Origin of the sequence: Plasticicumulans acidivorans, assembly GCF_003182095.1 — a bacterium.
GTDB lineage: Bacteria > Pseudomonadota > Gammaproteobacteria > Competibacterales > Competibacteraceae > Plasticicumulans > Plasticicumulans acidivorans.
Genome location: NZ_QGTJ01000003.1, coordinates 171,635 through 229,305 on the forward strand (window position 1 = coordinate 171,635; position 57,671 = coordinate 229,305).

At 67.0% G+C, this 57,671-nt stretch carries 46 protein-coding genes (2 of these 46 running past the window's edge); 10 read left to right on the forward strand and 36 right to left on the reverse strand.

The features are described from left to right. From C7443_RS06220 to C7443_RS06235, 4 genes are all read right to left on the reverse strand, one after another. Positions 1 to 764, reverse strand: partial view of an acetyl-CoA C-acyltransferase gene (locus tag C7443_RS06220; RefSeq protein WP_110017735.1) — the 5' portion only. The gene continues 433 nt to the left of window position 1, outside the view; 764 of the gene's 1,197 nt are visible here — the first part of the coding sequence; it begins with the start codon at positions 762 to 764; its stop codon lies off the left edge, out of view. A 139-nt stretch (positions 765 to 903) separates the two neighbouring features. Then, positions 904 to 3,300, reverse strand: a complete 2,397-nt coding sequence (locus C7443_RS06225; RefSeq protein ID WP_110017736.1) for a 3-hydroxyacyl-CoA dehydrogenase/enoyl-CoA hydratase family protein — start codon at positions 3,298 to 3,300, stop codon at positions 904 to 906. Between the two features lie 21 nt (positions 3,301 to 3,321). Next, positions 3,322 to 4,608 carry an OmpP1/FadL family transporter gene (locus tag C7443_RS06230; protein ID WP_110017737.1) on the reverse strand — a complete coding sequence of 429 codons (1,287 nt, stop codon included), beginning with the start codon at positions 4,606 to 4,608 and terminating at the stop codon, positions 3,322 to 3,324. Positions 4,609 to 4,700: 92 nt separating this feature from the next. Beyond that, positions 4,701 to 7,037, reverse strand: a complete 2,337-nt coding sequence (locus C7443_RS06235; RefSeq protein WP_110017738.1) for an acyl-CoA dehydrogenase — start codon at positions 7,035 to 7,037, stop codon at positions 4,701 to 4,703. Between the two features lie 442 nt (positions 7,038 to 7,479). Here C7443_RS06235 and C7443_RS06240 point away from each other — a divergent pair, with 442 nt between their 5' ends. Then, on the forward strand, positions 7,480 to 9,612 hold the full coding sequence (locus C7443_RS06240; RefSeq protein WP_110017739.1) for a diguanylate cyclase: 2,133 nt from the start codon (positions 7,480 to 7,482) through the stop codon (positions 9,610 to 9,612). On the opposite strand, the gene C7443_RS06245 is transcribed toward C7443_RS06240, so the two are convergent. The 3 genes from C7443_RS06245 to C7443_RS06255 form a co-directional block, all read right to left on the reverse strand. Beyond that, positions 9,582 to 11,507 (reverse strand): FUSC family protein, encoded by a 1,926-nt coding sequence (locus C7443_RS06245; protein ID WP_110017740.1) that lies wholly within the window; start codon positions 11,505 to 11,507, stop codon positions 9,582 to 9,584. The genes C7443_RS06240 and C7443_RS06245 overlap by 31 nt on opposite strands. After that, complete coding sequence (locus C7443_RS06250; RefSeq protein ID WP_110017741.1) at positions 11,504 to 11,971, reverse strand: MarR family winged helix-turn-helix transcriptional regulator; 468 nt, start codon at positions 11,969 to 11,971, stop codon at positions 11,504 to 11,506. The genes C7443_RS06245 and C7443_RS06250 overlap by 4 nt, the downstream gene beginning before the upstream one ends. 85 nt (positions 11,972 to 12,056) lie before the next feature. Next, complete coding sequence (locus C7443_RS06255) at positions 12,057 to 14,027, reverse strand: monovalent cation:proton antiporter family protein (RefSeq protein ID WP_110017742.1); 1,971 nt, start codon at positions 14,025 to 14,027, stop codon at positions 12,057 to 12,059. A 101-nt stretch (positions 14,028 to 14,128) separates the two neighbouring features. Between C7443_RS06255 and C7443_RS06260 the strand changes: the two genes are divergently transcribed. After that, complete coding sequence (locus C7443_RS06260) at positions 14,129 to 15,010, forward strand: universal stress protein (RefSeq protein WP_110017743.1); 882 nt, start codon at positions 14,129 to 14,131, stop codon at positions 15,008 to 15,010. 8 nt (positions 15,011 to 15,018) lie between these two features. Here the strand turns inward: C7443_RS06260 and C7443_RS06265 are convergent, their stop codons facing one another. The 3 genes from C7443_RS06265 to C7443_RS06275 all read right to left on the reverse strand — a co-directional run bounded on the left by C7443_RS06265 (position 15,019) and on the right by C7443_RS06275 (position 18,502). Beyond that, positions 15,019 to 15,684, reverse strand: a complete 666-nt coding sequence (locus tag C7443_RS06265) for a response regulator transcription factor (RefSeq protein WP_110017744.1) — start codon at positions 15,682 to 15,684, stop codon at positions 15,019 to 15,021. After that, positions 15,659 to 17,431 carry a sensor histidine kinase gene (locus C7443_RS06270; RefSeq protein WP_110017745.1) on the reverse strand — a complete coding sequence of 591 codons (1,773 nt, stop codon included), beginning with the start codon at positions 17,429 to 17,431 and terminating at the stop codon, positions 15,659 to 15,661. Before C7443_RS06270 ends, C7443_RS06265 begins: the two co-directional genes overlap by 26 nt. Before the next feature lie 81 nt (positions 17,432 to 17,512). Further along, the gene (locus C7443_RS06275) at positions 17,513 to 18,502 is read right to left on the reverse strand and encodes an aldo/keto reductase (RefSeq protein WP_110018027.1); all 990 of its coding nucleotides are present in this window, start codon (positions 18,500 to 18,502) and stop codon (positions 17,513 to 17,515) included. 148 nt (positions 18,503 to 18,650) lie between these two features. Between C7443_RS06275 and C7443_RS06280 the strand changes: the two genes are divergently transcribed. Then, a complete protein-coding gene (locus tag C7443_RS06280) occupies positions 18,651 to 19,562 on the forward strand; it encodes a LysR family transcriptional regulator (RefSeq protein ID WP_110017746.1) in 912 nt (303 codons plus the stop codon). A 79-nt stretch (positions 19,563 to 19,641) separates the two neighbouring features. Then, the gene (locus tag C7443_RS06285; RefSeq protein ID WP_170123513.1) at positions 19,642 to 20,928 is read left to right on the forward strand and encodes a DNA-binding protein; all 1,287 of its coding nucleotides are present in this window, start codon (positions 19,642 to 19,644) and stop codon (positions 20,926 to 20,928) included. A 114-nt stretch (positions 20,929 to 21,042) separates the two neighbouring features. Here C7443_RS06285 and C7443_RS06290 read toward each other — a convergent pair whose 3' ends face one another. The 5 genes from C7443_RS06290 to acsA form a co-directional block, all read right to left on the reverse strand. Then, a complete protein-coding gene (locus C7443_RS06290; RefSeq protein ID WP_110017748.1) occupies positions 21,043 to 22,611 on the reverse strand; it encodes a DHA2 family efflux MFS transporter permease subunit in 1,569 nt (522 codons plus the stop codon). 11 nt (positions 22,612 to 22,622) lie between these two features. Then, positions 22,623 to 23,843 carry an HlyD/EmrA/EmrK family protein gene (locus C7443_RS06295; RefSeq protein WP_110017749.1) on the reverse strand — a complete coding sequence of 407 codons (1,221 nt, stop codon included), beginning with the start codon at positions 23,841 to 23,843 and terminating at the stop codon, positions 22,623 to 22,625. Between the two features lie 180 nt (positions 23,844 to 24,023). Next, positions 24,024 to 24,503, reverse strand: coding sequence for a MarR family winged helix-turn-helix transcriptional regulator (locus tag C7443_RS06300; protein ID WP_110017750.1), 480 nt, complete (start codon positions 24,501 to 24,503; stop codon positions 24,024 to 24,026). A gap of 224 nt (positions 24,504 to 24,727) precedes the next feature. Further along, on the reverse strand, positions 24,728 to 24,979 hold the full coding sequence (locus C7443_RS06305; protein ID WP_110017751.1) for an acyl carrier protein: 252 nt from the start codon (positions 24,977 to 24,979) through the stop codon (positions 24,728 to 24,730). A gap of 210 nt (positions 24,980 to 25,189) precedes the next feature. Beyond that, positions 25,190 to 26,932 carry an acetate--CoA ligase gene (gene acsA / locus C7443_RS06310; protein WP_110017752.1) on the reverse strand — a complete coding sequence of 581 codons (1,743 nt, stop codon included), beginning with the start codon at positions 26,930 to 26,932 and terminating at the stop codon, positions 25,190 to 25,192. A 193-nt stretch (positions 26,933 to 27,125) separates the two neighbouring features. Between acsA and C7443_RS06315 the strand changes: the two genes are divergently transcribed. After that, the gene (locus tag C7443_RS06315; protein WP_110017753.1) at positions 27,126 to 29,771 is read left to right on the forward strand and encodes a bifunctional acetate--CoA ligase family protein/GNAT family N-acetyltransferase; all 2,646 of its coding nucleotides are present in this window, start codon (positions 27,126 to 27,128) and stop codon (positions 29,769 to 29,771) included. A gap of 122 nt (positions 29,772 to 29,893) precedes the next feature. On the opposite strand, the gene ppk1 is transcribed toward C7443_RS06315, so the two are convergent. Both ppk1 and pap read right to left on the reverse strand, forming a co-directional pair. Beyond that, positions 29,894 to 32,098 (reverse strand): polyphosphate kinase 1, encoded by a 2,205-nt coding sequence (gene ppk1, locus C7443_RS06320; protein WP_110017754.1) that lies wholly within the window; start codon positions 32,096 to 32,098, stop codon positions 29,894 to 29,896. A gap of 67 nt (positions 32,099 to 32,165) precedes the next feature. Continuing rightward, the gene (pap, locus tag C7443_RS06325) at positions 32,166 to 33,671 is read right to left on the reverse strand and encodes a polyphosphate:AMP phosphotransferase (protein ID WP_110017755.1); all 1,506 of its coding nucleotides are present in this window, start codon (positions 33,669 to 33,671) and stop codon (positions 32,166 to 32,168) included. A 160-nt stretch (positions 33,672 to 33,831) separates the two neighbouring features. On the opposite strand from pap, the gene C7443_RS06330 reads away from it, so the two are divergent. Next, positions 33,832 to 34,518 carry a lytic transglycosylase domain-containing protein gene (locus C7443_RS06330; protein ID WP_110017756.1) on the forward strand — a complete coding sequence of 229 codons (687 nt, stop codon included), beginning with the start codon at positions 33,832 to 33,834 and terminating at the stop codon, positions 34,516 to 34,518. A gap of 4 nt (positions 34,519 to 34,522) precedes the next feature. Further along, complete coding sequence (locus C7443_RS06335; RefSeq protein WP_170123514.1) at positions 34,523 to 36,475, forward strand: transglycosylase SLT domain-containing protein; 1,953 nt, start codon at positions 34,523 to 34,525, stop codon at positions 36,473 to 36,475. Between the two features lie 63 nt (positions 36,476 to 36,538). Here C7443_RS06335 and C7443_RS06340 read toward each other — a convergent pair whose 3' ends face one another. The 8 genes from C7443_RS06340 to C7443_RS06375 form a co-directional block, all read right to left on the reverse strand. Beyond that, positions 36,539 to 37,006 carry a hypothetical protein gene (locus C7443_RS06340; RefSeq protein ID WP_146213243.1) on the reverse strand — a complete coding sequence of 156 codons (468 nt, stop codon included), beginning with the start codon at positions 37,004 to 37,006 and terminating at the stop codon, positions 36,539 to 36,541. Positions 37,007 to 37,025: 19 nt separating this feature from the next. Continuing rightward, positions 37,026 to 37,388, reverse strand: a complete 363-nt coding sequence (locus C7443_RS06345; protein ID WP_110017759.1) for a response regulator — start codon at positions 37,386 to 37,388, stop codon at positions 37,026 to 37,028. Positions 37,389 to 37,476: 88 nt separating this feature from the next. Beyond that, the gene (locus C7443_RS06350; RefSeq protein ID WP_110017760.1) at positions 37,477 to 37,917 is read right to left on the reverse strand and encodes a chemotaxis protein CheX; all 441 of its coding nucleotides are present in this window, start codon (positions 37,915 to 37,917) and stop codon (positions 37,477 to 37,479) included. Positions 37,918 to 37,934: 17 nt separating this feature from the next. Beyond that, entirely contained in the window at positions 37,935 to 38,753 is an 819-nt protein-coding gene (locus tag C7443_RS06355) for a CheR family methyltransferase (RefSeq protein WP_110017761.1), read from the reverse strand. Next, positions 38,747 to 39,985 (reverse strand): protein-glutamate methylesterase/protein-glutamine glutaminase, encoded by a 1,239-nt coding sequence (locus C7443_RS06360; RefSeq protein ID WP_110017762.1) that lies wholly within the window; start codon positions 39,983 to 39,985, stop codon positions 38,747 to 38,749. The genes C7443_RS06355 and C7443_RS06360 overlap by 7 nt, the downstream gene beginning before the upstream one ends. A 2-nt stretch (positions 39,986 to 39,987) precedes the next feature. After that, positions 39,988 to 40,359 (reverse strand): response regulator, encoded by a 372-nt coding sequence (locus C7443_RS06365; protein WP_110017763.1) that lies wholly within the window; start codon positions 40,357 to 40,359, stop codon positions 39,988 to 39,990. A gap of 77 nt (positions 40,360 to 40,436) precedes the next feature. Then, on the reverse strand, positions 40,437 to 40,874 hold the full coding sequence (locus C7443_RS06370) for a chemotaxis protein CheW (protein WP_110017764.1): 438 nt from the start codon (positions 40,872 to 40,874) through the stop codon (positions 40,437 to 40,439). Then, complete coding sequence (locus C7443_RS06375; RefSeq protein WP_246004577.1) at positions 40,871 to 43,639, reverse strand: chemotaxis protein CheA; 2,769 nt, start codon at positions 43,637 to 43,639, stop codon at positions 40,871 to 40,873. Before C7443_RS06375 ends, C7443_RS06370 begins: the two co-directional genes overlap by 4 nt. Positions 43,640 to 43,957: 318 nt before the next feature. Here C7443_RS06375 and C7443_RS06385 point away from each other — a divergent pair, with 318 nt between their 5' ends. Both C7443_RS06385 and C7443_RS06390 read left to right on the forward strand, forming a co-directional pair. After that, complete coding sequence (locus tag C7443_RS06385; RefSeq protein WP_110017765.1) at positions 43,958 to 44,599, forward strand: ParA family protein; 642 nt, start codon at positions 43,958 to 43,960, stop codon at positions 44,597 to 44,599. Between the two features lie 38 nt (positions 44,600 to 44,637). Continuing rightward, positions 44,638 to 46,470, forward strand: a complete 1,833-nt coding sequence (locus C7443_RS06390) for a TAXI family TRAP transporter solute-binding subunit (protein ID WP_110017766.1) — start codon at positions 44,638 to 44,640, stop codon at positions 46,468 to 46,470. A 96-nt stretch (positions 46,471 to 46,566) separates the two neighbouring features. On the opposite strand, the gene C7443_RS06395 is transcribed toward C7443_RS06390, so the two are convergent. After that, on the reverse strand, positions 46,567 to 47,547 hold the full coding sequence (locus C7443_RS06395; protein WP_110017767.1) for a hypothetical protein: 981 nt from the start codon (positions 47,545 to 47,547) through the stop codon (positions 46,567 to 46,569). A 159-nt stretch (positions 47,548 to 47,706) separates the two neighbouring features. Between C7443_RS06395 and C7443_RS06400 the strand changes: the two genes are divergently transcribed. After that, a complete protein-coding gene (locus tag C7443_RS06400; RefSeq protein WP_110017768.1) occupies positions 47,707 to 48,048 on the forward strand; it encodes a hypothetical protein in 342 nt (113 codons plus the stop codon). A gap of 54 nt (positions 48,049 to 48,102) precedes the next feature. Here the strand turns inward: C7443_RS06400 and C7443_RS06405 are convergent, their stop codons facing one another. The 10 genes from C7443_RS06405 to fliR form a co-directional block, all read right to left on the reverse strand. Next, positions 48,103 to 49,062 (reverse strand): transglycosylase SLT domain-containing protein, encoded by a 960-nt coding sequence (locus tag C7443_RS06405; RefSeq protein WP_110017769.1) that lies wholly within the window; start codon positions 49,060 to 49,062, stop codon positions 48,103 to 48,105. Positions 49,063 to 49,133: 71 nt separating this feature from the next. Further along, a complete protein-coding gene (locus C7443_RS06410; protein WP_110017770.1) occupies positions 49,134 to 49,562 on the reverse strand; it encodes a DUF2802 domain-containing protein in 429 nt (142 codons plus the stop codon). Continuing rightward, positions 49,559 to 50,515, reverse strand: a complete 957-nt coding sequence (gene motD, locus C7443_RS06415) for a flagellar motor protein MotD (protein ID WP_170123515.1) — start codon at positions 50,513 to 50,515, stop codon at positions 49,559 to 49,561. The genes C7443_RS06410 and motD overlap by 4 nt, the downstream gene beginning before the upstream one ends. Positions 50,516 to 50,524: 9 nt before the next feature. Continuing rightward, entirely contained in the window at positions 50,525 to 51,268 is a 744-nt protein-coding gene (locus tag C7443_RS06420) for a flagellar motor protein (protein ID WP_110017772.1), read from the reverse strand. A 12-nt stretch (positions 51,269 to 51,280) separates the two neighbouring features. Beyond that, positions 51,281 to 52,003 carry an RNA polymerase sigma factor FliA gene (locus C7443_RS06425; protein ID WP_110017773.1) on the reverse strand — a complete coding sequence of 241 codons (723 nt, stop codon included), beginning with the start codon at positions 52,001 to 52,003 and terminating at the stop codon, positions 51,281 to 51,283. 18 nt (positions 52,004 to 52,021) lie between these two features. Further along, complete coding sequence (locus C7443_RS06430; RefSeq protein WP_281279381.1) at positions 52,022 to 52,894, reverse strand: MinD/ParA family protein; 873 nt, start codon at positions 52,892 to 52,894, stop codon at positions 52,022 to 52,024. Further along, positions 52,881 to 54,227 (reverse strand): flagellar biosynthesis GTPase FlhF, encoded by a 1,347-nt coding sequence (gene flhF / locus C7443_RS06435; RefSeq protein ID WP_110017775.1) that lies wholly within the window; start codon positions 54,225 to 54,227, stop codon positions 52,881 to 52,883. Before flhF ends, C7443_RS06430 begins: the two co-directional genes overlap by 14 nt. Before the next feature lie 42 nt (positions 54,228 to 54,269). Then, entirely contained in the window at positions 54,270 to 56,390 is a 2,121-nt protein-coding gene (flhA, locus tag C7443_RS06440; protein WP_110018029.1) for a flagellar biosynthesis protein FlhA, read from the reverse strand. Beyond that, a complete protein-coding gene (flhB, locus tag C7443_RS06445) occupies positions 56,390 to 57,514 on the reverse strand; it encodes a flagellar biosynthesis protein FlhB (protein ID WP_110017776.1) in 1,125 nt (374 codons plus the stop codon). The genes flhA and flhB overlap by 1 nt, the downstream gene beginning before the upstream one ends. Position 57,515: 1 nt before the next feature. Beyond that, positions 57,516 to 57,671 carry the end of a flagellar biosynthetic protein FliR gene (gene fliR / locus C7443_RS06450; protein WP_110017777.1) on the reverse strand. It continues 624 nt past the right edge of the window, so the window shows 156 of its 780 coding nt (coding positions 625-780); the start codon falls outside the window, past its right edge — the gene reads right to left on this strand; its stop codon occupies positions 57,516 to 57,518.

Consider the following 57,671-nt stretch of genomic DNA (forward strand, 5'->3'; position numbering starts at 1 on the left):
ATCTGCGAGCTGTTGCCGGCGGTCACCGAACCGCCGGCGGCAAACACCGGCTTGAGCCTGGCCAGTGCCTCGATGCGGCTGTCGGCACGCGGCCCCTCGTCGCTGTCGACCCAGCGCTCACCGAGGCGCACCACCCCGCTCGCCGCGTCGGCGGCGCGCGTGCGCACGCAATACGGGCTGATCTCCGCCGCGAACGCGCCGCTGCTCTGTGCGGCGATGGCGCGGCGGTGCGATTCGGCGGCGAACGCGTCCTGATCCTCGCGCGCAACCTGCCAGCGCCCGGCGACCTTCTCCGCGGTCAGGCCCATGCCGTAGGCGATATCGAGGTGCTCGCTGCCGAACACCGCCGGATTGAACGCCAGCTTGTTGCCGGTGATCTGCGGCATGCAGCTCATCGATTCGGTGCCGGCAGCGAGCATCACCTCGGCGGCACCGAGCTGGATACGCGCCGCGGCATCGGCCACCGCCTGCAGCCCCGAGGCGCAGAAGCGGTTGACGGTGACGCCGGGCACGCTGTCCGGCAGCCCGGCGAGCAAAGCAGCGATGCGGGCGACGTTCATGCCCTGCTCGGCCTCCGGCATCGCGCAGCCGACGATGACATCGCCGATGCGTGCCGGGTCGAGCTGCGGCACCTGAGCGAGGACGCGCGCCAGCACATGCGCCAGCAGATCATCCGGGCGGGTATGGGCAAACGCCCCCTTGCGCTTGCCGACCGGCGTGCGTGTCGCGGCGACGATGTAGGCATCCTGAAGCTGACGGGACATGGCGGACTCCTGCATATGGGTGGCTTCCCGCCCCCGACCCCGCGCCCTGCGGGCGAAGGGCACGCGAAAAAGCGTTTGCCGGCCGTGGCCCGGACGGCACGGGGCCGGTTTGCCCCGCCGCCGGACGGGCTGCCGGCCTTCAGTTGCGCAGCGGTTTGCCGGTTTCGAGCATGTGGCGGATGCGGGCCTGGGTTTCGGCGGTTTGCACCAGTTCGAGGAACAGGCAGCGTTCGAGCGCCAGCAGCCAGGCTTCATCGACGCGGCTGCCGGGATCGAGCTCGCCGCCGCACAGCGCGCTGGCGGCGGCTTTGGCGACACGGTAGTCGTGCGCCGAAATCTGGCCGCCGAGCTGCAGATTGGTCAGCACCATCTCGATGTTGGCGATGCCGGTGATGCCGGCGACCGGGATGGCGCGGACCGGCAGCGGCGGCCTGTAGCCGTTCTCGCTCAGGGCGCGCGCGGCCTTCAGCGCCAGATACAGGCGTTCGTGCGGATTGAAGGCGACGATGTCGCCGGGCTGCGCATAGCCCATGCGCACGGCGTCGAGCGCGCTGTTGGCCACCCGCCCCTGCGCCACCTGCATGAACGCCGGCTGCACGAAGGCAAACACCTCCTCCGGCGTCGCCGTCGCCGCCGCCCGCTCGGCGGCCTGCACGGCGAGCCGGGTACAGCCGCCGCCGGCCGGGATCAGGCCGACGCCGAACTCGACCAGGCCGATGTAGCTCTCCAGCGCCAGCACGCGCTGCGTGCAGTGCATCAGCAACTCGCAGCCGCCACCGAGCGCCAGCCCCTGCACGGCGGCCACGCTCGGCACGCGGGCGTAGCGCAGGGCCTGCGTGGTGCGCTGGAACTTGTCGGCCAGCGCGGCCAGGCGCGCGAACTCGCCGGCGGCGCAGGCCTCGGCCACCTGCTTGAGATTGGCACCGACGGCGAACGGCGCCTCGTGCCAGATCACCAGACCGTCGAGCTCGGCCTCGGCGACTTCGAGCGCCGCCAGCACGCCGTCGAGCACTTCTTCGCCGATCGCATGCATCTTCGACTGCAACGAGACGATGCCGATGCCGGCATCCAGCCGCGGCAGCCGCCACAGGCGCACGCCCGGCTGTTCGAGCAGCGTCTCGCCGATGTCGGCCGCGGCTTCACCGAGGACACGGTCGGGGAACAGCTGGCGGGCGTAGACCGGCAGCGTCGAACGCGGCCGCTCGCGCTGCGTGCGGGCCGACCAGGAGCCGCCGGCATGGTGCACGCCGTCGCGGCCGGGCGTGTGCACCCAGGCCGGCAGCGGCGCCGCGCACAGCGTGCGGCCGGCGGCGATGTCGGCCTCGATCGCCGCCGTCACCGCCGCCCAGCCGGCGGCCTGCCAGATCTCGAACGGCCCCTGCGTCCAGCCGAAGCCCCAGCGCAGCGCCAGGTCGACATCGCGGGCGTTGTCGGCGATGTGTTCGAGCTGCACCGCGCAGTAATGGAACACGTCGCGAAAGATCGCCCACAGGAAACGCGCCTGCGGATGCTCGCTGGCGCGCAGCGCGGCGAAGCGCTCGGGCGCGGCCTGGCGCAGCAGCGCGATGATCCCGGCGTCGACCTGACCGGCCGCCGGCCGGTAGTCGCCGCTGGCCGGATCGAGCACTTCGATCGTGCGTCCCTGCTTGCGGTAGATGCCGAGGCGCGTCTTCTGGCCGAGCGCACCGCGGGCGACCAGCGCCGCCAGCCAGTCCGGCGTCTGAAACAGTGCCCGCCAGGGATCGTCGGGCAGCGTCGCGCGCAGGGTGTCGATGACGTGCACCAGCGTGTCGAGGCCGACCACGTCGGCGGTGCGGTAGCTCGCGCTCTTCGGCCGGCCGATCAGCGGCCCGGTCAGCGCATCGACCTCATCGAAGCCGAGGCCGCAGGCCGCGCCGTGGTGCATCACCGCCAGCAGCGAGAACACGCCGATGCGGTTGGCGAGGAAGTTCGGCGTATCCAGCGCCCGCACCACGCCTTTGCCGAGCTGGCTGACCAGCCAGGTCTCCAGCGCATCGAGCAGGGCCGCGTCGCTGTGCTCGGTGGCGATCAGCTCGACCAGCGTCATGTAGCGCGGCGGGTTGAAGAAATGCACACCGCAGAAGCGCGCCCGCCGCGCCGGCGGCAGCGCCGCCGCCAGCGCCGCCAGTGACAGCCCCGAGGTGTTCGACACCAGGATCGCCGTCGGCGCCAGCGCCGGCTCGATGCGCCGGTACAGCGCTTCTTTCAGGTCGAGGCGCTCGGCGATCGCCTCGATCACCAGCTCGCAGTCGGCGAGACGCGACAGGTCGTGCTCGTAGTCGGCGGCTTCGATGGCGGCCGCCAGCTCCGGGCTGGCCAGCGGCGCCGGCTCCAGCCGGGCGAGTCCGCCGATGGCGCCTCTGGCGATCGCGCGCGAATCATCGGCATCGGCCGGCAGATCGTAGAGCAGCACCTCGATGCGGGCGGCGGCGAGCAGCGCGGCGATCTGCGCGCCCATGACGCCGGCGCCGAGCACGGCGGCGCGGCGGATGCTGAGTCGGCGAGGTTTGTTCATGGCAGTTCCCGGCGTCTCGGCTCAGAAGTTCATGCTGTACTGGACACCGAGGACCCAGGCATCGTCCTCGTAGTCACCCTTGATCCGCCCCTTCGCGGCGACGCCCTGACCGCTGCTCTGGTCGTTGTCGATGCGGGCGTCGTTGACGAACAGGTGGGCGACGCCGAAGTCGACGGCGCTGTCGGGGTTCGGCTTCCACTGCACGCCGGCGGACAGCCACAGGCGGTTGTTGTCGGGCAGCGAGACCAGCCGCTCGCTGGCACCGCGCACCGGCGTCTGATCCCAGGCGGTGCCGAACTTCAGCGTCAGATCCTCGGCGTAGCGGTAATTGACGCCGAGCGCCACCCGCCAGGCGTCGCGGAAATCGGTCGCCAGCGTCTGCGCCGTGCTGCCCGCCAGCGGGCCGGAATCGCGCTTGATGTCGATGCGCTGGATGCTGCCCCAACCGGTGCGCGAAACGTCGGCGAGCAGCGTCCAGCGCGCATCGAAGTCATGCACCAGGCTGAGGATCCAGGTGTCGGGCAGCATCAGCCGGGCCTTGGCATCGCTGCTCGCCGCGGCGTTGAGCGCGGCACTCGGCCCGTCGGCCTTGATGTCACCGCTGAGGTCGTAGCCGATGCGCGAGCGGTACGACAGGCCGACGCGGGTCTGCGGCGAGAGCGTGAACAGCGCGCCGGCGTTCCAGCCCCAGCTGTCGTCATCGAGCTTGAGCGTCAGCTCGGTGTTGGCCAGCACCGGGCTGAGGATGCCGGCGGCGCGTTTGTACTCGGCCTCGAAGCGCTGCCAGTTGAGACCGGCGCCGAGCGAGACGAAATCGTTGATCTTCCAGGCGATCGACGGATTGATGTTGAGCGTCTTGATCTCGAAGTAATCCGAATGCGCCGAGCCGAGCCACGGGCGCTGGTAGTCGGTGCGCAGGCCGAACGGCGCGCCGAGGCCGAGGCCGATCCACAGATCGGGCTGCAGCTGCCAGCTCAGGTAACCGTTGGGCACGTAGCCCCAGTTGCCGGCATCACCACCGTCGCCGCTACCGGCCAGTGCGCCGGCGCTGGAGCCGTCGTCGCTGAACTTGAAGCTCGGGCGGATCGCGGCCAGACCGCCGGACACCGCACGCGGCGCCAGCAGCGTCATCGCCGCCGGGTTGTAGAACACCGTCGAGGCGTTCTCGCCGAGCGCCGCGGAACCGGCGTAGGCATTGCCGAGGCCGCTGGCGTTCTGTTCCAGCAGCTGGAAGCCGGCGGCGCCGGCCTGGGTCGAGCACAGACCGAGAACGACGGGCAGCAGTTTCAACGGTGGGCGGCGGTTCATGTTGTCTCTCCAAATCCCGGTCTGGCGGGTCAGTGTCTTTATGCTTGCATCGCGCCGGCGCAGCCGCCGGCACTGTCCGTGCGGGCGCGGCTTCAGGCCGTATCCGCGCAAGGACCTGGCGCGGCGCGGGCCGCACTCAGGTCGAAAGGAAACTCATCGACGTGCACGACGCAGTCGCGCAGGCGGTCGCGACGTTCGAGCAGGGCGTATTCCTCGGCGTCGACCACGCCGTATTCGAACGCCAGACGGTAGAGGTCGCGGACATTGGCGCGCGGATCACCGGCGAAGCGCCCGGCCTTTTCCGCAGCGCGGACTTTGGCCTCGGCCGGCTCGGCGACCAGCGTCGCCACCAGCGCCGCTTCGATCGCCGCCAGCGGCTCGCGCTCGTCACGCGGCACGAAGCCGGCGCCGCACAGCCGCTCGCGCGTCGGCGAGGGCTCGCTGAGCGCCTGCGCCAGCGCCCGCAGCAGGCGGTCGTGCGGCGGCCGGTACGCCCGCCCGAGCGGGAATAACAGCCCGCGCAGCAGCCAGCGCACCGGCCGATACGGGAAGTTGTCGATCAGGCCGTCGAGCGCCTGCTGGGCGCGATACAGCGCATCCTGCACGCCCCAGTCGAGCAGCGGCCGGTCGGCCGCGGGACGACCGTCGTCCTCGAAGCGCTTGAGTGTGGCGCTGGCCAGGTACAGCTGCGCCAGCACGTCGCCGAGCCGGGCCGAGAGCAGCTCACGGCGCTTGAGCGAGCCGCCGAGCAGCAGCAGCGCGACATCGGCGCTGAAGGCAAACGCCGCCGCGACCCGCGTCAGCTGGCGGTAATGCCCGCGGGCAGCGGCATCGACGTCCGCATCGACGCGTGCCAGGCGGGCACCGCTCAGGCCGTGCCCCAGTGCGCGCAGGCCGTTGCCGGCGATATGGCGCAGGTGCGCGAACAGCGCCTGGTCGAAGGTGCGCAGACCGCGCGCGCGGTCGCCATCCTGCGCCGCGCGCATCTCGGTCAGCAGCCAGGGATGGCAGCGGATCGCCCCCTGACCGAACAGCACCAGGCTGCGGGTGAGGATGTTCGCGCCCTCGACGGTGATGCCGATCGGCACCTGCTGATAGGCCCTGCCGAGGAAGTTCGCCGGGCCCAGACAGATGCCCTTGCCACCAATGACGTCCATGCCGTCGTTGACCACCTGTCTTGCACGCTCGGTAATGTGGAGCTTGACGATAGCCGAGACCACCGCCGGCTTCTCGCCGAGATCGAGCGCGCCGGCGGTCAGCCGCCGCGCCGCGTCGATGACGTAGGTGTGCCCGGCGATGCGCGCCAGCGCCTCGGCGACGCCTTCGAAGCGGGCGATCGGGGCACGGAACTGCTGGCGCACGCGAGCGTAGCCGCCGACGGCGCGCGCCGTCAGCCAGCTCATGCCGGTGTAGCTCGACGGCAGCGAGATCGAGCGCCCGGCGGCCAGGCACTCCATCAGCATGCGCCAGCCCTGCCCGGCCATCGCCGGGCCGCCGATGATGAACTCCAGCGGCATGAACACGTCGTGCCCGCGCGTCGGCCCGTTCATGAACATCGCATCCAGCGGCCGGTGACGGTGGCCGATCTCGACGCCGGGGTGATCGCGCGGCACCAGCGCGCAGGTGATGCCGAGGTCTTCGACATCGCCGAGCAGGTGTTCCGGGTCATAGAGGCGAAACGCCAGGCCGAGCAGCGTGCAGACCGGCGCCAGCGTGATGTAGCGCTTGTCCCAGCTGACGCGCATGCCGAGCGTCTCGTGACCGTCCCAGTAGCCGCGGCAGACGATGCCGGCATCGGGGATCGCGGCGGCATCGGAGCCGGCCCACGGGCTGGTCAGCGCGAAGGCCGGGATCTCCTCGCCGCGCGCCAGCCGCGGCAGGTAGTAGCGCTGCTGGCTGTCGGTGCCGTAGCGCAGCAGCAGCTCGGCTGGGCCGAGCGAGTTCGGCACCATCACCGAGACTGCCAGTGCCGAGCAGCGCGTCGACAGCTTGGCGATGACCGTCGAATGCGCCAGTGCCGAAAAGCCCAGTCCGCCGAAGCGCTCGGGGATGATCAGACCGAAGAACCCCTGCTCCCGCAGGTAGCGCCACAGGGACGGCGGCAGGTCGTGCAGCGTCTGTGTCACCTGCCAGTCGTCACACAGCCGGCAGGCTTCCTCGACCTGCTCGTCGAGAAAACGCTGTTCCACCACGTTGAGCCGCGGCACCGGCAGCGCGGCCAGCCGCTGCCAGCGCGGACGCCCGCTGAACAGCTCCCCCTCCCACCAGACACTGCCGGCTTCGAGCGCCTCGCGCTCGGTCACCGACATCCGTGGCAGCGCCCGGCGAAACACTGCCAGCAGCGCGCGGCTGAGCACAGGCCGGCGCAGCGGCGGCAGCGTCAACACAGCCACGGCCGCGGCCGCCATGATCAGTCCGCTCACCAGCATCGCGCCGTCTCCCTGCCACACCGTGCATACCGACTGTCCGCCCGACGGCGCGACATCGGCCACGCGGCGCCGGCCCGCCTCCCTGCCCCATTCCCAGACCAGCGGTCAAACCGGATCGTCATGTCACCACGCGCCTCAACCCCGTCACACGCTGTAACCGTAGATCGTCATTGCCCGCTCGGCGCGTCCGGTCTGACCGCTGCAGATTGCGAGATGTGCGATCGGCCACGGAAAGCGCTGTCGCTGGGTGATAAACACCGTGTTTGAGCGGCGCTCATGAGCGGCGACAAGCGATGCACGCTGGCTATGCTTGCGGGCACCGGCCGAGGGCCTGCCCGCCGCGGGGGACGATTCGCAGACACGGCAGCACGGGCAGCACACCGGCGTCAGTGGTGTTATTTCCAGCTCTCGGTGCAGTCGCGAGCTTCAGCAAGGGATTCCGATGAGCAAACTGCTGGTGCTGGTCCTGTGGATGCTGAGTGCGGGGGTGTCGGCGCAGCCGGCGAGCGAACCGCCTCCGGCGCGCATCCTGCTGCTCAACAGCTACGCCCCGGGCTACCGCTGGAGCGACGGCATCGAAGCCGGCCTGCGCGCCCGCCTGGACGCCGACGGCCGTCCCTACGAGTTGTCGGTCGAATACCTCGACAGCCGCCGCTTTCCCGATCCGCAGCTGCGCGAGGCGCTGCTGCCGGTGCTGGCGGCCAAGTACCGGCGCCTGCCGCAGGACTTGCTGGTAGTGGCCGACAACGCGGCCTTCAACTTCGCGCTGCAGCACCGCGCGCAGCTGTTTGCAGGTCTGCCGATCGTTTTTTGCGGCTACAACAACTTTCGCGCCGACGCCATCGCCGGCGTCGATGACATCACCGGCGTCAACGAGGAGGTCGACATCGTCGCCACGGTGGAAACGGCGCTGGCCATCCATCCGCACACCGACACGCTGGTGTTCATCGTCTCCTCCAAGGACGCCTCCGGTGTGCGTCAGACCGAGGCCGTCGAGCAGGTGGCGATGCCGCATTACCGCGACCGCTACCGCCTGATCGAACTCAAGGACACCCGCCTCGACGAGCTGAACGCCCGCCTGGCGATGCTGCCGGCCGATGCGCTGGTGTTCATGGCCGGCCTGCTCGGTGAGTCGCGCGACGGCCGCCCGCGGAGTCCGCTCGAAAACGCCCGGCTGATCGCCGCCGCCAGCCCGGTGCCGGTGTATGCCTTCTGGGAGTTCATGCTCGGCAGCGGCATCGTCGGCGGCCGGCTGCTGCGCGGCAGCGATCAGGGCCAGGCTGCCGCCGAGCGGGTACTGCAGATCCTCGACGGCCGTCGCGCCAGCGACATTCCGGTGCTGATGACCTCGCCGACGGCGCTGCTGTTCGATGAGCGGGTGCTGCGCCGCTTCGGCATCCGCGATGCCGCACTGCCCGCCGGTGCAACGATCATCAACCGTGCCGACGGTCTGTGGTCACGCTACCGCTGGCAGCTCGTGCCGGTGCTGCTGCTGATCGCGCTGCAGGCCCTGCTGATCATCGCCCTGCTGCACGTGATGCGTCAGCGCCGGCGCGCGCTGGCCGAGCTGCAGGGAGAACGCGACCGTCTGGAAAGCCGCGTCGCCGAGCGCACCCGTGAACTCGGCAACAAGCAGGCGGAGCTGGCCGAGGCGCTCGGCGCGCGCGATGTGCTGCTGGCCAATGCGCTGGTCGGCATCATGCTGATCCGCAAGCGGCGCATCGTCTGGGTCAGCGAGTACATGACGCAGCTGTGCGGCTACTCGATGGCGGAGATGCTCGGGCGCTCGACGGAATTCCTCTATGCCGACGCCGCCGACTACCGCCGCGTCGGCCACGACAGCCCGTTGCTGCTGGCCACCGGCCGCGCCTATGAGGCCGAACACCGCATGCGCCACCGCGACGGCAGCGTGCGCTGGTGCACGCTGCACGGCAAAGCCATCGACCCGTCGACGCTCACCGCCGGCATCCTCTTCGTCGTCAGCGACATCGACGATCGCAAGCAGGCCGAACAGGCGCTGCAGCGCGCCAACGCCGAACTGGCGACGCTGGCCGCCACCGATCAGCTCACCGGCCTGGCCAACCGCCGCCGCCTGCTCGAAGCGCTCGACGTCGAAATCAGCCGCGCCAACCGCTACCACCAGCCATTCGCGCTGATCCTGCTCGACCTCGACCACTTCAAGGCGGTCAACGACCACTACGGCCATGCCGCCGGTGACCGCGTGCTGCGCGCCACCGCCGGCATCCTCGCCGCCAATCTGCGCCGCAGTGATCTGGTCGGACGCTGGGGCGGCGAGGAATTCCTCGTCATCTGTCCGGGCACCAGCGCCAGAGCCGCGGCGCAGCTCGCCGAGCTGCTGCGCGCACGGCTGGCGGGCAACCGCTTCGGCGCGCCGGAGCAGGTCACGGCCTCCTTCGGCGTCGCCGGGCACTGGCCGGGACGTTCCATCGACGCGCTGGTCAAGGCCGCCGACGATGCGCTCTATGTCGCCAAGGAGCGGCGCGACTGCGTGCACTGCGAACCGCCCGAGGCCGCCGCCGCGGCTCAGCCGCCGGAGCGGAAGAACGCCGGCTGACGCTCCAGCGCATCGGCAAACTCAGCAAGCGACGCCGCGCCGTCGGCATCGCTGAGCGAGGCCGCCAACCGCCGCGCCAGTGCCGCCAGCGCGGCGGGATCGGTATTCAGCCCGTCGCGGCAGGCGGCGAACAACGCGCGCACCGCCTGAACATCGACGGCGTCGAGCGCCGGCAAACACTGGTGCAGGCGCAGCAGCGCCAGACCGGCGGTGAGCGCGGCGATGCCGCCGGCCAAAGTCGCTGCCGCCGCCTCGCCGGCCACCGCCGACCGCGCCACCAGCCGCAGCACCCGCCCGAGGGTGCGGGCCCGCCACAGCGCGGCGTTCGGCGGGCGCCGCGCCATCGCCAGCCGGCGCAGATCGTGGACGCATTCGCGCACCAGCCGGCGCAGCTGTGCCGGCGGATCGCTCGGCAGCAGCCAGCGGTAGACCAGCGCCACCCAGGCGACACCGGCAATCGCGCCGAGCCCCGCCGGCAGCAGATGGTCGAGACTCGCCGGTGCAGCACCCGGCACCGGGTTGAACATCAGCAGGAACAGCATTGTGAAGTCGGTGCCGGTGATCGCGGTCGGCGGGCTGGCGATCAGCAGGCAGCCGGCGAACAGCACCGGCACGATGCCGAGCAGCTGCCACGCGAAGCTGTCGACGCCGGCGAGCAGCCAGAGCTTGCCGAGCAGCGCACAGGCCACTCCAGCCACCGAGCCGCGCAGCACCGCCAGCAGACCGGCGAAGGCGCGGTCGCTGGCGGCGAAGATCGAGCACATCACCGCGCACGACATCAGCATCGTCAGGCCACCGGCCCAGCCGCTGAGCTGCCAGAAAGCGGCGACGGCAGCGACCGCCAGCCCGGCGCGCCGGGCCGCGTGCCAGGCCAGGGCGCGGTCACGGTGAAAGTGCGGATGCGGCCGCGGTGCCAGCCCGACCGCCGTCGCCTGCTCGCCGGCGCGGCGGGCATCGGCCGCGGCAGCGAGCGCTTCGGCGAATTCATCCAACCGCGTGCGCAGCGGCCCCGCCGCCAGCTCGCCGGCGAGCAGCGCCGTGGCGCTCGCCGCCGGTGCCGCGCGGCCGCCGTCGAGCACCTCGGCCAGACGTGCGGCCAGCGCCGGCCCGCCGGGCTGCGCCGCCAGCAGCGGCTGCAGCGCGCGGGTGCGGGCGACCAGCAGCAGCGCGGCGACGATCAGCTCGCGCGCGGCCCGCACCCGCGTGCGCCGGCCGTCCGACCCGGCACCGACCTGATCGCAGCGGGCATCGAGCGCGGCCAGCTCGGCGAGCAGCTCGCGCTCGCGCGCCGCCAGCGCGGACTCATCACCGCCACGCAGCGCGCCGGCGGTCCAGGCCAGCGTGGCCCGGCCGAGGTCACGCACCCGCGCCCGGAACTCGCGGACATCGGCCCCCGGTGTGAACCCCGAGCTGAGCAGCGTCGACACGACCACGCCGATGGCGATGCAGCCGACCCGCGCCAGCGCGAATTCATCGAGCCGCCCCGGCTCGGCGAAAGCTGGCAGCGCGACGATCACCGGCGTGTAGCCAGCGAGCACCGCGGCGTAGGCACGAATACCGCGCAGCCACTGCGCCGCGCCGGCGCACAGACCGAGCCACAGCGCCAGGCCGGCCAGCGCCAGCGCCGGCTGTTGCGCCAGACGCAGCAGCAGCTCGACGACCAGCGCGCCGAGCAGCGTGCCGAGCAGACGGTAGAAGCCTTTCGCCAGCTGCAGGCCGCGGGTCGGCTGCGCCACCAGACCGACGGTCATCGCCGCCCACTGCGGACTGTCGAGGCCGAGTGCGGCAGCCAGCGCCAGTGCCGCCAGCATGGCGAGGCTGGTGCGCAGTGCGAACAGCAGCGCCGGCCGGGTCGGCTGCAGCAGCGCGTTGCGGCAGGCGCGCAGCACGCTCATGGCCCTTCGTCCTCGGCACTGCCACGGCGCGCCGCCAGCACCGCATCGACGCGGGCGAACACGCGGCCGAACAGTGCCAGTTCGGCATCGTCGACATCGGTCAGCAGCTCGCTTTCCAGCGCTTCGATGCGCACGCGCAGCGCGTTGACGGTGTCATGGCCGGCGGCCGTCAGGGCGATGATCTTCGCCCGCCGGTCCTGCGGATCGCTGCGCCGCTCGATCAGCCGCTGGCGTTCGAGGCCGTCGAGCAGGCGCACCAGCGTCGAGCCTTCGATGCCGAGCGATGCGGCCAGCGCGGTCTGGTGAAGACCGTCGCCGCGATGGGCGAGATGCATCAGCGGCCGCCAGGTCGCCGCGGTCAGCCCGGTGACGGCGATCGCGGCATCGACCTCGCGCCGCCAGCGGCGGGCGAGCAGACCCAGACGAAAGCCGAAGTTGTGTCGTGTCAATGGGAATTCGTTCATAAGCACATTATTAGCTAGCTAATAATGTGCACACAATCGATCAATCCCGACCGCTGTCTCCCGCCGTTGCGCCCGCTTGCCGCGCTCAGGGCAGCAGCAGGCGTTCGGCGCGCTGCAGCGACTCCGGCGAGCCGAACAGCACCAGCGTGTCGCCGGCGCACAGGCAGGTGTCGAGCGACGGCGCCAGTTGCCGCTCGCCGGCGCGCACCAGCGCGGTGATGGTCACATCCTCCAGGCCGCAGCCGCCGAGCGGCTGGCCGAGCACCGGGCTGTCGGCTGGCAGCAGCACCGCGCGCAGGCGGTCGGTGCGCGCCTCGCCGGCCTCGCCGACCCAGTCGCCGCCGTCGAAAAACTCGCGCAGCAGGCGGTAATGGCAGGCGCGCTCGGCCTGCACGCGGCGCAGCACCCGACCGAGTGGCACGCTGAGCAACACCAGCACGTGCGCGGCGATCATCAGCGTCGCCTCGAAGGTTTCCGGCACCACCTCGGTGGCGCCGGCGCTGCGCAGCGCATCGACGTGGCTTTCGTCGCGGGTGCGCACCATCACCGGCAGCCCGGGACGCAGCGCCCGCGCATGCAGCAGCACTTTGTGGGCGGTGTCGGCGTCGGCGCAGCTGACCACCAGCAGGCGTGCGGCATCGACGCCGACCGCTTCCAGCACGCTGCGCTCGCTGGCATCGCCGTAGAACACCGGCTCACCGGCGAGGTGCGCCTCGCGCACCTTCAGCGGGTCGAGGTCAAGCGCGACGTAGGCGATGCCTTCTTCTTCGAGGAAGCGGCCGATGCTCTGACCGACGCGGCCGTAGCCGCAGAGGATGACGTGCTCGCGGCAGGCGGCGGCACAGGCGTCGTCGACGTGCGGCAGGCCGGGCGCGGCGACCGGCGGCGAGCGCCGCCGGGTCAGCAGGCGCGCGAGTGCCGCGTTGTAACGGATCAGCAGCGGCGCGACGAACATCGAGAACAGCACCGCGGCGAGCACGATCTGGCCGCTGCGCGGGTCGATCGCCTGCCCTTCCAGACCGAGTGCGAGCAGAGCAAAGCCGAACTCGCCGCCGACCGCGAGCAGCAGGCCGGTGCGCCAGGCCAGCAGCGCATCGCCGCCGTCACGGTGCACCAGCAGCGCCACCAGCAGGCTCTTGCTGGTGAGCAGCAGCAGCGCGCCGAGCAGCGCCTCGGGCCAGATCGCCGGCAGCACCGCCGGCTCGAACAGCATGCCGACGCCGACGAAGAACAGGCCGAGCAGCACGTCGCGAAACGGGCGGATGCTGGCCTCGATCTGGTGCCGGAACTCGGTCTCGCCCAGCATCATGCCGGCGAGAAAGGCGCCGAAGGCCATCGACAGGCCGAAGCTCGCGGTGGTCCAGGCGGCGATCAGCGACACGAACAGCACTGCCAGCGTGAACAGCTCCGCCGAGCGCCGTGCCGCCACCAGCCGGAACAGCGGCCCGAGCAGCCAGCGGCCGCAGACGAACACCAGCACCAGCGCCAGCGCCGCCTTGGCCATCGCCCAGAGCAGCGCCGTGCCGAGCTCGAACAGGCCGAGCGCGCTGCCGAGCACCGGGATGACCACGATGAAGGGCACTGAAGTGACGTCCTGAAATACCGACAGCGCGGTGCCCAGGCGGGCGTGACGCTCCTGCTCCTCGCCCTGCTCGGCGAGCTGGCGGCTGATGATCGTGGTCGACGACTGCGCGAACACCGCCCCGATGATGAACGCCGCCGCCGGCGCCTGCCCGGCCAGCCAGGCCAGCAGCGCGACCACCAGCGTGCTCAGCACCACCTGGCCGACGCCGAGGCGCAGCACCTGCGCGCCGAGCGCGCTGAGCTGCGGCGGTGAAAAGCTCAGACCGATGGTGAACAGCAGGAAGACGATGCCGAACTCGGCGAGCCCGTGGATCTGCGGCGCCTCCACCACCGGGCCGGCGGTGTGCGGGCCGAGCATGATGCCGACCAGCAGATATCCCAGACTCGACGGAATGCGCAGGCGCTGGCAGGCCGCCAGCACCACCACCGCACTGCCGAGCAACCACAAGGTCTGAACCAGCAACTCGCCCATCACCGGCGACTCTCCTGTCGTCATGTCTAAGCCGCGACGTACCGGCCACGGCAGCACGCCGGCCGGTTTGGTCTACGGTCATTGTTAAGGAGGAACATACGATGCGCCTGCGCCGAGTGCTTGCTGCCACCGATCTTTCCGCTGCGGCCCACCGTGCGGCAGCACGTGCCGCCCTCATCGCCGCCGGGCACGACGCGCGGCTTGAGCTGTTGCATGTGCTCGAACGCGATCCGCTGAGCCGGCTGCGCGCGCTGCTCGAAACCGCCTCGCCCGATCTGGCCGAGCGGCTGCGCGAGCAGGCGCGGCAGGCGCTGCACACGCTGAGCGCTGAGCTGCACCAGCGCCATGCACTGTCCGCCGGCTGCCACCTCGCCGAGGGCGATCTGCTGCCGGAGCTGGTGGCGCAGAGCGGGCGGCTGGAGGCCGACCTGGTGGTCTGCGGCGCCCGCGGCGGCAATACGCTGCGCCAGAGCCTGCTCGGCACCACCGCCGAGCGCCTGCTCGCGCACCTCGAACAACCGATGCTGGTGGTCCGCCGCGAGCCCGGCGCCGGCTACCGGCGGGTGCTGGTCGCGGTGGATTTTTCCCGCGTGTCGCCGGCGGTGATCGCCGCGGCCCGGGCGCTGGCGCCAGCGGCCGAACTGCTGCTGCTGCACGCCTTTCGCGTGCCCTTCGAGGGCGCGCTGATCGGCAGCGGCGTCGACACGGTGACGCTGACGCACTACCGCGCACGGCTGCAGGAGCAGGCCCACCAGCAACTGGCCGCGCTGGCCGCGGCGGCCGATCTGCCCGCCGCGCGCAGCAGCCAGCTGGTCCTGCACGGTGACGCCGTGCAGCGCATCCTCGATCAGGAAACAGCGCAGGACTGCGATCTGCTGGTGCTCGGCAAGCATGGCGAGCCGCTGCTCGAACGCATCTGGCTCGGCAGCGTCACCCGCGACGTGCTGTTTGCCGCGCAGGGCGACGTGCTGGTGGTGCCGTAAGCTCCGCGTCAATCCTCACCGGGCGCCAGCGCCTGCGCCCGCGCCAGGAATTCGGGATCGGCCTGCGCGAACAGCCGCGCCAGCTCGGCGGCCGAGCCGCAGCCGGTCTTTTCGAACACGTGCTGGCGGTGCACGTGCACGGTTTTTTCGCTGATTTCGAGCAGGCGGGCGATGCGCTTGTTGGCCAGGCCGCAGGCGACGTATTCGGCGACCTCGCGCTCGCGCGGCGTCAGCGCATCGAGCCGCTCGGCACAGGCGCGCTGCTGCGCGGCGGCGACGGCGGCCTGCCGGCGCGCCCGCAGCGCGCGTTCGACGGCATCGAGCAGGGCCTGGTCGCGGAACGGTTTTTCGAGGAAATCGACCGCGCCGTGCTTCATCGCATCGACCGCCATGGCGATGTCGCCGTGGCCGCTGATGAAGATCAGCGGCAGCTCGACACGGCGCAGCTGCAGCTCACGCTGCAGCTCCAGCCCGCTCATGCCCGGCATGCGCACGTCGACCACCAGGCAGTCCGGGCGCAGCGGCAATCCTTCGCGCAAAAAATCTTCCGCGCAGGCATACGCCTGCATGGCCCAGCCGACCGAATCGCCGAGATAGAGCAGCGAACGGCGCAGCGCGGCGTCGTCATCGACGATGCAGACGATGGGATCAGTCGCTGGAACGCTCGGCGGCATCGGCGATCTCCATGAGCGGCAGGGTGAAACCGACCACCAGGCCGCGGCCGGCGGGATTGGGCAGCGCATACATGTGGCCGCCGTGCGCTTCGATCAGCGTCTTGCACAGGGATAGACCGAGACCGACGCCGTCGCTCTTGGTGGTGAAGAATGGCTCGAACAGATGCTCGCGGCTGGCGGCATCGAGCCCGCAGCCATCGTCCCGCACTTCGATGCAGACATCATCGCCGACCCGCCGCGCGCGCAGCGCCATCATGCGTTCGGTGGACGGTATCGTCTGCAGTGCGTCGAGGGCGTTTTTCAGCAGATTGACCAGCACCTGCTGCAGCTGCAGGCGATCGGCGCAGACCACCGCACCGGGCAGCCCCTGCCGGGTCAGCGGCGGCGGCTCGACCAGCATGCCGGTGAACAGGTGCAGGGCGTCGTCGAGCAGGTCGTCGACGGCCAGCGGCTGGCGCTCGCTGGCGCGCTTGCGGGCGAACAGGCGGATGCGGCGGATGATGTCGGCGGCACGCTCGGCCTGCTCGGCGATCTCCTCGGCGCCTTCGCGCAGCGGCTGCGGCGCCAGGCGGCCGGCATCGATGCGGCGGATCATGCCGCGCGCGAAGTTGGCGATCGCCGCCAGCGGCTGGTTGAGCTCATGCGCCAGCGTGCCGGCCATCTCGCCGAGCAGGCCGAGACGGCCGAGGTGATCGAGCTGTTCCCGCGCACTGCGCGCCCGCGAGGCGGCCTCGCGCAATGCCTGCGTGCGCTGCTGCACCAGATATTCGACGCGCACCGCATGCACGATCAGCCCGAGCAGCGCAACGAACGCCGCCAGCAGCCAGCCCCAGTAGCGGCGCGCGAAGTCCTCGAAGCGCCATTCGCGCAGGTAGGCATACGGTCCGCTGCGCAGCTCGCGGTAAAGCGCGTGCACCGACTGGTAGTCGGTCGGCACGGTCCAGGCGTAGCCCTCGGGCGAGCGCGGCATCGACAGCAGCGCGGTGGCGACCTGCTTGGCGACTGCGTGCGGCACATGCGGCAGCACCGCGAACGGCCAGTCCGGATACAGCGGTGTCGAGTGCGCGCAGTGCAGCTGCTCGGTCGGCTGCGCTGCCAGCACGCGCAGGCCGCGCGCCAGCGGATCATGACGGGCGATCAGGTCTTCGAGCAGGCAGGCGCGGATGACGCCAGCATCCGCCCGCCCCTGCTGCACGGCGGCGAGGATGCCGCTCATCGGAAACCCGAGCCACAGCGGCTGCACGTCGCCGTGGCCGACGTCGAGCCCGGCGTGCAGCAGCTCACGGGCGACGATCAGCCAGCCGCCGAACGCCTGCGGCGCGGTGGCGGCGATGCGCTGGCCGCGCAGGTCGGCGAGCCGCTGCAGATCCTGGCGCACATCGAGCACGACCACGGTGGAGGCGATCGCCGCCGTCGGCGCGCTCGCCTGCGGCGATTCCAGCGTGGCGATGCGGCTGGCACGGTCGTCGAATTCGAGCGCGACGTAATCGCCGCTCGACGTCAGCACGAAGTCGATGGCGGCGGCGGCGGCGGCGGCGTGCAGGCCGGAGATGTCATACGGGCGCAGGATGAAATGATGCTGCGGCAGCTCCCGGGCGAGCGCATCGCGCACATAGCCCCAGTCCGCCGGCACCGCCTCGTCGCCGAAGGGCGCCAGCACACCGATACGCAGCTCATCGGCCTGTGCCGGCGCCAGCCACAGGCAGTTGAACAGAAGCAGGCGGCGCAGATACGAACCCACGGACATCGGCGGACGGTCGGCGGCAAACGGCCTTGCACTTTAACCGAGCCGGCCGCCGCACGCCGCCGTCGCGACAGGCGCGATCGCTCAAGCGTTGACCAGCGTCATCATCGCCTGCGGATAACGCGCGCCGGCCGCGGCATCGCGCGGGAACACCGCCTCGATCGCAGCAAGCTCCGCCGTCGTCAGCTCGACATCGAGCGCGGCCAGATTGGCGCGCAGATTGGCCGGGCGGGTGGTGCCGAAGATCGGCACGATGTATTCGCCCTGCGCCAGCACCCAGGCCAGCGCCAGCTGCGCCGCCGTCACGCCCTTGTGTTCGGCCAGCGCGCGCACCTGCTCGACCAGCGCGAGGTTGCGTGCGAAGTTCTCGCCCTGGAAGCGCGGGCTGGTGCGGCGGTAGTCATCGGCGGCGAAGTCCTCCGGCGAGCGGATCGCGCCGGTCAGAAAACCACGGCCGAGCGGACTGTAGGGCACAAAGCCGACGCCGAGCCGGGCGCAGGCGGCCAGCACGCCGTCCTCCGGATCGCGGGTCCACAGCGAATACTCGCTCTGTACCGCGGTGATCGGGTGCACGGTGCAGGCCCGTTCGAGCGTCGCTGCCGAGACTTCGCTCAGGCCGAGATAGCGCACCTTGCCGGCGGCCACCAGCTCGGCGAGTGCGCCGACGGTTTCCTCGACCGGCACCTGCGGATCGATGCGGTGCTGATAGTAGAGATCGATGGTCTCCACCCCGAGGCGGCGCAGACTGCCGTCGACCGCCTGGCGCACATACTCCGGCCGACCGTTGATGCCGCGCGCGTGCGGGTCGGCCGGGTCACGGACCAGGCCGAACTTGGTGGCGAGGAACACCCGCTCGCGCTTGCCGCGCAGCCAGCGACCGAGCAGCGCTTCATTGCTGTGCGGACCGTAGGCATCGGCGGTATCGAACAGCGTCACACCGGCGTCGAGCGCCGCATCCAGCGTGGCAAGCGCGCTGGCTTCGTCGTGGCCGGCGTAGAAGTCGCTCATGCCCATGCAGCCGAGGCCGAGTGCCGAAACCTGCGGGCCGCTGGCGCCCAGTCTGCGCATCTTCATCGTCATCACCGTCACTCCCGAAGCGTGCGGCCGCCGGCACGGCGACCGTGGGAGCGCAGTATCAGTGCGCGACTTTCCGGCATAAACCGGCAATATTTGCCATCACCGTTCAAAAAAACGTGCCAATAGCGCAGCAAGCGGGATCGATATGGATCGACTTCAAGCGATGGAAGCCTTCGTCAAGGTCGTCGAGACCGGCGGCTTCAGCCATGCCGCCACGGCACTCGAACTGCCGCGGGCCAGCGTCTCCGCTGCCGTGCAGCAGCTGGAACGCCACCTCGGCGTGCGCCTGCTGCATCGCACGACCCGGCGCGTCGAACTCACCGTCGATGGCGCGGCGTATTTCGAGCGCTGCGTGCGCCTGCTCGCCGATTTCGAGGAAACCGACAGCCTGTTCGCGCAGGAAGGTACGGCGATCCGCGGCACGCTGAAGCTTGAGGTGCCGGGGCGATTGGCTCGGCGCGTGATCATCCCGGCGCTGCCGCAGTTCTTCGCCCGCCATCCGCAGATCCGCCTGCAGCTCGGCGCCAACGACCGCTACGTCGATCCGCTGCGTGACGGGCTCGACGGCGTGGTGCGCGGCGGCGAATGGCTCGACGAGCGCCTGGTCGCCCGCCGCCTCGGTGCGCTGCCGCAGGCCAACTGGGCGGCGCCGAGCTATCTGGCGCGCTTCAGCGAGCCGCGCAGCCTGGCCGATCTGGCGCAGCATTACGTCGTCGGTTATCGCGCCGCGCCCGGCGATGCCGCGCAGGACTGGATCTACGACGAGGACGGCATCGAGCGCAGTCTGCCGATGAACAGCCTGTTGACGGTCGACAACGCCGACGCCTACCTTGCCGCCGGACTTGCCGGCCTCGGCCTGGTGCAGATGCCGGTCTACGATCTGACCGCCGAGCGCGATGCCGGACGCCTGCGCAGCGTACTCGACGACTGGCGGCCGGCTCCGCTGCCGGTGACGCTGCAATACCCGCCGCAGCGCCACCTGTCGCGCCGGCTGCGCGCTTTCGCCGACTGGCTGGCGGAACTGTTCGCTGCCGATCCGCTGCTGCATGGAGAGTAAAGCAGCGGTAAGCGATATAGACGACACGTTAAGCAGTGATACATTACCGCCGTTCCACATCCGTCCATCGGGATCACTCATGGCTCGCACCACTGACACGCGTGCGCTGACCGAGCAGGCTTTCTGGGAGCTGCTGTCGGCGGCCCGCAAGCCCACGATCCAGGCTGTGCAGGAATGGCTGCTCGCGCGCGGCCTGACCCGCCGCAACAACAACACGATCGGTTCGGCCCTCGATAATTGCTGGGAACAGCTGGGCGCCCGCCTCAGCCGTGAACGCAGCGCACCGGAGTTCCCCGACGATGTCGTCGAGCTGGTGCTGACGCTGCGCAATCGCATGCTCGATGTCGCCGGCTCCGCCTTCGAAGAGGATCGCGAACGGTTGCTGCATGCAGTGGACGCCGCACGTAACGAAGCTCAGGAACATATGCACGACTGCGAACAGGCAAGTCAGGCCCTTCAGCTGCGCCTCAACGAGACGCAGACCGCGCTGGCCGCGGCCCTGGCCACACTCGAAGAACGCGATATGCACATCGCCGCCCTCGAAACTCAAATCGATCTGCGCCCGGCGCCGCTGCCATCGACCGACACCCCCGCCGACGATCAGTACTTCGAAGAGCTGCAGCAGCGGCTGAGCGTCGAGCAGACCCGCCATGCCGGGGAACTGAGCGCTGCCGAAGCGCGCTGCGAGGCGACACGCGCGGAACTGCAGCATGCGCGGGACGAAGTCGCCCGCCTGCGCGCTGCACTCGACAAGGTTGCGCCCTTCAGCGATGCCGACAGTGCAGCGGAAAGCCGCTATGCGCCGCTGCCGAACGACGTCAAGACCCTGCAGGGCCGCGTCATCCAGCGCGAACTCGAACTCGAACGCCTCAGCGAGGAATTCGCGCAGCTCGAAGACGCCTTCGACCAGCTCGCCGCGCAGCTCGCCGTGGCGCAGGCGCGGGCCAGCGACTTCGAATCGCGGCCGCGCTACGACGTCAGTTTCGTCAACGGCAATATCTTCGAGCCGGCCAGCCACGCCCAGCACCAGCGTAACGGCAACGTTGCCCGCACCAGCCAGCGCACGCGCCGCCCGCAGGGCGGTGAAGCCAATGGCAACGTCGCGGCACCGGGCAATAGCGGCGGCGGCGGCAACAAGCCGTCCAGACCGCCGCGCAACAAGAAAAAACCGCCACAGCAGGGCAATCGCGAGCGCAGCCAGATGGCCGGGCCGCAGGCTGAATCGGCCACGCCCGGTGACACGGGCGGCAATGGCAACAACAAGCGCCGGCGCCCCCCGCGCAAACCGCGCAATCAGCGCGGCGGCGCGAATGCCGGCGAGGCTCAGGCTCCGCGACCGCAGACGACACCCTCCGCAGGGGAATGAACGCCCGTCGATGAACGCCACAAACCCGCTCGGGACGAGTTCCCGGGCGGGGCGGTAAGCGATACAAACGACACGTAATCGTCCGCGCTAACGCGCGGCCGGCGGCACCGCGGACTAATGAGCGGCCGCGGCGTCCGCTGGTGCCGCTTCGCGCGCTCTTGGCGGTCTGGCCAGCGCCACGACGGCCACCAGCGCCAGGAACACCACGCCCGACAGCCAGAACAGGTCATCGGCGGCCAGCAGGTGCGCCTGCCCCGCGACCTGCCGTTCCAGCGCCGCGAAAGCCTGACCGCTATCGAGACCGGCCTGGGCATAGCGATCCAGCGTCTGCTGCGTGGCGGCGGAAAACGGCGTCAGATGTTCGACCAGCTGGGCGTGATGCAAGGCCGCGCGATCGTCCCATTGCGTGCTGAAGACCGATGCGCCCACGGCACCGGCCGTGATGCGGGCGAAGTTCGACAGGCCCGCGGCCGAGGCCATGCGCTCCGGCGGCAGCCCGGCGAGGATCAGCGAGGTCAGCGGCACGAAAAAGCACGATACCGCCAACCCCTGCACGAATTGCGGCATCGCCAGCGTCCAGGCATCGGCGCCGGTGGTGAAGTCGGCACGCATGAAAGCGACCACGGCGAACACCACGAAGGCGAAGCTGGCCAGATGCCGCGGATCGCTGCGCGGCAGGATGCGCGCGACCGCCGGTGTGAACAGCAGCGCCAGCGCACCGGTCGGCGCGGTGACCAGCCCGGCCCAGGTCGCGGTATAGCCCATGTACTGCTGCAGCCATAAGGGCATCAGCACGATGTTGCCGAAGAACAGCGCGTAAGCGCAGGCGATGGCGACCACGCCGACGCTGAAATTGCGGCTCGCGAACAGGGACAGATCCACGATCGGATGCCGCTGCGTCAGCTCCCAGACCAGGAACACCAGAAAACCGACACCCGCCACGACCGCCAGCGAGATGATCAGCGGCGAGGCAAACCAGTCGAGCTCCTGACCTTTATCCAGCATCAGCTGCAGTGAACCGACCCAGATCACCAGCAGGGCCAGACCGACCGTGTCGATCGGCAGCCGGCGCGTGGCGCTCTCGCGTCCGGCCAGCGCGCGGGCAGCAAACAGCGCTGCCAGCAGGCCGACGGGGACATTGATCCAGAAGATCCACGGCCAGCTCATGTTGTCGGTCAGCCAGCCGCCGAGGATCGGGCCAGCCACCGGCGCCACCAGTGTCGTCATCGACCACGCCGCCAGCGCCATCGGGGCCCGCTGACGTGGAAACGAAGCCAGCAGCAAGGCCTGCGACAGCGGGATCATCGGCCCGGCGACGAAGCCCTGTATGACCCGGAACAGGATCAGCGATTCCAGCGTCGGCGCAAAACCGCAGGCAAGCGAGGCCAGTACGAAGGCGACGACCGAGGCGACGAACAGCCGCAGTTGACCGAAGCGCTGCGTCGCCCAGCCGGTCAGCGGTACGGCGATGGCGTTGGCAACGGCAAACGAGGTGATGACCCAGGTGCCCTGCGACGGGCTGACGCCGAGATCACCCGCGATCGACGGCAGTGAGACGTTGGCGATCGTCGTGTCGAGCACGTTCATGAACGTCGCCGTCGACAGCGCGATCGTGGCAACGACCAGCCGGGCCCCCTGCAGCGGAGGCGGTGCCGTCATCGGCGCGGACGGAGCAGCAGCCATTTCAGCCCGCCTCAGCCACGCGAACCGCGCGGTGCCGTCGGCACCACCGCCACCGGCGCCAGGGCATCACGACCATCATTGGCGGCGATGATGGCGTGGATGCGCTCACGGATACCGACCAGGGCCTGCGCATCGCCGGGCGCCTGCAGCGCAGGCTCGTCACGCTGCCCCACACTGGCCAGTTGTGCGCCGCTCTGATCGCTGACATCGACATCGACCTGCATCGACAGGCCCACGCGCAGCGGATGCTCGGCCAGCTGCTGCGGATCGAGCGAAACGCGCACCGGCACACGCTGCACGACCTTGATCCAGTTACCGCTGGCATTCTGCGCCGGCAGCAGGGCGAACGCGCCGCCGGTACCGGCACCGAGGCCGACCACACGGCCGTGATATTCCACCTTGCTGCCCCAGAGATCGGCGCTCAGCGTCACCGGCTGACCGATGCGCAGACGATCGAGCTGACTTTCCTTGAAGTTGGCGTCGACCCACAGGTGTGCCAGCGGAATGACGGCCAGCAGCGGTGTGCCTGCTTCGACATGCACGCCGACCTGCACCGTGCGCTTGGCGATCTGACCGTCGACCGGCGCAACGATGGAGGTACGGGCCAGCGCCAGCGCCGCCGCCTCGACACTGGCGGCAGCACGCTTCACATCCGGATGGGAATCGACGCTCGTGCCTTCGATCAGCACGCTGGTCGCCGCCAGCTGCTGATTGACGTTGGCCAGCTGCGCCTCGGCGGCACGGACGGCACTGCGTGCATGTTCGACCTCCTCCGCTGACACCGCGCCATTGCCGGCGAGTTTCTGCCGACGGGCAAGATCCTCACGTGCCTTGCTCAGATCCGCCTCCCGCGTCTGCACGCTGGCCTGCAGCGCATCGCGTGTTGCGAACAGCTGGCGGACATTGCGGACGGCACGCGCCAGTTCGGCCTCGGCGGCATCGAGCGCGACCCGGGCGTCAGCCGGATCGAGATCAACCAGCGTATCGCCGGCGCGCACCATTTCGGTGTCGTCGGCGCGCACGCTCAGCACGGAGCCACTGATGCGCGGGCTGACGGTGACGACATCGCCCGCGACATACGCATCGTCGGTGCCCTCGAAATGACGGGCGCTGGTCCACCACCAGCCACCGGCCCCCGCCGCCGCCAGCGCGACGGCCACGGCCAGGCCCAGCAGCAGGGGACGGCGGCGGGATGGATGAATCGGTGTTTCAGCAGCGGATGGCTTGTTCATCGTTGTTCTCCTGACTTTGGCGGCCTGTTTGCGGGGTGCGCCTGGCGGCAGGCGGCTCACGCCGCAGCTCGATGCACCAAACTGCATGGCTCGCACATATAGCTGATAAGTCTGTTACTGCCTATCAATTTTCTGCCTAAGCAGTTTAATGGACGTAATAAAGGCGCTCTTGAGCAGCTTTCAATTGTCTGCATTGGCGATGATGCGACGCAGATAGTCTTTGAGATCAGCCAGCTCATCGGTCGAAAAGCCGCGCAGATGCTTGTTCAAGACCTTGACGGCAATGGCCGGCAGCAAATCACAGAGGGCATGCCCTTCCGGCGTGATGCTCAGCCGCACGACGCGACGGTCATCACAGCAGCGCACACGACGCACCAGCCCCTTGGCTTCCAGACGGTCGAGCATGCGCGTCATCGCGCCGGTATCGGTGCCGATACTGCGGCAGAGTTCGCCTGCCGTATCCCCTTTACCGTTGGCGAGATGGAGTAGCGTCGCCCACTGCGCACCGGTGATGCCATGTGGCGCCATCTCGGCATCGACCATTGCGGTCAGCCGACTTTTAGCCTGGCCCAGCAGGTAGCCGACACTGTCATCAAGCGTGTAATTAGCCACGGTATACAGCTCGCCGCTCTGCCGATCTTGCCTGGTATCGTGATCCATACGGGATTTCGCGTGCATGGGCAGAAATTATCTGCCCATGCAGATATTGTCAAGTCAGATCTGCTGCTACGCAACACACAGCCACGATGCAACGCCGAAACGGCCACGCACCAGACACCTCACCCGCGCACCGGTGGCGTCAGACATCTTCGTCGCCGGACCATAGCCATCCTGCAACTGTATCGCACAGACCTTCGATGCGGCCGCTGCATAACGGCGGCGGTTCAGGCGGCTGCGACGCGCTCGCAGAGATACGCCTCACAGCCCTTCAGCGTCGACAGTTTCGGGTAATCAAAATCGAAGATCGTGACTTTCAGCTCCTTTTCCAAGCCCATCATCAGGCGCAGAAAGTCGATTGAATCGATTTCAAATTGGTCATGGAAGCTGACATTCGGGTCGATGTCAGCGGCGCTGGATTCGGGAGCAATCTCTCCGAGCAAGCGCAGGATGGTTTCACGGACTTGTTCAGCGGACATGGTGGTGTACCTCAGCGGTATTTTAGTAAGTGGTCGTAAGGGGCGTTCCTTGTCTTGTGCTGGGCATTATATGCCATACAGGCATTTTTGCTGCATTGCAGTATAAAATATTCAACATGATGATTGCGCAATCATCCATTCAAAAACAAAGTATTACATACAGCAAAATTGGTCTGTCCAATCTTTTTGATACAACTTTGTAAATGCCTGTCACGCACCATCGGACGACTCCAGCGTGGAAAGATCACCTTCCGGCAGGCCGAGTTCGCGGGCACGCAGCAGGCGCCGCATGATTTTGCCGCTACGGTTGCGCGGCAGGTTGGCGACGAACTCCAGTTCGCGTGGCGCGACGGCGGGCCCCAGACGCAGACGCGCATGCCCGATCAGCGTCTTGCGCAGGGCATCGTCCCCCGCATAACCGGGCTTGAGCGCCACGAATGCCTTGATGGTTTCTCCTGCGAAGGGATCGGGCTTGCCGATGACACCCGCCTCGGCCACTGCCGGATGTTCCATCAGTACGCTTTCGACTTCGAACGGACCGATCAGATGCCCCGAAGTCTTGATGACATCGTCACTGCGACCGACGAACCAGTAGTAACCGTCGGCATCCCGACTGACGAGATCACCGGACAGATACCAGCCATCGACGAAACAGGCGGCGTAGCGTTCCGGCTCATGCAGATAGGTGCGAAACATCGACGGCCAGCCGGCGCGCAGGGCCAGCTCTCCTTCTTCACCGACCCCGAGAAACTCCAGCCCGCCTTCGCGACGCCGGCGTACGACCGCGGCTTCGATCCCCGGGAGAGGGCAACCCATCGAGCCCGGGCGTACCGGCTGGCAACCGTAATTGGCGACCATGATCGCGCCGGTCTCGGTCTGCCACCAGGTATCGTGAAACGGCTTGCCGAAGGTGTTGTTCCCCCAGATCACGCCTTCCGGATTCAGCGGCTCGCCGACGCTCGCCATCAGACGTAGGGCGGAGAGGTCACGACCGGCGATCGCCGTGGCACCGATTTTCATCAGCATGCGAATCGCCGTCGGCGCGGTGTACCAGACATTGACGCGTTGCTCTTCGAGGATCTGATACCAGCGTGCGGCATCGAATTCGGCCTCATCGACGACCATCGTCACGCCATTGACCAGTGGCGCGATCAGGCCGTAGGAAATGCCGGTCACCCAACCGGGATCGGCCGTACACCAGTAGACGTCGCCCGCACGCAGATCCAGTACCGCGCGCCCGCTGTAAGCATGAGCCACCACGGCCTCATGCACATGCAGTGCACCTTTGGGCGCTCCGGTAGTGCCACTGGTGAAATGCAGCAATGCCGGGGCGTCCGGCGCGGTCGCAGCGGTCGGAAAATCAGGCTCGCCCTGTTCCAGCAAGGCTTCGAGGTGATAAGTCCCTTCGACGTCATCACCGACCGTCAGCACATGCTCAAGGCGCGGCAGCTGCGGCAGCAGTGCAGCAACCTTGCGCGTGTACAACTGCGGTGTGGTGACGAGCAAGCGCGCACCGCTTTTTTCCAGGCGGGTCTGGATGGGTTCGGGACCGAACGCGGAAAACAGCGGACAGAACACCACCCCCGCCTTGAGTGCGCCCAGCGCCGCGATGTACAAGGCCGGCACCCGGCCGGCGAGTACGGCAATACAATCACCCTGCCGGATGCCTAGACGTTCGAGCACGCAGGCGAAACGGGCAATGTCGGCGGACAAACGGGCGTAGCTGTAATCGATGCGTTCACCGCTTTTGCCGAGCCAGCGTATTGCCACCCGCTCGCCATGCCCCTGCGCCACATGACGATCAACCGCTTCATGGGCGATGTTGAGCCCGCCGCCCGGCAGCCCGGCGAGCGTCGCCCGTGCCTGCGGCCAGTCGAAATGCACCCGCGCCGACGCATAGTCGGGCAGATTCCATGGCGTGCTGGCATGCTTGTCGATGATGGTCTGCGTCATCCGAAACTCCGAAACGGTGGCAGGTAGCGAAAAATGATAGGCGCCGCAAACTCGAAGATGCTGCCGGGCGAGCACAAGAGACACGTTGACGCCTGTCAACAGGTCTGGCGAGACGCTCGACTACACTTTTAAAGATATGTGCGTCATTTCCCCCGTCGCACAGCCCTTTCCAAATTCACGGACGTAACAGCCCATGACCATCCGCAATCTCGACTTCCTGTTCAAGCCGCGATCGGTCGCGATTATCGGCAAGGGCGGCAAGGACGACGCACCTGACGCCCACCTGGTATCGAACCTGATGCGCCAGGGATTCAACGGCCCCATCATGCCGCTCAACCCGGACCGCACCGCGCTGCGCGGGATCCTTTGTTACAAGGATCTCGCCAGCCTGCCGATAGCTCCGGACCTTGCCGTGATCACCACCCCCATGGCCGGTGCCCCGGCGCTGATCAGCGGCCTCGGTGAACTCGGCACGCGGGCAGTACTGTTGCTCAACGAGGAATTGCTGAAGAGCTTCGAGGACGGCGGCACGGCGATGCGCCAGGCGCTGCTCGACGCGGCCAAGCCGAACCTGATCCGCATTGCCGGTCCTGATTCATTTGGATTGGCCGCACCGCGCGCCGGTCTCAACGTCACCCTCGGGCACACGCCAATCCTGCCCGGCAGCCTTGCCCTGCTGTCGCAGTCGTGCGCCATCACCCGGGCGGTACTGGACTGGGCGGCAGGCCACCATATCGGCTTTTCGCATGTGCTGTCGGTCGGTGCGAAAATCGATGTCGACTTCGGCGACATGCTCGACTACCTCGCCCGCGACGGACACGTGAAGTCGATCCTGCTGTACCTCGAATCGATTCACGATGCGCGCAAGTTCATGTCGGCAGCGCGCGCCGCGGCCCGCGTCAAGCCGGTCATCGTGCTGCGGCCGAGCAAGTACCGCAACAATCCGGCCGAAGATGCGGTGTACGACTCGGCGTTCCGCCGCGCCGGTATCCTGCGCGTCAGCTCGATCGAGCAGCTGTTCAACTCGGTCGAGGCGCTCGGCACCGCCAAGCCCGTCTACAACAACCGTTTGGCGGTGGTCGGCAACAGCCGCGCCATCAGCCTGCTCGCTACGGAAACCCTGGACTCCGGTGGCGGCCAGCTGGCTCAGTTCAATGAAGATGCTCAGGCCGCACTGGCCAAGATCCTGCCGCGCGGCACCCGCATCGAAAACCCGCTCGACCTCGGCGACGCCGCCAACGGCGAGCGCTATGTCGGCGTGCTCGACGTGCTGCTCGAAGCCACCGGCGTCGACTGCGTGCTGATGCTGCATTCCCCCATCTCACCGGAAGCCGACCTCGCCGCCGCACGCGCCGTCGCTACGCGGGCAGCCAAAGCCCGGCGCCTGGTCATCACCAGCTGGCTCGGCGCGGATTCCGCGCATACGGCCCGCGATGTGTTCAAGAAAGCTCAGGTCGCGACTTACGATCATCCCGGCGATGCCGTCGCCGCGTTCATCCGCATCGCTCAGCACCGTCGCAATCTCGACCTGCTGATGGAAACGCCGCCGTCGATACCGGAATCCTTCACGGCTGACACCAAGCGCGCGCAGGCGATCCTGACCCGGGCGCTGGCTGAAGGGCGCTCGCGCCTGAGCCTGTATGAGGCCATGCAGGTACTCGATGCCTACTGCATTCCCACAGTGGACACGCGCGCGGCCGCAACACCCGACGAAGCCGCAGCGCTGTATGCGGTGTTCGGCGGTATGGTCACACTGAAGATCCTTTCACCTGACATCGACAGCAAATCCGAGGTCGGTGGCGTTGCCATGTGGCTGGATTCAGCCGCAGCCGTACAGACAGAAGCCCAGGCGATGATCGCCCGCGTGCGCGAGATCGAGCCCGATGCCCGCATCGAAGGCTTTGTCGTGCAACCGATGCTGGCGCGTGCAGGCGCCTACGAGCTGGCGCTGGGCATGCGCACCGGTGACACCTTCGGTCCGCTGATCCGTTTCGGCCATGGCGGTACCGAGGCCGACTCCATCAATGACAAGGCTTGGGCGCTGCCACCGCTGAACATGGCACTGGCTCAAGAGCTGATGTCACGCACCCGCATCGCCGGCATGCTCAAGTCCAGCCGTGCCCGTGCCGCCGACACCGATGCCGTGGCACTCACGCTGATCAAGATTTCGCAGATGGCCGTCGAACTCGGTGAGCTGTGGGACCTGGACATCAACCCGCTGCGCGTATCCGGCAAGGGGGTGATCGCCCTCGACGCGACGATCCGTGTCGCACCCTACCACGGCAAACGCGCGCGCGACCGGCTGGCGATCCGCCCGTATCCGAGCGAGCTGCAGCAGGACTTCTCGCTGCCCGATGGCCGCGGCCTGCGTCTGCGCCCGATCGTGCCGGAAGACGAGCCGCCGCTGCAGAATCTGGTCAAGCGCATGCCGCCGGAGGAGCTTCGCCTGCGCTTCTTCCAGCCGATCCGCGAGCTCTCGCATGCCATGGCTGCGCGGCTGACACAGCTCGACTACTACCGCGAAATGGCGCTGGTCGTCTCCGGCCGTGAAACACCAGGAAAAGCCGACATCTACGGTGTCGTGCGCATCACCTGCGATCCGGACATGGATCGCGCCGAATACGCGATCCTTGTCGATCACGGTATGACCGGCATGGGCCTCGGCCCGATGCTGATGCGCCGCATCATCGACTACGCCCGCCTGCGCGGCATCACCGAAATCTATGGTGAAGTGCTGTGGGAAAATGAAGGCATGCTCAAGCTCTGTCGCGCGCTCGGTTTTACCGTCAAAGCCAGCGCTGACGATCCGGGCATCATGCACGTGAGCTTTAAGCCGTAGGCACCCTGCCTGTGCCGGTGAGCAACCGGCCCGATGGCAAAGCATCGGGCCGGTTGCCGCGGCGGCGGGTGTAAGCCTCAAAGCGCGCCGGCCATATGTGCAGGCGCTGCAGTTTTTATCGCTCAGTACGCACCACGCCGTGCCACGGCGCGCGGGCGGCGCTTTTTGAGCCGTGTCGCTTCACGCTGACGACGCTCCGCCGCCTCGATCAGCTGTTCGTGCGAACCGCGCTGTTCGCCACCCTCCTCCGGCTGGCGCTGCACATAACTGCCGTCAGACTGCATGTCCCATGCGGAGCGCCGGTCACGCAGCAGCTGCAGATCGAGCAGGTTGCGCAGTTCCTGACGCGCGTCGGCGGATTCCACCGGGGTGACGACCTCGACCCGGCTTTCCAGATTGCGCTTCATGCAGTCAGCGGAACCGATGAAGTACTCCTCGCTGCCGCCGTTGCGGAAATAGAACACCCGCGAGTGCTCCAGGAAACGGCCGACGATGCTGACCACCCGCACCGTTTCCGAAACGCCGGGGAGTCCTGGGCGCAGGCGGCAGGTATCACGCACGATCAGATCGACCTGCACGCCCGCCTGCGAGGCGCGGTAAAGCGCGCGCGTGATGTCGACGTCTTCCAGCGCATTCATCTTGAACTGGATCAGGCCGGGCGTTTTCGCCGAATGCTGGCGGATCTCGCGTTCGATCTTGTCGAGCAGCGCCGGCTTGAGCAGTTTCGGCGCCGGCAGCAGCTTGCGGTAGTTGCGCTTGGGCGTGAAGCCGGTCGTCAGGTAGTTGAACAGCTCGGTCAGATCCTCGCCGATCACCGGATCGCTGGTGAGGATGCCGAGGTCGGTGTACAGACGCGCCGTCCCCGGATGGTAGTTACCGGTACCGATATGCGCGTAACGGCGCAGACCGCTGTAGTCGCGGCGCACGACAAAGATCACCTTCGAGTGCGTCTTCAGGCCGACGACGCCGTAATTGACGTGGATACCGGCCTCTTCCAGCCGTGTCGCCCAGCGGATGTTCGCGGCTTCGTCGAAACGCGCCTTGAGCTCGACGACGACGGCAACCTGCTTGCCATTGCGCGCCGCCTCGACCAGATACTCGATGATTTTCGAGTCCGACGAGGTGCGATACAGCGTCATCTTGATCGCCAGCACCTTCGGATCGCGTGCCGCTTCACGCACGAAGCGCTCCACCGTGGTCGCGAACGACTCGTAGGGGTGCTGCAGGAAGATCGTGCCGGCGTCGCGAATGGTGTGAAAGATGTTGGGCGCGCCGGCCAGCTTAGGGTGGTCGAGCGGCGCATGTGGCGGATCGTGCAGATCGGAGCGGTCGACGACGGCCACCTGAAACAGGTCACGCAGGCCGAGCATGCCGGACACTTCAAAGACGTCGTTGGCTTCGTCTAGACCGAGCTCGGCCGCGAGCATGCCGCGATGCACCGGGTCCATGTCCTTGACGACTTCGAGCCGCACGATCGAGGCGAACTTGCGTTCGCGCAACTCGGACTCGATCAGCACCAGCAGATCGTCGGCCTGCTCTTCGGAGCGCTCGACGACAGCATTGCGCGTCACGCGGAAATACTCGACGGCGACGATTTCCATGCCCGGGAACAGCAGGTCGAGATTGTTCGCCATCACGTCTTCGAGCGGTACGAAGGTCGAACCGGCGTCGAGCGTCAGGAACCGCGGAATACCGGGGCCGACCGGCACCTTGACGCGTGCCAGCATCACCTGGTCGTCATTCGGATAGCGCACCGAGACCAGCAGATTCAGCGACAGATTGGAGATGAACGGGAACGGATGCGCCGGGTCCATCGCCTGCGGCGTGACCAGCGGAAAGATATTGCGGATATAGAAATCACGCAGTTCCGCCTGCTGCTCATCGCCCAGCTTGCCGTAGCTGCGTACGCGAATCCCCTGCTCGATCAGCAGCGCATGCAGCTCCAGCGCCAGCGAACGCATCTGTTCGTTGAGCTCGCGGACTTCGGCATAGCAGGCGATCAGCTGCTGCAGCGGCGTGCGGCCGTCGACGGTCGGCGTGCGCACGCCGGCCCCGATCTGCTGCTTGAGGCCGCCAATGCGCTTCATGAAGAATTCGTCGAGATTGGAGCTGACGATGGCCAGAAACTTGATGCGCTCCAGCAGTGGATTGCGCGAATCCTGCCCTTCATGCAACACACGGCGATTGAACGCGAGCCAGGTGAGTTCCCGATTGAGATAAAGCTCGGGTGCATCCAGATCGATGACCGGAGGCGCCTCCACTCGCGTCGCCGGAAGCGCGCTGCCCGCGGCCTCCGCACTCACGCCGATCGGGGGACTGCTACTCATGTGCGGATTCTCCTCTGTCTCTGCGTCCAAACTTCAGTCATAGAAGGAATCGCGCCTGCCGTCGAACTTACTTGAGCGCACGCGCCAAGTGTTCGCAGACCGACTCCAGCACTTTGGCCCTGGCGTAGTACTTGTCTTCGGCCTCGACCAGCACCCACGGCGCCAGGCGCGTGCTGGTGTGCTCGACCATATCGTTGACAGCCAGTTCGTAATCGCCCCAGCGCTCGCGGTTGCGCCAGTCCTCATCGGTCAGTTTCCAGGCTTTCCACGGCGTCGATTCACGATTGCGGAAACGCTTCTCCTGCTCATCACGGCTGATGTGCAGCCAGAACTTGAGCAGCACGATGCCGTGCTCGGCGAGGTGCTCCTCGAAGTCGTTGATCTCACCGTAGGCCCGCCGCCATTCCTGCGGCCTGGCGAAGCCTTCCACACGCTCGACCAGCACGCGCCCGTACCAGGAGCGATCGAAAATCGTCATGCGCCCGGCACGACTCATGTGCCGCCAGAAACGCCACAGATAATGGCGTGCGGCTTCCTCATCCGTCGGTTTGGCGATCTGCACCACCTGGTAGTTGCGCGCATCCATCGCGCTGGTGATGCGCCGGATGGCGCCACCCTTGCCGGCAGCGTCCCAGCCCTCAAAAACCAGGATGCTGCTGACGCCTTTTTCCCGCGCTTTGCGCTGCAGCTTGTTCAAACGCCCCTGCAGGGTCAGCAGCCGCTCGGCGTAGTCCTTTTTCGGCAGCGCTTTGCCCAGATCGAGCGCCGACAGGATCGTCGGCTGCCCCGGCAGCGCACTGCTCTCGACCATCGCCTGCAGCGTATCGCTGTCGGCCTGATCCACCGCACTGTGCAGCAATCGCCGCTCGGCGAGCCGGCGGCGGATGCCATCACGCAAAATCGTCGCTACCGCGATGCTGCGGTAGCGCGGGTCAGAACCCTCGATGATCTTCCACGGCGCGGTGCCGGTGCCGGTGTGCATCAGCGTGCGCTCGGCGGCAGCGACGAAGCGGTCATACATGCGCCAGTGTTCCCAGTCTCTCGCGGTGACACGCCATTTCTGCAGCGGATCTTTTTCGAGCTTCTTCAGCCGATGCTCCTGCGCCGACTCCGACAGGTGCATCCAGAATTTGATGATCAGCGCACCATCGGCTGCCAGCGCCTCTTCGAAGACACGGATGCGCGACATGCGCTCATCGAATTCCTCAGCCGTGATCTTGCCGTAGACGTGATCCAGCAAAGGCGGCGAATACCATGAACTCAAATACATGCCGACGCGCCCGCGCGGCGGCAGCTCGCGCCAGTAGCGCCAGAACAGCGGACGCTCCTGCTCCTCGTCCGAGGGCTGATCGAACGCTCGCGTGTACAACAGCCGTGTATCCAGCCATTCGTTGAGCTTGTTGACCGTCTCACTCTTGCCAGCACCATCAACGCCTGCGAACACCAGAATGACCGGGAAATCCGCCTCCCGCAGTTCACCCTGCAAGGTCAGGAGCTCCTGTCGAAGATCCTGCTCGCGGGCTGCGTACTCTTCCTTGCTGAGCGTGTGATTCAGTTCTGCAGTTCGGAACATGGCAGTCTCGCTGTGAATCATGACCAATGAATGACAGGTTTCGAGTCAACCTGTGCGGTTGTTCATTACAAGCTCATCCTATACTGTCGCGGTGCTCGCCCGGTGGCGTCATACTGAGCGCCGTCAAGACAAGCAGGCTTGGTCACACCGGGAACGAATCATGACAACAGGACGAATCAAGCCGTTGAGATACCGCGCCACAGTCCTGTGCTGCGGCCTGTTGGCTGCGGCTCCCGCGCTCGCAGACATCTGCTCGTATCGCGATGCTCAGGGAGTCCTGCACATCAGCAACGTGTGTGATCGTGATTCCCGTTTTCGCGTGGTCATGGCAACGCCGCATTATCAGCAGGAATCTGCATCCCCTGATATGACACCTGCCTCCACGCAGCTGCCCCCCGGCATCAGCCTCGGCCCGATGCCGCCCAGCTCCGCCAGCGGTATCAGCGCGGCGAAGCGGGCGCTCTACACACCAGCCATCCGCGCGGTGGCTGCGCAGTACGGCCTCGAACCAGCGCTGCTGCACGCCGTCATCAGCGCTGAGTCGGCCTACGAACCGTTGGCCGTATCCCGCGCCGGTGCCATGGGGCTGATGCAGCTGATGCCTGATACCGCTGCGCGCTTTGGCGTCGTCAACGCTTTCGATCCCGCACAGAATCTGCAGGGCGGAGCCCGTTACCTGCGCTGGCTGCTCGACCAGTTCCAGCAGTTGTCGCTCGCCGTGGCCGCCTACAATGCCGGTGAGAACTCGGTCATTCGCAACGGCTATGCGATTCCGCCCTTCCAGGAAACCCAGACCTACGTGGCCCGGGTCCTCGACTACTACAACCGATACCGGCACGAGTACTGATTCGATGGCGTTGCCGCTAGGCCGCTGGGCGTTGGCCGGATGGCTGATATTCGCCCCTTGCTTGATCACCCCGACGACGTGGGCCGCGCCTCTCACCGAAAGCGCGCTTGCCAGCCAGCGCCGGGCCTTCGTCGATGCGGAACGCGCCCTCCTCAGCGGCGACACGGTGCGTCTGCGTGCCCTGTCCGTCCAGCTGCACGACTATCCGCTGTATCCCTATCTGCGCTATCGGGAGCTCAGTCGCTCCCTGGCGACGAGCGATGCGCGGACAGTGCGCCGCTTCCTCGCCGACTTCGCCGATACGCCGCTGGCGCCACGCTTGCGTGGTGAATGGCTGCGCCTGCTGGCCGATCAGTCACGCTGGGACGACATCGTTCTGGATTACCGCCCCGATGGCGATCTGGAACTGAGCTGCATACAGCGCACGGCCCTGCTTCAGCAGCAGCGAACCGCGCAGGCTCTGGCCGGTTTCGACGCTGCATGGCTCGGCGAAAAAACGCTGCCTGGACGTTGCGACCCAGTCGTGCAGGCATGGGCCACCCAGGGCGGGCTGACACCGGCGATGGCCTGGCAGCGCTTCACTATCGGTATGCAGGCAGGAAGCACCAGCGCCGCCAGGCAAGCACTGCCCTGGCTGGACCCAGAAGATCAGGACTGGGCCCGGCTCTGGCTCGCCGTGGATCAAAATCCCGCGCTCATCCTGCAGGACAGTCGCCTGCAGGCCAGCGGCGACGAACATGTCGAGATGATCGTCGCACACGGCCTGATGCGCTGGATGAATCGCGATTCTGTGGCGGCAGCACCGGCTGTCGATGAAATCCGTCGCCGCCGTACCGTCACCGAGGAGCAGCTGCTACCGATCGAACGCACCCTGGCTATTTACATGGCGGCCCGCCAGCACCCGGATGCGCTGCGCCGCATCGACGCCATTCCCACCGCGTATGAAAACGACACCCTGCGCGAATGGCGGGTACGCCTGTACCTGCTGCGCGGCAACTGGCGGGCCACGATCGATGCCATCGAACACATGCCACCGGCCCAGCTGGCGCGCCCGGCATGGCGCTACTGGCGCGCGCGCGCGCTGGAAGGCATAGGGGAACGCAGCGCGGCAGACATCGCCTATCGCGAGCTCGCGAGCCTGCGTGATTACTATGGCTTTCTCGCGGCATCGCACACCAGCCAACGACCTGCAATGACCGATCATCCGGTCGCCAAACCGCTGGCAGCCATGCAGACACTGGCCTCGCTGCCCGCGGTCAACCGTGCGCGCGAACTATTCCTGCTCGGCAGACCCTATGACGCGCGCAGTGAATGGGCACTGGTCATGGACAACGCCGACCCGCAGCGCCTGCGGGCAGCGGCATTACTGGTAGCGGACTGGGGCTGGGCGGGTCAGGCCATCCTCTGGCTCGCCAAGGCCGGCGACTGGAACGATCTCGCACTGCGTTTTCCACTGCCCTGGCGCAATGAAGTCGAAAGCGCGGCCCATACCACACGCCTGTCCCCGGCCTGGCTGTACGCGATCGCACGCCAGGAAAGCACTTTTCAGCCTGAGGTCCGCTCACCGGCCGATGCCCGTGGACTGATGCAACTGCTGCCCAGCACGGCTGCCGATGTCGCCCGCGGCATCGGCATGCGCCTCAATGGCAGCAGCTCGCTCTACGATCCGTCCATCAATCTAAAGCTCGGCAGTATTCATCTGCGCCAGCTGCTCGACCGCTTCGACGGCAATATGGTCACTGCAACAGCGGCCTACAACGCCGGGGAAAACAGGATCCGCGACTGGCTGCCATCCACCGATGCGGTGGATGCCGATATCTGGGTGGAAACCATTCCCTTCGTGGAAACGCGCAATTACGTCAAGCGCGTCTGGGAATACACAGCAGTATTCGAATACCGGCTCGGACTGCCAGTCCAAGGACTCACGCCGAACAAAGTTTCGTCGTGGAGCCCGTAATAAGCTCTCTCCACGACGCTCCCTGCCCAAAACCGCAACCTGCCCGTCTGGGCAGTAACGCGCTCAGGCGGGTACGACGAGCACAATGCTGCCAGCGCCATAGCGCTCGATATTGAGCTTGAGCGCAAGCCGCGAACCTTTGGCGAGCAGCGTTGCTGCGACATCCGGCAAGGGGTCAGGCCCGAAGCTTTTGGTCGCCAGGGTCACTCGATGTGCATCACTAGAGGCGAACAAACGCGACACAACGTTCAGCACCTCCGCGCAATTATCGAGAATATCCTCTTCGAGCTTGCCCTTTTTCACGTATTCGCTGGCCACGTCACTCGGCATCATCGATAACGCCGCACCGGCATACGCGCCAAAGGGAACATCCATTAAACAAGCCGCCGCATTCTGCGTATCGCCGGATGAATAAAGCCCGCATATCGTCAGGGCACTATCGTCTACCGTCTGCTGGACGATAGTCAGTTTAGTCCCCACGAGATTGGAGACCATGCGCACAACGGCATCTGCCGACGGTAGACGAAGCATTCAGAGCCCCCTGCCAGTATCAGTCAAGGAATGGATCGAAGTGCCGCTGGAAATCCTCAGCAGTAAATGGCTTCGTGATCAGGAAAGCTGCACCATTCTTTTCGGCGAGCTCGCGCATCTCCGGGCTAGCTTCCGTGGTGACGAAACCGAATGGCGTGTCAAACTCTGCAGCACGCAGCGCGATCAGGAAATCCAGCCCGTTCATCTCCGGCATGTTCCAGTCGGAAATGATCAGATCGGGTTCTTCTGACTTCGCGATACCCAGCGCTTCGGCACCATCCGCCGCTTCGATAATCTTGTGTCCACTGTAGCCAGCCTGGCGCAGCGTCCGAATCACGATGCTGCGCATGGCCTTGCTATCGTCGGCGACAAGAATCTTCATGAAACGCTCCTGTATTTGTCTCGCGCCTTACATCATCACACGCCGTGTGATCATCGCGCGTTATACCAATGCATACCGGCTGCGGAGTTTACTGCATTCCGCACAGCATCACGCGAAAGGGTCCCCCTTCGGCCACGAAATAGGCATCGCAAACGTTTACACAGGCGTCTGGAACAAGACCACCGCCGATCACCACCGTGGGAATTTCAAGCTGAGAGTTCTCCGCGAGCAATGATTTGATGTTGCCGCCAATCATATTGATGAGCTCACCGACGGTGTCGGCCGCATCCTGTTCGCCCACCGCATCGAGGTCGAGGCGGAACATGACCGCGGCAGCGCTGCTGGCCACCTCTCGACTGCAATGCAGATAAACCCTGCCCAGCAGAGCCCCGGCTTCGCTGATACCGACAGACCCCGTAACGCCATCGGCAATTTCCAGCGGATCATCCACAGGAATCGCCTCGTAGCCGAGCGTCGACGCCCATACGTTTTCGACAATGGCGTTGATTTCCGCAAGACCGATATGCATGGCAGCCGCATCACTCTTCAGGTTCGCGCTCGGTAACAGAGCGTGCGATCGAATTTCACCTGCTCGAAGCGGGAATCCAGATTCAGCGTAGTCTCCGAACCGCCCAGAAACAGGTAACCACCCGGGCGCAGTAAGTTGTAGACCTTGCCCAGTATCTGGCGCTTCATCGCATCATCGAAATAAATAAGCACATTACGCATGAATATCACGTCGCTGGCGGGCACGCCCATCCACAGGCTGGCCAGATTCATTTCCCGGAAATCGACCATTCGACGTAATTCATCCTTGATGCGCCAGTCCATTTCCACACGCTCGAAATGCTTGACGAGCAGCGCCGCTGGTAAACCGCGGTTCACCTCCAGCTGCGAATACCGCCCCTCGCGACAGCGCTGAATCATTTCACGGGAAATATCGGTGGCCACGATATTCATGCGCCAGCTGGCGAGCTCTGGAAAATGCTCGCGAATCAGCATGCAGATCGAATAGATCTCCTGTCCGCTCGAAGCGGCGGCGCACCAGAGGTTAAGCGCACGCTCGGTGGAGCGCAGCCGGATCATTTCCGGCAGAATTATTTTGCGCAGCGTGTCGAACGGATGGACATCGCGAAAGAACGAGGTTTCGTTGGTCGTCATGGCATCGACGACTTCGCGCTGCAGGTCGCCACTGCGATCCGTACGCAGTTTCTGCACCAGACCACCAATATCCGCCAGGCCGCAGGCCCTCACCAGCGGCTTCAGGCGCAGCTCGACCAGATACTCCTTTCCAGGTTCAAGCACGATGGCGGAACGTTCGAGAACCAATCGGCAGATGTAATCGAAATCGCCCGGACTCAGCATGGCCGTTTACCGACATCCGAAATCCGCCATGAGCCGGTCTCTTTCAGGCCACTCGCCGCAGCGCGTACGCGGGTGCTGATTTCCGCGGCGATACGATCGATCGGCAGCACGACATCGGCGATACCCGCCCGAACGACATTGCCGGGCATCCCCCAGACCACGCTGCTGGCTTCGTCCTGCGCGACGACCTGACCACCGAGCTCGTGCAGCCGCATGGCGGCGAGCAGTCCGTCCTGTCCCATCCCGGTGAGGATGACGGCCAGTACACGAGCCCCGAACGTCTCGACCGCCGAACGCAGCAGTACGTCCACCGCCGGCCGGCAGGAATTCTCCGCTGCCTGCTGATTGAGGCCAATGACCACGCCATCCCCCGTTCGCTTGACCGTCATGTGAAAATCTCCCGGGGCGATCCACGCCTCTCCGGCGGCGAGTCGCGCACCGTCCGTCCCCTCCCGCACTTTCAACGGTGAGAGGCCATCGAGGCGCTCGGCCAGCATGCGCGTGAAGACAGGCGGCATGTGCTGCACGATCACCACCGGCACCGCCAGGTCGGCTGGCAGACTGGCAAACACCACCGCAAGCGCATTCGGCCCGCCGGTCGAACTGCCGATCACCACCAGATCGATACCCGCCCGCCGAGCGGCCGACTGCCGCACCGCGGGCGGCGGAACCACCGGAACAGCCGCTGGCGTCCGACTCGGTAGCGTGACCGAAACATTGGCCGGGGCTGAATCGCCGTGCTGCGACGCGCCGCCGGACGCAGAAGTCGGCCGCGGTGTGCGCACCAGCGGCGACAGCGGTTCCTTGCTACGTTCCGGGCACAGAGCCTTGATCTTCGGCACCAGCACACTGCGCACCTGCTGCAGTGCCTCACCCGCATTCGTCGCATGCTCCGGTTTGGCGACGTAATCTTTTGCACCAAGCGCGAGGGCTTCCAGCGTCTCTGCCGCACCTCTGCGCGTGCTGGTGCTGAACATCACGACGGCGACACGCGGATAATCGCGGCTGAGCACAGCCAGTGTGTCCAAGCCATTCATTTCCGGCATATCGATGTCGAGAATGACCAGATCCGGCTTGAGATCCGGCATGCGCTGCAGGGCATCACGGCCGTTGACCGCCGTGCCGACGACCAGCAGATCGGCATCCTCCGCCAGCAGGTTCGCCAACATCCGCCGCACCACTACGGCATCGTCGACGATCAGTATTTTGATCGGCTCTGAACGTGCGGCCATCGCTAGACGAGTCCGAGCAATTCGAGCTTCTGCACCAGATCGTCGGCCGTGAAAGGTTTCATCAAGTATTCGTTGGCCCCCGCTGCCAGCGCCCGCACGACCTGACTGATCTCGGTTTCCGTCGTCACCATCATCAGCGTCAGGCGGGTGTACTGCGGACTGGCCCGTACGCTCTTGATGAATTCATAGCCGTTCATCACCGGCATGTTCCAGTCTACGAGCGCGACATCCACGGGGCCGGCCTGCGCCAGCACGTCGAGCGCGGCCTGGCCGTGCTCCGCCTCCAGCACCTCGAAGCCCCGTTCGACGAGAATGTTCGCGATCACCCGGCGCATCGCGCGGGAGTCGTCAATGACAAGAGCCCGTTTCCCCATCGCTCATCATTCCTCGGCCGCTTTCGCGCCGGTGGCGCCGACCACTGTTGCAGATTGCACGCTGATTTTCAGGACGCTCACATCGCACTCTCAGGCTCGACGATCCGATCGGTATCGAGCACGAGCAGCAGCTTGTCCGTCAGTTTGTACGCCCCGAGAATCAGGTCACGGGCCACCCCCCTGACGGTATCCGGAATGCGCTCGAAGCTATCGACATCCGCGTGCAGCACGTCGCCGATCTTGTCGACGAGCAGGCTGACCGCCCCTTCGTCGGTATGGATGACGACGTTCATCGGCCGCATGTCGCCCGGCCGATCCTCCAGACCAAGCACCCGACGCAGATCGATCGCAGTGACGATCTGCCCGCGCAGATTGATCAGGCCGCTGACCGTCGCCGGCGCCAGTGGAATCGGCGTGGTTTCCTGGTAGCGGATGACTTCCTGCACCTTGGTCACCTGCACGCCGAAGAACAGCCCGGCAAGATAGAACGTACAGAACTGCGATTCCTCGCTCATCCGTTCACCCTGAGTTGACGAGTCTGACCGCGTGCGGGAAACAGCGCGGCAAACATTTTTTCAAGGAAGCTCTCCACATCGAAGATCTCCGTGACGCGCCCCTGCAGGACGGTCGTCCCGAGCACGCCGGCACGCGAAGCCTCTCCCGTCAGCGTCAGTGTTTCTTCAATGATGTCGAGAATTTCGTCGACGACCAGTCCCAGACTGCGCCCGTTGACGGTGTAAACCACGACCTGCACCACCGTCAGGTCCGTCGGTGCGCCGGCGGCCAGCCGCTCGATCGGCCGGCGCTCCGCCAGCACGTCGCTCAGACGCACCAGCGGCAGGATCTGGTTGCGGTACTGCACCACCTCCTGCATGCCGGCGAACTCCAGGGCTTCACACGGGAATTCCTCCAGTCGTGCCACCTTGTTGAGTTCGATCGCCAGACGGCCGTCACCCGGCGAGCGCACCAGCAACATGTTGCGCGCTTCGTCGTGTGCCAGTTCCGCGGTCGGCGCTTCACCGGCACCGTGATCACGTGCCTCGCCAACGATGCGGGCACGCTGCGCCAGACCGAGGATGTCGAGAATCAGCACGACACGCCCGTCGCCCATCACCGTCGCCCCGGCGAACACGGTCAGTCCCTTGAGCAGTTTGGAGAGCGGCTTGACGACGATTTCCTGCGTATCGTTGATGTCGTCGACGACCAGGCCGAAGCGGCGCTTGTCCGACTGCAGCACGACGATGTTGGTGTTCTCGCCGTGGCTCTCCAGCCCCAATTCGCGGTTGAGGTAGCACAGCGGCAGCAGCTTGCCGCGCAGGCGATAAACCGGAGCACCGTGAATGTGCTCGATGCCCTGCTCCTCGTCCAGGCGGATCAGCTCCTGCAGGCTGCCCTGCGGGATCGCAAAACGCTGGCCACCGCTGGTGACGATCAGCGCCGGCACGATCGCCAGGGTCAGCGGCAGATTGATCTTGAACAGCGTGCCTTTGCCGAGTTCGCTGCGCAGCTCGATGTTGCCGCTGATCTTCTCGATGTTGGTCTTGACCACATCCATGCCGACGCCGCGGCCGGAAATGTTGGTCACTTTCTCCGCCGTCGAGAATCCCGGCAGGAAAATCAGATTGATCAGCTCGCGCGCCGACATGCTCTCGGCCTGCTCGGCACTGATCAGCCCTTTCTGCTGCGCTTTAGCCTTGAGCTTGTTCGGGTCGATGCCGGCGCCGTCATCGGCGATCTCGACGATGACCTGCCCGCCCTCGTGATAGGCGCGCATCGTCAGCACGCCCTCGGCAGGCTTGCCGACGGCCACCCGCTGCTCCGGCGCCTCGATACCGTGATCGACACAGTTGCGCACCAGGTGCGTCAGCGGATCTTTCATGGCTTCGATCAGCGACTTGTCGAGCTCGGTCTCCTTGCCGACCATCTCGACGCGGATCTGCTTGCGCACCCCGATCGCCAGATCGCGCACCACGCGCGGGATCTTGTTCCAGATGTTGTTGATGGGCTGCATGCGGGTCTTCATGACCCCTTCCTGCAGCTCCGTGGTGATCAGGTTGAGCCGCTGCGAAGTCGTCGTGAAGCGCGAATCCTCGACACCCTTGGCGTACTGCAGCACCTGGTTACGCGTCAGCACCAGCTCGCCGACCAGATTCATCAGGTGATCGAGCAGACCGACGTCCACCCGGATGGAGGTTTCTGCCACCGCAGGCGCCTTGGTTTCCTTCGCCACTTCTTTCTGCGACTTCAGCGCTTCGACCACCGCCGTCGGCTGCAGGCCCGTCTCCTGCACCAGAATCTCGCCGACGTGCCGCGGATCGCCCTGATCCTGACGTTCGAGCGCCTCGACCACCTTGTCCGGCTCGACGGCGCCCTGCTGCACCAGCAGCTCGCCGATCGGTGCATTCACCGGGCTCTGCGCCGCCGCCGGCGCATCGTCCGTCTGCAGCGCCTTGAGTCGATCGATCAGTGCCGCAAAGTCATCCTCGCCATCGCGACCGCTGGACTCGATGGCGGCGAGCATGCTGCGCACGCCATCGACCATCTGCAGCAGCGCCGTGGTGCGCTCCGGCGTCAGGCGCAGATGGCCGTCACGCAGCTTGGACAGCAGGTTCTCGCCGGCATGCGTGAGTTTCTCCAGGCGGCTGAAGCCGAGGAACCCGCACGTGCCCTTGATGGTGTGGATCGTGCGGAAGATGCTCGCCAGTGTGTCGCGATCATCCGGCGTGGTTTCCAGCGTGACCAGCTCGTTGTCCAGACGATCGAGGTTCTCCTGACTCTCCGCCAGAAACTCGACGACGATCTCGTCCATGCTGTCCGTCACCTCATCCGGCACCGGTGGCGGCGGTGGCGGTGGTGGCGGTGCGGCCGGCTTCGCAGCAGCGACCGGGGCGTCGTCCTTGCGCTGCAGGACCTGCAGGCGTTCGGCCAGCTCGTGGTAATCCTCGTCGCCGTCATGCCCTGTCGATTCGATGGCCGCGAGCATCGCGCGCACGGCATCGACCATCTGCAACAACGCCGTCGCACGCTCCTGGTTCAGGCGGATCTCGCCGTCCCGCAGGCGCGAGAGCAGGTTTTCACCGGCGTGCGTGACCTTCTCCAGGCGCGAATAACCGAGAAAGCCGCACGTGCCCTTGATGGTGTGGATGGTGCGGAAAACGCTCGCCAGCGTATCGCGGTCATCCGGGTTCGATTCCAGCGACACGAACTCGTTGTCGAGCCGATCGAGGTTCTCGTTACTTTCTCCCAGGAACTCCCGGACGATGTCGTCAAGATCATCCATCGATACTCACCCTCACCGCGGTCCGTTTGCACCCATGCTGCCGGGCCATCTTTTTCATCAGGTTTCTCCACCGGGGCGGTATCGGCAACTGTAGTCTTCCCCGCGCCAGTCGCCCGCCCGCGACAACCCGACGGGGGCAGCGGCACAGCGTTCAATCCAGCATTCTGGACAAGCTTGGCACGAGTGCTTCTTTACACATGCAAAAAATGGATTCCTGGAGGCTCGCACGCGAAGCAGCTTGCAAGCCACCGAGCACCGACGTATACCCGCGAGGCTTTGCGTTCCCCTCGCCAGGCATTCTCCGAGGTCCCTTCGCCAATGCACATCATCATGGTCGCTAATCCGAAGGGCGGATGCGGCAAAACAACCGTGTCCACCCAGCTCGCCGGGCATTACGCCAATGCCGGTTGGCGTGTCGGACTGTTCGATCTGGACAGGCAGCAATCCGCGCTCAAATGGCTGCGCCGGCGTCCTGAGACATGCGCCGCCATCGAAGGCTTCGATGCCCGCGACAAAGACGCCATCGACGATATAGCGCCACATCTGGACGTCGCCGTCGTCGACGCTCCGGCAGGGCTGCGCGGCGACCGGCTCAAAGAAATCGTGCGCCAGGCCGACCACCTCGTCGTGCCGGTGCAGCCATCGCCGTTCGACATGGACGCCACCGATGATTTCCTCGCGTTGCTGATCGAGCTTAAGCGTGTGCGCAAGGGACGCTGCGCGCCAGCGCTGATCGCCAACCGTGTCAACCCGCGTGCACTCTCGGCGCGCGAGCTGGACACCTTCCTGCAGGCCAGCGGCCTGCCGGTTCTCGGTGCGCTGCGCGATACTCAGATCTACGTGCAGCTCGCCGCCGCGGGCACGACGCTGTTCGACCTGCCCGCCCACCGCGTTGCCCGCGATCTGGACGCCTGGCAGCCGCTGCTCGACTGGCTGGCCGCACCGCCCGAACACGACTGACCCCACTCTCATCGCCCATTCAACCGAGGAGCATCCTGATGCCCCGCATCGCCCGCCTGTGCTTGTTGTTCGCAGGCCTGCTGATCCTGAATGCCATCGTCCCCGGCGAGGCGCGCACCCGGCACACCAGCCCGACGGCGCCCGCGCAGCGTCCGCTCGCCATTGGACTGATTTCCGGCGGCATCCAGGGCACTGCCGCGCATCTGGCTGCCGACATGGCGGCCGTGCTCGATGCGCCGGACCTGCGCATCCTGCCGATCCTCGGGGATGGTTCTGAACAGAATCTGCGTGATCTGCTGACCTTGAACAACGTCGACATCGCAATGGTGCAAACCGACGTGCTGGAAACCGTGCGCAAGGATCCGCAGTGGGACAAGCTGTCCAAACGCCTACAATTCATCGCCAAGCTGCACAATGAAGAGTTTCATCTGCTGGTGCGCGGACACGTCAACCGCGTCGCCGATCTTGCCGGACTCAAGGTCAACGTCGACCTGCCGGACAGCGGCACGGCAACGACGGCCCGGATCATCTTTGCGGCGCTGGGCCTGCGGGTGGAAATGACCCATTACGACCAGAGCATGGCGCTCGACAAACTGCGCAGCGGCGAAATCAGCGCGCTCGCCTACGTCGCCGGCAAACCCGCCCCCTTGTTCCAGCGCGTGCGCCCCGAGGACGATCTGCACTTTCTGTCGATCGGCCACCCACCGGAACTCGTCGGCAGCTACCTGCCGACCCGGCTGACCAAGGCCGACTACCCGAACCTGATCGTTGGCGGAGACGAGGTCAAGACACTTGCGGTCGGCAGCGCGCTGGTCGCCCTGAATCCGCGCCAGAAAGCGCAGGCGCTCAAGATCGAGCGTTTCACCACGCACTTCTTCGAGCAGTTCGCCAGCTTTCGCCAGGCGGGCCGCCACCCGAAATGGCGCGAGGTCAGCCTCAGCGCCCAGCTGCCCGACTGGCCGCGCATGCAGGCCGCCAGCGACTGGCTGATCGCCAATCAGGATCGCCTGAAGGCCTATGCCGACGCGATCGCCCGGCAGGCCGCCAAGGCCGAAGCGAACAATGCCACCAAGGCAGAAACACCGCCGGCAGGCAGCGAAGCCACCGCCGGCAGCGGACAAAACGCCCAGACCAGCGGAGTGCCCGCCAACACGGCTGCCACCAGCAAACCCGAAGCGGGCAAGCCTGACGCCACTAAAGCCGAGGCCGGCAAACCCGAGACGGCCAAGCTTGAGCCGGCCAAACCCGCGACACCCACCGCACCGCAGAGCGATGCCAAAGGCAACGAGCAGAACCGGCCGCAGATCCCCGAAGCAGCAGCAGCCCAATCGCCGAAAGCGGAAGGCAGCCCGGCTGCAGAAGCCAAGCATGAAGAAAAACCCGCGACCGGCGAACACGGCCAGGAGCCCAGGACTGAAGCCAGCGCGCCCAAGCCGCCGGTCGAAGCCGCACCGAACGCCCCCGCCGGCGACAAGAAGCCGGATGCCGCAGCTGCTGGCAAGCCAGCAGAACATGGCAATGCGCCGGCCCCGGCAGAGAACCCGGGCGGCAAGGCTGCGGATAAAGCGACGGACAGCAAGGCGAGCGACAAACCAGCCGAAGGTAAGCCCATCGATAAACCCGCGGATGGCAAAGGCACCGACAAACCGGTGGACACCAAAACCACGGACAAGCCAGCGGATAGCAAAGGCACCGACAAACCGGCCGGTGAAGGCAAGGCGGCCGACAAACCGGCCAACGACAAGCCGGCGGATACGCCCGCGGACAAGCCGGCCGAGCACGCCGCGGAGCCGAAACCGACGCAGGCCCCTGCCCCCGATGCCGGTGCTGAGCCAGCATCAGTGGACGACACTGGCACAGTCAGGAATTAGCCCGGCTCGCACCGAGCGTGGATGACAGCCCTGCGGCGGCTCATCCTCGCAGCCGGAAACATTCGGCCTCCGCTCCCGAGCGCGCGCGGCCGGGCGTCAGGATTTCGCCGGCGTCAGGGCTTCCAGCGCCTTGCGCTGAGCCTCGTCCGGATTCGGCTGCTGCTGCAGCCACTGGCGCAGGCTGTCCAGCGCGGCGCCGGCTTCGGCCAGCCCGGCCGCCGCTGCGCGCTGATACCACTGCACGGCCTGGATGACGTCCGCCGAGACGCCGATCTGTTCGGTGCCGCGGCTCGGATCGTAGCTGCGCGCCAGCAGCAGCATCGCCGTTGCATTGTCGCGCTCGGCCGCCGCCTCGAAGAACAGGCGTGCAGCACCGCCATCACCCAGTTCGAGCGCCTTGCGCCCCCGCTCCAGCAACTCGTCGATGCTGGGCACCGGCGGCGGCGCAGGCGGCGTATCGCTGGCCGTCGCTGGCGCCAGCACCGTCACCTCCACCGGCGTTTCCGCCGTCGCCCGCGGAAAGCGCAGCGGCCGCAGCGGCTGCGTGCGCACGAACAGCGTGAACTGGCCCGGACGGCTGGCGTGCAGCGTCAGCCCGGCAAGCGCAGAGGCATCGAGCTGCCAGCGGCCGAGCTCATCGCGCGCCCCCGACGACAGGCTCGCGTCCATCGGCAGGCCACCGATGATGACGCGCTCACTGTCTGCATCCAGCCCGCCGTGCAGGTTCAGATCCAGGGCAATCGCCTCGCCGACCGTGCCGCGGGCGGCATGGGCCTCGATCGTCGTCAGCGGCGGCGTGCCCGACAGCGGCACCGGCTCCTGGCGTGGCCGCCCGAGATCGACCGGCACCGGCGCACTGCCCACGCCCACCGGCGCCGAACCGGGGTGCAGAGCCATCGGCGGCTTGATCAACTCGACATTGTTCGCGCTCGGTGTACGCCCCGGCACGATGCCGAAACGGGCCTGCAGCCCCAGCACCCAGCTTTCGAACTCGTAGCGCACACGCTGTTGCAGATCCGGCGAATTCATCACCACACCGGCCCCCGCCACCACCACCGTACCCACCAGCAACCACATCGTCCTGCGGACTGCGTTCCCTGCTGGCTTGCTCGACCCCATATTCGCTGGCACCTTCTGGCTGACGGCATGGACAAAAGACGGCGCAGTCTACTCGCAGCCGGGCCGCATCAGCCACGCGGGCGCAGAGGCCCCCGCCGACACGACGGGAATGCCCATATGAAAAGTGTCATCCAGTTCTTCAATCCCAAACCGCTGCTGGGCATTTTCATCGAGCTGCCGGGCAGCGGCGACTGGAGTTGCCCCGAGTTCGGCACACAGACCGCGGGCACGGTGGAACTCGTCGACGTCAGCCTGCTCCCCTCGGGACATCTGGTTCTGACCCTGCAGGCACAGGATGCCAGCGTGCCGAGCGACTGGCTGGGCATGCACGGCGTCATCGATGCTGCGGACGGTTCGATCGCGCTGGATCTGGGGGATGGTCGTCATCTGGCGTTCCCGGCCAGGGAGCGCGAGCGCGTCAGTGCATTGTTCCTGCGGCTCGCCAATCGCCAGAACTGAGTCCCCCACCGCGACACCCGTGGATGCCGCGTGCGGGAGCCGCTGTGCTTGTATCTACGGCTTGCTTTCGGCCTGCACACGGGCCGCTGCGGCACTGATCAGCGCCGAGGGCTCGACGACACCGGCGACCGGCGGATGCCAGATCTTGCCGTAACGCTGCACGATGCGGCTGACGTAGGCCTGGGTTTCCGGGTAAGGCGGCACGCCGCCGTAACGCTCGACAGCCTTCTCGCCAGCGTTGTAACCGGCCAGCGCCAGCGGTACGTCACCGCCGAAGAACGCCAGCAGCCAGCGCAGATAGGCCATGCCACCACGCAGGTTCTGCACCGGGTCGAAGGCATCCTGCACGCCGAAGCGGTCCGCCGTTTCCGGGATCAGCTGCATCAGCCCCTGAGCGTTCTTCGGTGACACCGCCGATGAACTGAAGCCCGACTCCATCGCCAGCACGGCCAGCACCAGGTCGGGATCGAGCTGGTACTCGGGGGCCATCTCGCGCACCCAGGCGACGATCTGCCGCCGCTCCGGCGTCGACTCGAAGTCAACGCGCGGTGCCGCCCGATAGGCCACCTGCACGACACCGGCCCCGGCACCCCGCGTCGGGCCGACGCAGCTCGCCGATTTCATCTTGACCTTGCCGAAGGCGATCAGCAGGCGTTGCGAGATCGCATCCCCTTTGGCCGCCGCCTTGCGAAACCACGCCGCGGCGAGAGCATCGTCACGCGGCACGCCGCGGCCGTTGGCATACATCCAGCCAAGCTGGTACTGGGCCTCGCTGCTGCCGCGACTGGCGGCCAGACAGTAGAGCTGAACGGCCCGGCCGACATCGCGCGGAATGCCCTCGCCGTGCTCGAAGCGCGCCGCCCACTGCAACTGCGTCGAAGTCGGTGCCCCGCTGAGGCTGGCGACCGACGGCGCTCCTGCGTGTACGCTGCCCGCCAGCGAAATCGCCAGCGCCGCGAACAGAGCACGCGGGCGCCGCAAACGGGACTTTGCAAGGTATCTGGATCGGTTCATGCGCGCATGGTAGCGACAGCACTCGGTCAGACTCCAGCACTGCGCCGGCAAACGACACAATCTGTGCGCATTCAACCTGCTGCGGCGTCCTTGCCCGAGTGCACGCGATACAGCAGCTCGGCCTCGCCGCGCGGCAGTCCGCACAGTTCCATCAGATCCTCAAGGCTGGCGCCGCGCGCGGCGAGCTTGCTGGCCAGCTCATAGGCTCTGCGCTCGACCTCGGTCGACGAGCCGCCGGCCGACGCCGACTCGGCCTGCCGCTCAAGCCCCTCCTCGATACGCGCCAGACGCTGGCCGAGCACACCGAGCGCCGCGGCGATACCGCGCACCTCCTGACGCAGCGCCTCGATGGCCGGATCGGCTGCCGGCGGTACCGGTTCGGCCACGACGTCACGCGCCGCCCGCCAGCGCCGGTACACCGCCAGCGCGATCACCACCAGCAGCACGTCGCTGACCAGCAAGGCGCTGATGGCGATCACATAAAGCAAAGGGAGATTCATGGATTACGCTCCGTGGCGGACGCCTGGGCAGCCGTCGGATCGACCTCGACACCGCTCCGCGGATCAGCCTGCTGATTGAGCACGACGAGCACCACACGGCGATTGCGCAAGCGCCCTTCGGGGGTGGCGTTGTCACCGATCGGCCGGAATTCGCCGTAGCCGATGGCCGCCATGCGCCCGGGCGCCACGCCGGCATCGCTGAGCACGGCAACGACGCTCGCCGCGCGCGCCGCCGACAGTTCCCAGTTCGACGGATACACCGGATTGCGGATCGGCACGTTGTCGGTGAAGCCCTCGACCTGCACGCGGTTCGGAAAGCCATCCAGCACGCCGGCGATGCGCTTGAGCGGCTCGATCGCCTGCGCGTTGAGCTGGGCACTGCCGCTCTGAAACAGCAGGTTGTCCTTGATTTCGAGCTCGACCCAGTTCTTCTCGCGGCGCACCGCCATCTGATCGAAATGGATCATCTCGGCCACCGCGTTGCGCAGCCCCGCCTCGATGCGGGCCAGCGGATCAGCAACCGGCGGCTTGCGCTCGGCAGGCGTGGCGGGAGGCTCGGCGGCCGAGGCCGACGCGGCCGGTTCAGTGGTGGTTTTGTCGCCCTCACCGCTCGGCCGGTCGAGCACCGGTCGCAGGTCCGGGCGTACCGGTGGTGTCGGCAGCGGCCGCAGATCCGGCGCGATCAGATTGACCTTGCGCCCGTCCTGCGGATCGGACAGCGCCCGCGGCGATTCGCCGATCGGCAGCGTGCCGCCGGTGGCCGACGGCGAGCGGAAGGCGGCGATCAGGTTCTCCGACAGCACGCGATACTTGCCGGCATTGACCGAGGAAATCGCGTACATGACGACGAAGAACGCAAACAGCAGCGTGATGAAATCGGCGTACGACACCAGCCAGCGCTCGTGATTCTCGGGCTCGTCGTGGTGCAGGTGGCGGCGGCGGGCAGCAGGCACGATCCCTTGTCACTCCTGGATGAAGCCGCGCAGGCGCAGCTCGATGTTGCGCGGATTCTCGCCGCTGGCGATGGCGATGATGCCTTCGATGACCATTTCACCGAGCTGCGACTGGCCGTGAATGATGTGCTTGAGCTTGCTGGCGATCGGCAGGAACACCAGGTTGGCCAGACCGACGCCGTAGACCGTCGCCACGAAGGCCGCCGCGATACCGCCGCCGAGCTTCGACGGATCGGCCAGGTTTTCCATCACGTGGATCAGGCCGAGCACCGCACCGAGGATGCCGATGGTCGGCGCATAACCGCCCATGCTCTCGAACACGCGCGCGGTGCGGTATTCGAAATCCTCGCGCGCCGACAGCTCCATCTCCATGGTCTGGCGGATCAGCTCCGGCTCACCGCCGTCGACCAGCATCTGCAGTGCCTTGGCGGTGAACGGGTCGTCCTCACGCTCGATCAGGTCTTCCAGCCCGAGCAGGCCGCCGCGGCGCGCCACATGGCTCCAGCCGACGATCTTGGTGATAGTCGCCTCGAAGGAATGCTGCGGTGGCCTGAACACCCAGCGCAGCCGCCGCAAGGCACCGCGGAACACCGGCAGCGGACTGCCGAGCAGACTCGCCGCCAGCGTACCGAGGACGACGATGATGAAGGCCGGCGGATTGATCAGCGCCGCGATGTGACCGCCTTCGAGCAGATGCCCGCCGAGCACGGCGGCGATCGCCAGCAGCAGGCCGAAGACGCTGAGCAGATCCATGCGCCGCTCCCGTCAGGCGGCCAGCCGCGCCCGCAAACGCGAGACGGCCTGGCTGTGCAGCTGACTGATGCGTGACTCGCTGACACCGAGCACCGCGCCGATCTCCTTCAGGTTCAGGCCCTCGTCGTAGTACAGCGACAGCACCAGACGCTCGCGCTCGGGCAGGGCATCGATCAGGCCGGCAACACTCGCGATCAGCTGCTCGCGTGCCACGTCCTCTTCCGGCCCGGCCTGCGGCGACGGCAGCCGCGCCAGCAGATCGTCGCCCTCGCCTTCCTCGGTGCTTTCATCGAGCGACACCAGCTTCTGACCGCGGATATCCTGCAGCGCAGCGTGGTAGTCGGCGAGCGACAGGCCGAGCTGCTCGGCGATCTCGGCATCCTGGGCGTCGCGCCCGGTCTGCGTTTCGATCGACTGGATCGCCGCGGCGACCTCGCGTGCGCGCCGGTGCACCGAGCGCGGCACCCAGTCGCCCTTGCGGATCTCATCGAGCATCGCGCCGCGGATGCGCAGCTCGGCGAAGGTGGCGAAGCTCGCCCCCTGACTGGCGTCGTAGCGCTGGGCCGCTTCGATCAGGCCGAGCATGCCGGCCTGGATCAGATCGTCGATCTGCACCGAGGCCGGCAGACGCGCCAGCAGGTGGCAGGCGATGCGTTTGACCTGGGCGGCATGCGCGGTCACCAGCTCTTCGAGCGACGGAGCGGCGACGGGAGCGTAGGGACAACGCGCGCGCATCGTGATCGACCTCGCGACTCAGCGCTCGCCGCTACCGAGCAGGCGCTCAAGGAAGAACTGCAGATGACCACTCGGCCCGGCCGGCAGCGGCCAGCGCTCGATGGTCTCGGCCAGACGCTGGAAGGCGACCGCCGCCCGCGAGCCGGGGAAGGCCTCGACCACCGACTGCTGCATCTGCACCGCGCGCTTCAGCTGCGGGTCCTCCGGCACGCCGCCGAAGTAGTCCAGCGTGACGTCGAGGAAGCGGTCGGTGACCTTCAGCAGCTTCTCGAACAGCTCACGTCCCTCACGGTGGCCGGCGACACGGTTGGCCAGCACATGGAAGCGGTCGACACCGAAGTCGCGCGACAGCAGCTTGATCAGCGCGTAGGCGTCGGTCAGCGAGGCCGGCTCGTTGCAGACGACGACGATGATCTCCTGCGAGGCGCGGGCAAAGGTGATGACGCTGTCGGAAATACCTGCCGCGCAGTCGACCAGCAGCACATCGAAGGCATCCGACAGCTCGGAAAAGGCGCTGATGACACCGGCGTGCTCGGCCGGCGACAACTCCGCCATGCGCTTGACGCCGGAGCTGGCCGGAACGATGCGGACATCGTGCGGCCCGGTCAGCAGGATCTCTTCGAGCGTGCGCTCACCAGCGAGCACGTGCGACAGGTTCCACACCGGGTGCAGGCCGAGCAGCACGTCGATATTGGCGAGGCCGAGGTCGGCGTCGAGCAGCAGCACGCGCTTGCGTGCCTGCGCCATCGCCACGGCCAGATTGATGCTGGTATTGGTCTTGCCGACCCCGCCCTTGCCGCTGGCCACGCAGATCACCCGTACCGGACTCGGGCGGGCGAGGCTGCGCAGTCCCGCGGCCTGGTCGCTGGCGGCCATGTCAGAGGCTGGCATTCGCAACTCTCCTTCCATACGTCAGCAGCATGGCTTCTTCGGCCACGCTGAAATTACGCGCGCTCGCCAGATCGATCGCGGTCTGCAGCAGTTCGTCGGTGCGCGCCGTCTGCAGATCCTCGGGCACACGCTGGCCGTTGGCGATGAAGGCCAGACGCAGGCCGCGGCGATACAGCACGCCGAGCACACCGCCGAGACAGCTGGTCTCGTCGAGCTTGGTCAGTATGGCACCGGCCGGGTTGGCACCGGCAAAGGCATCGGCCGCCTCATCGAGCGTACTGCCCTGGGCGTTGGCCGCCATCACCAGCCAGGTGCGCACTGCCGGCAGTGTCTGCAGCATCGACAGCTGCTGCGCCAGGCGCACGTCACGCTGGCTCATGCCGGCGGTATCGATCAGCACCAGCTCCTTGTCGGCGAAATCGGCCAGCGCCTGGCGCAGCTCGGCGGCATCACTGGCGATGCGCACCGGCACGTCGAGAATCATCGCGAAGGTGCGCAGCTGGTCGAAGGCGCCGATGCGGTAGCTGTCGGTAGTAACCAGGCCGACCTTGCGCGGGCCGTGACGCAGCGTGTAGCGCGCCGCGAGCTTGGCCACCGTCGTCGTTTTGCCGACGCCGGTCGGCCCGACCAGCGCGACCACGCCGCCCTGCGCCAAAATATCGCCATCATCGGTGAGCAGACCGGCCCCGAGCTGGGCCAGCGCCGCCTGCCAGGCATGTTCGCCATCGGGCTGCGCCAGCGCGGCGTCGGTCAGCTGATAGGCCAGTTCGGCATCGAGGCCGAGCTTGAGCAGGCGCTCCAGCAGCTCGAAGCGCTGCGGCTGCTGGCGCCCGGCACGGCCCCAGGCGATCGAAGTCATCTGCTGTTCGAGCAGCTCGCGCAGCGAACTGATCTCACGCTGCATCTGCACCAGCACCGGGTCCTGCGCCCAGGCCACGCTCGGCCGCGCGCGGGTGTCGACGGTATCGATGCTGGGGGCGCGCGATTCGGCCGGCGCTGGCTTGCGCGGCGGCGGCGCGGCGGTTACCGGAGCCGGCCGCGAGGCGGCGGCGAACAGGCCGCTGCGCGCGGCGACAGGCGCTGCGACCGGTTCGACCGCGGCCACCACCGGTGCGGCCGGCACAGCTGCGGCCGGGGCTGCGGCCTCGGCCGTCTCGACCGCCTGACGCTGCAGTCCGGCATAGGCGCGCTCGTCGTAGTCGGTCGCGGCGACGATCTCGATGCCGTCTTCGAGTTTGCGGTTGGACAGGATCACCGCATCGGCACCCAGTTCCTCGCGCACCCGCTTCATGCCTTCACGGATATTTGCCGCATAGATGCGCTTCAGTCTCATCGCCGTTTCCTCCCGGACCACCGCCGTCGCGCCGGATACCTGTTACTTGCCCACGGTAGCGATGACCTTCAGCTTGCGGTCCTCGGCAATCTCGCCAAAGCCCAGCACGTGAAGGTTGGGAATGCCGTGCCGCACGAAACGCGCGAGCATCAGACGGATGCCGTCGGACACCAGCAGCACCGCCGGCTGTCCGGCGAGTTCCTGACGGTTCGCCGACTCGCTGAGCGACTGATGCAGCCGCTCGGCGAGCCCCGGTTCCACCGGGGCCGGACCATCCCCACCTACCTGCACGGCTTTCTGCAGGATCTGTTCCAACTTCGGGTCCAGGGTGATGACCGGCAATTCATCAACTAAGCCATTGATCTGCTGAATGATCATGCGCCCGAGGCGAACACGCACCGCCGCCAGCAAGGCGTCAGCGTCCTGACTCCGCGGCCCCTGCTCCGCCAAAGTTTCGGCGATCGTGCGCATGTCGCGGATCGGCACCTGCTCGGCCAGCAGGCCCTGCAGCACGCGCACGACGGTGCGCAGCGGCAGCGTTTTCGGCACCAGATCCTGCACCACCCGTGGTGCAACCTTGCCGAGGCGGTCGAGCAGCTCCTGCACTTCCTCGTGACCGAGCAGCTCGGGCGCATGCGAGGACAGCACGTGGTTGAGGTGCGTGGCGATCACCGTCGAGGCGTCGACGACCGTGTAGCCGAGGCTCTGCGCCATCTCGCGCAGGCCGCTCTCGATCCACACCGCCGGCAGGCCGAACGCCGGATCGCGGCCCGGCGTGCCCGGCAGCTCGCCCTGCACCTGGCCGGGATTGATCGCCAGCTCGCGGTCGGGATAAACCTCGGCCTCGGCGACGCTGACGCCGAGCAGCGTGATGCGGTAGGCGGTCGGCGGCAGGTCGAGGTTGTCGCGGATGTGCACCGGCGCGATCAGAAAGCCCAGCTCCTGCGACAGCTTGCGCCGCACGCCCTTGATGCGCGCCAGCAGCTGGCCGTTCTGCGCCTTGTCGACCAGCGGGATCAACCGGTAGCCGACCTCCATGCCGATGGTGTCGATCACCGGCACGTCGTCCCAGCTGACGTCGCGCACTTCTGGCGCCGGCGCGCCGCCCTCGGCCGTCGCCCCCGGCAGAGCCGGCACGGCGCCGGGCCCGGCCGCCGCCGCACCGGCCAGCGCCGGGCGGACGCCGCTCTCGCGCTGATGGATGCGCCAGGCCAGCCAGCCGGCGCCCCCCGCCAGCGTCAGGAAGATCAGGTTGGGCATGCCGGGGATCAATCCCATCAGGCCGACGATGCCGGCCGCCACCGCCAGCGCCTGCGCCGAGCCGAACAGCTGGCTGACCACCTGCTCGCCCATGTCGGCGGCACCCGAAGCGCGGGTGACCATGATCGCCGCCGCCACCGACAAAAACAGCGCCGGGATCTGCGCCACCAGACCGTCGCCGATGGTCAGCAGCACGTAGGTCTCGGCGGCCTCGCCGATCGGCAGGCCGTGCTGGATCACACCGATCAGCAGGCCACCGATGATGTTGATGAACAGGATCAGGATGCCGGCGATGGCATCGCCACGCACGAACTTGGAGGCGCCATCCATCGAGCCGTAGAAATCCGCCTCCTGCACCACCTCGCCGCGGCGGCGCTTGGCCTCGGCCTGATCGATGACACCGGCATTGAGGTCGGCATCGATCGCCATCTGCTTGCCGGGCATCGCATCCAGAGTGAAGCGCGCGCTGACTTCCGAAACGCGCCCGGCACCCTTGGTCACCACCGCGAAGTTGATGATCATCAGGATCGCGAACACCACGATGCCGACCGCATAGTTGCCGCCGACGACGAAATGGCCGAAGGCCTCGATGACCTTGCCGGCAGCATCGCCGCCCTTGTGGCCTTCGAGCAGCACCACACGCGTCGAGGCGACGTTGAGGCCGAGGCGCAGCAGTGTGGTCACCAGCAGCACCGTCGGAAACGCCGCGAAGTCGAGCGGCCGGCGCGCGTACACCGTCGCCAGCAGCACCACCAGCGCCAGCGCGATGTTGAAGGTGAAGAACAGGTCGAGCAGCAGCGGTGGCAGCGGCACCACCATCATCATCAGCACGACGATCAGCAGCACCGGGGCGCCGAGCCCGCTGCGCGCCAGGCTGATCAGAATTTCGGTGAGCTTGTTCATCATTCGGTCCGCAGTTCCGGCGGTACCGGCACCTCAGGCATGCCGATCGGGGTCAGCGGCAGCGCCCGCTCGGCGCGCAACTGGAAGACGTAGGCCAGCACCTGGGCAACGGCGGTATACAGCGCCGTCGGGATCGCCCGGTCGAGCCTGGCGTTGTAGTAGATCGCGCGCGCCAGCAGCGGCGATTCGACCAGCGGCACGCCGTGACTGGCCGCCAGCGCGCGGATGCGCAGTGCCACCTCGTCGAGGCCGGCGGCGACCAGCAGCGGCGCGCTCATGCGCAGGCCGTCGTACTTCAGGGCCACGGCGTAATGCGTCGGGTTGATGATGACGACGTCGGCCGTCGGCACTTTGTCCATCATCCGCCGCTGGGCGAATTCCATCTGCAGGCGACGCAGCTTGCCCTTGATCTCCGGACGCCCCTCGGTGTCCTTCATCTCGTCCTTGACTTCCTGCAGCGTCATTTTCAGCTCCTTGGCGTTCTGCCAGAGCTGGTAGGGCACGTCGATCGCGGCGATCAGCAGCAGCGGCGCGGCGATCCACAGGTACAGATCGGCAAGCGTGGCTCCGGTATGGGCGATCGCCCGCGGCAGCGGCTCGGCCGACAGACCGAGCAGTTCCGGCTCGGCGTGCTGCAGCGCCACCACCGCCACCAGCGCCACCAGCGCGAACTTGGCCAGCGCCTTGAGCAGCTCGACCAGCCCGCGCACCGAGACCACCCGCTTGAGGCCGGCCAGCGGATCGAGCCGGTCCCACTTGAAGCCCATCGCCTCGGTGGAAAAATTCCAGCCGCCGATCAGCGCCGGCGTGACGACCGCCAGCCCCCACATCAGCAGCAGGAACGGCGCCAGCAACTTGAGCATCACCCACAGCGCATGGCCGAAGGCCTGCGCCGGGCGCGTCGGATCGAAGGCATCGCGCAGCTCCTGTGCGAAGCCGGCACGCATCAGCCCGAGCAGCGCCTCGATGATCGACGGCCCGAGCGCGATCAGCGCCGCACCGCCGCCGAGCGTCAGCAGGGCCGTGGTCAGCTCGCGCGAGCGCGGCACCTGGCCTTTTTCACGCGCCTGCTGCTGGCGTCGGGGCGTGGCCTCCTCGGTACGTTCCTGTCCCTGCTCGGCCATCTCAGCCTCCCGCGCGCAGCATGCCGGCGATCTGCCGGTAACCTTCGTCGAGCATGCGCGCGACCTCGGGCGCCAGCGCCGGCAGTGAGAACAGCAGGATCAGCAGGCCGAAGATCAGCGTGATCGGCAGGCCGACGGCAAAGATGTTGAGCTGCGG

Coding starts and splice junctions, on each gene's coding strand:
- C7443_RS06235 (WP_110017738.1), bottom strand. CDS start 7,037: ATGCTGGTGAGCGGACTGATCATGGCGGCCGCGGCCGTGGCTGTGTTG.
- C7443_RS06400 (WP_110017768.1), top strand. CDS start 47,707: ATGAAAAGTGTCATCCAGTTCTTCAATCCCAAACCGCTGCTGGGCATT.
- C7443_RS06250 (WP_110017741.1), bottom strand. CDS start 11,971: ATGAACGAATTCCCATTGACACGACACAACTTCGGCTTTCGTCTGGGT.
- C7443_RS06340 (WP_146213243.1), bottom strand. CDS start 37,006: ATGCTTCGTCTACCGTCGGCAGATGCCGTTGTGCGCATGGTCTCCAAT.
- C7443_RS06240 (WP_110017739.1), top strand. CDS start 7,480: ATGAGCAAACTGCTGGTGCTGGTCCTGTGGATGCTGAGTGCGGGGGTG.
- C7443_RS06285 (WP_170123513.1), top strand. CDS start 19,642: ATGGCTCGCACCACTGACACGCGTGCGCTGACCGAGCAGGCTTTCTGG.
- C7443_RS06405 (WP_110017769.1), bottom strand. CDS start 49,062: ATGAACCGATCCAGATACCTTGCAAAGTCCCGTTTGCGGCGCCCGCGT.
- C7443_RS06265 (WP_110017744.1), bottom strand. CDS start 15,684: ATGCCGCCGAGCGTTCCAGCGACTGATCCCATCGTCTGCATCGTCGAT.
- C7443_RS06295 (WP_110017749.1), bottom strand. CDS start 23,843: ATGAACAAGCCATCCGCTGCTGAAACACCGATTCATCCATCCCGCCGC.
- C7443_RS06330 (WP_110017756.1), top strand. CDS start 33,832: ATGACAACAGGACGAATCAAGCCGTTGAGATACCGCGCCACAGTCCTG.
- C7443_RS06335 (WP_170123514.1), top strand. CDS start 34,523: ATGGCGTTGCCGCTAGGCCGCTGGGCGTTGGCCGGATGGCTGATATTC.
- C7443_RS06225 (WP_110017736.1), bottom strand. CDS start 3,300: ATGAACAAACCTCGCCGACTCAGCATCCGCCGCGCCGCCGTGCTCGGC.
- pap (WP_110017755.1), bottom strand. CDS start 33,671: ATGTTCCGAACTGCAGAACTGAATCACACGCTCAGCAAGGAAGAGTAC.
- C7443_RS06245 (WP_110017740.1), bottom strand. CDS start 11,507: ATGAGCGTGCTGCGCGCCTGCCGCAACGCGCTGCTGCAGCCGACCCGG.
- C7443_RS06365 (WP_110017763.1), bottom strand. CDS start 40,359: ATGGGGAAACGGGCTCTTGTCATTGACGACTCCCGCGCGATGCGCCGG.
- C7443_RS06425 (WP_110017773.1), bottom strand. CDS start 52,003: ATGCGCGCGCGTTGTCCCTACGCTCCCGTCGCCGCTCCGTCGCTCGAA.
- C7443_RS06305 (WP_110017751.1), bottom strand. CDS start 24,979: ATGTCCGCTGAACAAGTCCGTGAAACCATCCTGCGCTTGCTCGGAGAG.
- acsA (WP_110017752.1), bottom strand. CDS start 26,932: ATGACGCAGACCATCATCGACAAGCATGCCAGCACGCCATGGAATCTG.
- C7443_RS06355 (WP_110017761.1), bottom strand. CDS start 38,753: ATGCTGAGTCCGGGCGATTTCGATTACATCTGCCGATTGGTTCTCGAA.
- flhF (WP_110017775.1), bottom strand. CDS start 54,227: ATGAGACTGAAGCGCATCTATGCGGCAAATATCCGTGAAGGCATGAAG.
- C7443_RS06315 (WP_110017753.1), top strand. CDS start 27,126: ATGACCATCCGCAATCTCGACTTCCTGTTCAAGCCGCGATCGGTCGCG.
- C7443_RS06395 (WP_110017767.1), bottom strand. CDS start 47,547: ATGTGGTTGCTGGTGGGTACGGTGGTGGTGGCGGGGGCCGGTGTGGTG.
- C7443_RS06230 (WP_110017737.1), bottom strand. CDS start 4,608: ATGAACCGCCGCCCACCGTTGAAACTGCTGCCCGTCGTTCTCGGTCTG.
- C7443_RS06255 (WP_110017742.1), bottom strand. CDS start 14,027: ATGGGCGAGTTGCTGGTTCAGACCTTGTGGTTGCTCGGCAGTGCGGTG.
- C7443_RS06375 (WP_246004577.1), bottom strand. CDS start 43,639: ATGGATGATCTTGACGACATCGTCCGGGAGTTCCTGGGAGAAAGTAAC.
- C7443_RS06360 (WP_110017762.1), bottom strand. CDS start 39,985: ATGGCCGCACGTTCAGAGCCGATCAAAATACTGATCGTCGACGATGCC.
- C7443_RS06270 (WP_110017745.1), bottom strand. CDS start 17,431: ATGTCCGTGGGTTCGTATCTGCGCCGCCTGCTTCTGTTCAACTGCCTG.
- C7443_RS06300 (WP_110017750.1), bottom strand. CDS start 24,503: ATGGATCACGATACCAGGCAAGATCGGCAGAGCGGCGAGCTGTATACC.
- C7443_RS06280 (WP_110017746.1), top strand. CDS start 18,651: ATGGATCGACTTCAAGCGATGGAAGCCTTCGTCAAGGTCGTCGAGACC.
- flhA (WP_110018029.1), bottom strand. CDS start 56,390: ATGAACAAGCTCACCGAAATTCTGATCAGCCTGGCGCGCAGCGGGCTC.
- C7443_RS06430 (WP_281279381.1), bottom strand. CDS start 52,894: ATGCCAGCCTCTGACATGGCCGCCAGCGACCAGGCCGCGGGACTGCGC.
- C7443_RS06275 (WP_110018027.1), bottom strand. CDS start 18,502: ATGAAGATGCGCAGACTGGGCGCCAGCGGCCCGCAGGTTTCGGCACTC.
- C7443_RS06350 (WP_110017760.1), bottom strand. CDS start 37,917: ATGCATATCGGTCTTGCGGAAATCAACGCCATTGTCGAAAACGTATGG.
- C7443_RS06390 (WP_110017766.1), top strand. CDS start 44,638: ATGCCCCGCATCGCCCGCCTGTGCTTGTTGTTCGCAGGCCTGCTGATC.
- ppk1 (WP_110017754.1), bottom strand. CDS start 32,098: ATGAGTAGCAGTCCCCCGATCGGCGTGAGTGCGGAGGCCGCGGGCAGC.
- flhB (WP_110017776.1), bottom strand. CDS start 57,514: ATGGCCGAGCAGGGACAGGAACGTACCGAGGAGGCCACGCCCCGACGC.
- C7443_RS06370 (WP_110017764.1), bottom strand. CDS start 40,874: ATGAGCGAGGAATCGCAGTTCTGTACGTTCTATCTTGCCGGGCTGTTC.
- C7443_RS06420 (WP_110017772.1), bottom strand. CDS start 51,268: ATGGATCTGCTCAGCGTCTTCGGCCTGCTGCTGGCGATCGCCGCCGTG.
- C7443_RS06410 (WP_110017770.1), bottom strand. CDS start 49,562: ATGAATCTCCCTTTGCTTTATGTGATCGCCATCAGCGCCTTGCTGGTC.
- C7443_RS06290 (WP_110017748.1), bottom strand. CDS start 22,611: ATGGCTGCTGCTCCGTCCGCGCCGATGACGGCACCGCCTCCGCTGCAG.
- C7443_RS06345 (WP_110017759.1), bottom strand. CDS start 37,388: ATGAAGATTCTTGTCGCCGACGATAGCAAGGCCATGCGCAGCATCGTG.
- C7443_RS06260 (WP_110017743.1), top strand. CDS start 14,129: ATGCGCCTGCGCCGAGTGCTTGCTGCCACCGATCTTTCCGCTGCGGCC.
- C7443_RS06385 (WP_110017765.1), top strand. CDS start 43,958: ATGCACATCATCATGGTCGCTAATCCGAAGGGCGGATGCGGCAAAACA.